At 63.5% G+C, this 56,741-nt stretch carries 57 protein-coding genes and 1 pseudogene (2 of these 58 running past the window's edge); 31 read left to right on the forward strand and 27 right to left on the reverse strand.

The features are described 5' to 3' along the window. Positions 1-439: the beginning of an isopenicillin N synthase family oxygenase gene (locus AN189_RS07520; RefSeq protein ID WP_056033531.1), read on the reverse strand. It extends 482 nt beyond the left edge of the window; 439 of the gene's 921 nt are visible here — the first part of the coding sequence; it begins with the start codon at positions 437-439; its stop codon lies beyond the left edge, outside the window. Between the two features lie 67 nt (positions 440-506). Between AN189_RS07520 and tpiA the strand changes: the two genes are divergently transcribed. Next, entirely contained in the window at positions 507-1,250 is a 744-nt protein-coding gene (tpiA, locus tag AN189_RS07525; protein ID WP_056033537.1) for a triose-phosphate isomerase, read from the forward strand. A 2-nt stretch (positions 1,251-1,252) separates the two neighbouring features. On the opposite strand, the gene AN189_RS07530 is transcribed toward tpiA, so the two are convergent. Beyond that, the gene (locus AN189_RS07530) at positions 1,253-2,035 is read right to left on the reverse strand and encodes a B12-binding domain-containing protein (protein ID WP_056033540.1); all 783 of its coding nucleotides are present in this window, start codon (positions 2,033-2,035) and stop codon (positions 1,253-1,255) included. Positions 2,036-2,195: 160 nt separating this feature from the next. On the opposite strand from AN189_RS07530, the gene AN189_RS07535 reads away from it, so the two are divergent. After that, entirely contained in the window at positions 2,196-3,371 is a 1,176-nt protein-coding gene (locus AN189_RS07535; RefSeq protein WP_056033543.1) for a cytochrome P450, read from the forward strand. A 15-nt stretch (positions 3,372-3,386) separates the two neighbouring features. On the opposite strand, the gene AN189_RS07540 is transcribed toward AN189_RS07535, so the two are convergent. Then, on the reverse strand, positions 3,387-3,848 hold the full coding sequence (locus tag AN189_RS07540; RefSeq protein ID WP_056034191.1) for an Lrp/AsnC family transcriptional regulator: 462 nt from the start codon (positions 3,846-3,848) through the stop codon (positions 3,387-3,389). Positions 3,849-3,984: 136 nt separating this feature from the next. Between AN189_RS07540 and cysG the strand changes: the two genes are divergently transcribed. The 6 genes from cysG (at position 3,985) to AN189_RS07570 (ending at position 9,432) form a co-directional block, all read left to right on the forward strand. Next, a complete protein-coding gene (gene cysG / locus AN189_RS07545) occupies positions 3,985-5,382 on the forward strand; it encodes a siroheme synthase CysG (RefSeq protein ID WP_056033546.1) in 1,398 nt (465 codons plus the stop codon). Then, a complete protein-coding gene (locus AN189_RS07550) occupies positions 5,382-5,681 on the forward strand; it encodes a DUF2849 domain-containing protein (RefSeq protein ID WP_056033550.1) in 300 nt (99 codons plus the stop codon). The genes cysG and AN189_RS07550 overlap by 1 nt, the downstream gene beginning before the upstream one ends. A gap of 3 nt (positions 5,682-5,684) precedes the next feature. Continuing rightward, the gene (locus AN189_RS07555) at positions 5,685-7,358 is read left to right on the forward strand and encodes a nitrite/sulfite reductase (protein WP_056033553.1); all 1,674 of its coding nucleotides are present in this window, start codon (positions 5,685-5,687) and stop codon (positions 7,356-7,358) included. Beyond that, a complete protein-coding gene (locus AN189_RS07560) occupies positions 7,348-8,082 on the forward strand; it encodes a phosphoadenylyl-sulfate reductase (protein WP_056033556.1) in 735 nt (244 codons plus the stop codon). Before AN189_RS07555 ends, AN189_RS07560 begins: the two co-directional genes overlap by 11 nt. Positions 8,083-8,125: 43 nt before the next feature. Next, entirely contained in the window at positions 8,126-8,521 is a 396-nt protein-coding gene (locus AN189_RS07565; RefSeq protein ID WP_056034194.1) for a DUF934 domain-containing protein, read from the forward strand. Positions 8,522-8,583: 62 nt separating this feature from the next. Then, on the forward strand, positions 8,584-9,432 hold the full coding sequence (locus tag AN189_RS07570; RefSeq protein WP_056033558.1) for a ferredoxin--NADP reductase: 849 nt from the start codon (positions 8,584-8,586) through the stop codon (positions 9,430-9,432). A 76-nt stretch (positions 9,433-9,508) separates the two neighbouring features. On the opposite strand, the gene AN189_RS07575 is transcribed toward AN189_RS07570, so the two are convergent. Continuing rightward, a complete protein-coding gene (locus tag AN189_RS07575) occupies positions 9,509-10,498 on the reverse strand; it encodes a hypothetical protein (RefSeq protein ID WP_056033561.1) in 990 nt (329 codons plus the stop codon). Positions 10,499-10,672: 174 nt separating this feature from the next. Between AN189_RS07575 and infC the strand changes: the two genes are divergently transcribed. Continuing rightward, positions 10,673-11,218, forward strand: a complete 546-nt coding sequence (gene infC / locus AN189_RS07580) for a translation initiation factor IF-3 (protein ID WP_157057432.1) — start codon at positions 10,673-10,675, stop codon at positions 11,216-11,218. A 112-nt stretch (positions 11,219-11,330) separates the two neighbouring features. Here the strand turns inward: infC and AN189_RS07585 are convergent, their stop codons facing one another. From AN189_RS07585 to AN189_RS07620, 8 genes are all read right to left on the reverse strand, one after another. Beyond that, positions 11,331-13,253 (reverse strand): OmpA family protein, encoded by a 1,923-nt coding sequence (locus AN189_RS07585; RefSeq protein ID WP_056033564.1) that lies wholly within the window; start codon positions 13,251-13,253, stop codon positions 11,331-11,333. 108 nt (positions 13,254-13,361) lie between these two features. Then, complete coding sequence (locus AN189_RS07590; protein ID WP_056033567.1) at positions 13,362-14,150, reverse strand: xanthine dehydrogenase family protein subunit M; 789 nt, start codon at positions 14,148-14,150, stop codon at positions 13,362-13,364. Positions 14,151-14,245: 95 nt separating this feature from the next. After that, positions 14,246-16,627: a xanthine dehydrogenase family protein molybdopterin-binding subunit gene (locus tag AN189_RS07595; protein ID WP_056033569.1), complete on the reverse strand. Its 2,382-nt coding sequence runs from the start codon at positions 16,625-16,627 to the stop codon at positions 14,246-14,248. Positions 16,628-16,732: 105 nt separating this feature from the next. Continuing rightward, positions 16,733-17,215 (reverse strand): (2Fe-2S)-binding protein, encoded by a 483-nt coding sequence (locus AN189_RS07600; protein ID WP_056033572.1) that lies wholly within the window; start codon positions 17,213-17,215, stop codon positions 16,733-16,735. Between the two features lie 106 nt (positions 17,216-17,321). Continuing rightward, entirely contained in the window at positions 17,322-18,326 is a 1,005-nt protein-coding gene (locus AN189_RS07605) for a molybdopterin-binding protein (protein ID WP_056033575.1), read from the reverse strand. Next, entirely contained in the window at positions 18,323-19,288 is a 966-nt protein-coding gene (locus AN189_RS07610; RefSeq protein WP_056033578.1) for an XdhC family protein, read from the reverse strand. The genes AN189_RS07605 and AN189_RS07610 overlap by 4 nt, the downstream gene beginning before the upstream one ends. Positions 19,289-19,295: 7 nt before the next feature. Further along, complete coding sequence (locus AN189_RS07615; RefSeq protein ID WP_083484307.1) at positions 19,296-20,615, reverse strand: VWA domain-containing protein; 1,320 nt, start codon at positions 20,613-20,615, stop codon at positions 19,296-19,298. A 64-nt stretch (positions 20,616-20,679) separates the two neighbouring features. After that, positions 20,680-21,582, reverse strand: a complete 903-nt coding sequence (locus tag AN189_RS07620; RefSeq protein ID WP_056033581.1) for a MoxR family ATPase — start codon at positions 21,580-21,582, stop codon at positions 20,680-20,682. Positions 21,583-21,776: 194 nt separating this feature from the next. Here AN189_RS07620 and AN189_RS07625 point away from each other — a divergent pair, with 194 nt between their 5' ends. From AN189_RS07625 to AN189_RS07675, 11 genes are all read left to right on the forward strand, one after another. After that, positions 21,777-22,730 carry a hypothetical protein gene (locus AN189_RS07625; protein WP_056033586.1) on the forward strand — a complete coding sequence of 318 codons (954 nt, stop codon included), beginning with the start codon at positions 21,777-21,779 and terminating at the stop codon, positions 22,728-22,730. Positions 22,731-22,767: 37 nt separating this feature from the next. Further along, entirely contained in the window at positions 22,768-23,820 is a 1,053-nt protein-coding gene (pyrC, locus tag AN189_RS07630) for a dihydroorotase (protein WP_056033589.1), read from the forward strand. Between the two features lie 105 nt (positions 23,821-23,925). After that, complete coding sequence (locus AN189_RS07635; protein WP_056033592.1) at positions 23,926-24,603, forward strand: orotate phosphoribosyltransferase; 678 nt, start codon at positions 23,926-23,928, stop codon at positions 24,601-24,603. Between the two features lie 221 nt (positions 24,604-24,824). After that, a complete protein-coding gene (locus AN189_RS07640) occupies positions 24,825-26,327 on the forward strand; it encodes a replicative DNA helicase (protein WP_056033593.1) in 1,503 nt (500 codons plus the stop codon). Next, positions 26,311-26,772 (forward strand): N-acetyltransferase, encoded by a 462-nt coding sequence (locus AN189_RS07645; RefSeq protein ID WP_056033596.1) that lies wholly within the window; start codon positions 26,311-26,313, stop codon positions 26,770-26,772. Before AN189_RS07640 ends, AN189_RS07645 begins: the two co-directional genes overlap by 17 nt. Positions 26,773-26,849: 77 nt before the next feature. Next, positions 26,850-28,133 (forward strand): hypothetical protein, encoded by a 1,284-nt coding sequence (locus AN189_RS07650; RefSeq protein ID WP_056033599.1) that lies wholly within the window; start codon positions 26,850-26,852, stop codon positions 28,131-28,133. Then, entirely contained in the window at positions 28,130-28,897 is a 768-nt protein-coding gene (locus AN189_RS07655) for a hypothetical protein (RefSeq protein ID WP_056033601.1), read from the forward strand. The genes AN189_RS07650 and AN189_RS07655 overlap by 4 nt, the downstream gene beginning before the upstream one ends. Before the next feature lie 154 nt (positions 28,898-29,051). Further along, complete coding sequence (alr, locus tag AN189_RS07660) at positions 29,052-30,107, forward strand: alanine racemase (RefSeq protein ID WP_056033604.1); 1,056 nt, start codon at positions 29,052-29,054, stop codon at positions 30,105-30,107. Positions 30,108-30,418: 311 nt separating this feature from the next. Continuing rightward, positions 30,419-31,210, forward strand: coding sequence for a hypothetical protein (locus AN189_RS07665; RefSeq protein ID WP_056033607.1), 792 nt, complete (start codon positions 30,419-30,421; stop codon positions 31,208-31,210). Positions 31,211-31,269: 59 nt separating this feature from the next. After that, positions 31,270-32,634, forward strand: coding sequence for a DNA repair protein RadA (radA, locus tag AN189_RS07670; RefSeq protein WP_056033612.1), 1,365 nt, complete (start codon positions 31,270-31,272; stop codon positions 32,632-32,634). A gap of 27 nt (positions 32,635-32,661) precedes the next feature. Next, positions 32,662-33,231 (forward strand): CvpA family protein, encoded by a 570-nt coding sequence (locus AN189_RS07675; RefSeq protein ID WP_056033615.1) that lies wholly within the window; start codon positions 32,662-32,664, stop codon positions 33,229-33,231. A 2-nt stretch (positions 33,232-33,233) separates the two neighbouring features. Here the strand turns inward: AN189_RS07675 and AN189_RS07680 are convergent, their stop codons facing one another. Beyond that, on the reverse strand, positions 33,234-34,361 hold the full coding sequence (locus AN189_RS07680; RefSeq protein WP_083484308.1) for an AI-2E family transporter: 1,128 nt from the start codon (positions 34,359-34,361) through the stop codon (positions 33,234-33,236). Positions 34,362-34,578: 217 nt separating this feature from the next. Between AN189_RS07680 and purF the strand changes: the two genes are divergently transcribed. The 7 genes from purF (at position 34,579) to AN189_RS07715 (ending at position 41,134) form a co-directional block, all read left to right on the forward strand. After that, positions 34,579-36,078: an amidophosphoribosyltransferase gene (gene purF, locus AN189_RS07685; protein WP_253279575.1), complete on the forward strand. Its 1,500-nt coding sequence runs from the start codon at positions 34,579-34,581 to the stop codon at positions 36,076-36,078. Between the two features lie 232 nt (positions 36,079-36,310). Continuing rightward, a complete protein-coding gene (locus tag AN189_RS07690) occupies positions 36,311-37,270 on the forward strand; it encodes a mechanosensitive ion channel family protein (RefSeq protein WP_056034204.1) in 960 nt (319 codons plus the stop codon). A gap of 147 nt (positions 37,271-37,417) precedes the next feature. Further along, positions 37,418-37,690, forward strand: a complete 273-nt coding sequence (locus tag AN189_RS07695; protein WP_157057421.1) for a hypothetical protein — start codon at positions 37,418-37,420, stop codon at positions 37,688-37,690. A gap of 38 nt (positions 37,691-37,728) precedes the next feature. Beyond that, positions 37,729-38,373, forward strand: a complete 645-nt coding sequence (locus tag AN189_RS07700; RefSeq protein WP_056033621.1) for an SDR family oxidoreductase — start codon at positions 37,729-37,731, stop codon at positions 38,371-38,373. A gap of 79 nt (positions 38,374-38,452) precedes the next feature. Next, positions 38,453-39,235, forward strand: coding sequence for a 5'/3'-nucleotidase SurE (gene surE, locus AN189_RS07705; RefSeq protein ID WP_056033624.1), 783 nt, complete (start codon positions 38,453-38,455; stop codon positions 39,233-39,235). Positions 39,236-39,252: 17 nt separating this feature from the next. Then, on the forward strand, positions 39,253-39,873 hold the full coding sequence (locus AN189_RS07710; protein WP_253279576.1) for a protein-L-isoaspartate(D-aspartate) O-methyltransferase: 621 nt from the start codon (positions 39,253-39,255) through the stop codon (positions 39,871-39,873). Between the two features lie 52 nt (positions 39,874-39,925). Next, the gene (locus AN189_RS07715) at positions 39,926-41,134 is read left to right on the forward strand and encodes a peptidoglycan DD-metalloendopeptidase family protein (protein ID WP_056034208.1); all 1,209 of its coding nucleotides are present in this window, start codon (positions 39,926-39,928) and stop codon (positions 41,132-41,134) included. A 57-nt stretch (positions 41,135-41,191) separates the two neighbouring features. Here the strand turns inward: AN189_RS07715 and AN189_RS07720 are convergent, their stop codons facing one another. Genes AN189_RS07720 through AN189_RS07735 form a run of 4 tightly spaced genes read right to left on the reverse strand, consistent with a single transcriptional unit; the run spans position 41,192 to position 43,621 of the window. Continuing rightward, on the reverse strand, positions 41,192-42,034 hold the full coding sequence (locus AN189_RS07720) for an ATP-binding protein (protein WP_056033629.1): 843 nt from the start codon (positions 42,032-42,034) through the stop codon (positions 41,192-41,194). Next, positions 42,031-42,900, reverse strand: coding sequence for a twin-arginine translocase subunit TatC (gene tatC, locus AN189_RS07725; protein ID WP_056033632.1), 870 nt, complete (start codon positions 42,898-42,900; stop codon positions 42,031-42,033). The genes AN189_RS07720 and tatC overlap by 4 nt, the downstream gene beginning before the upstream one ends. Then, the gene (tatB, locus tag AN189_RS07730; protein ID WP_056033635.1) at positions 42,897-43,370 is read right to left on the reverse strand and encodes a Sec-independent protein translocase protein TatB; all 474 of its coding nucleotides are present in this window, start codon (positions 43,368-43,370) and stop codon (positions 42,897-42,899) included. The genes tatC and tatB overlap by 4 nt, the downstream gene beginning before the upstream one ends. 23 nt (positions 43,371-43,393) lie before the next feature. Next, positions 43,394-43,621, reverse strand: coding sequence for a twin-arginine translocase TatA/TatE family subunit (locus AN189_RS07735; protein WP_056033637.1), 228 nt, complete (start codon positions 43,619-43,621; stop codon positions 43,394-43,396). A gap of 178 nt (positions 43,622-43,799) precedes the next feature. Here AN189_RS07735 and AN189_RS07740 point away from each other — a divergent pair, with 178 nt between their 5' ends. Beyond that, on the forward strand, positions 43,800-44,456 hold the full coding sequence (locus tag AN189_RS07740) for a YafY family protein (RefSeq protein WP_056033640.1): 657 nt from the start codon (positions 43,800-43,802) through the stop codon (positions 44,454-44,456). On the opposite strand, the gene AN189_RS07745 is transcribed toward AN189_RS07740, so the two are convergent. Both AN189_RS07745 and dusA read right to left on the reverse strand, forming a co-directional pair. Then, positions 44,453-45,265, reverse strand: coding sequence for a sulfite exporter TauE/SafE family protein (locus AN189_RS07745; protein ID WP_056033643.1), 813 nt, complete (start codon positions 45,263-45,265; stop codon positions 44,453-44,455). The genes AN189_RS07740 and AN189_RS07745 overlap by 4 nt on opposite strands. Positions 45,266-45,277: 12 nt before the next feature. After that, complete coding sequence (dusA, locus tag AN189_RS07750; RefSeq protein WP_056033646.1) at positions 45,278-46,276, reverse strand: tRNA dihydrouridine(20/20a) synthase DusA; 999 nt, start codon at positions 46,274-46,276, stop codon at positions 45,278-45,280. Between the two features lie 288 nt (positions 46,277-46,564). Here dusA and AN189_RS18750 point away from each other — a divergent pair. Further along, positions 46,565-47,033: pseudogene (locus AN189_RS18750) on the forward strand (IS5 family transposase); the annotation flags it as partial. Between the two features lie 73 nt (positions 47,034-47,106). Here the strand turns inward: AN189_RS18750 and AN189_RS07755 are convergent. From AN189_RS07755 to AN189_RS07780, 6 genes are all read right to left on the reverse strand, one after another. After that, on the reverse strand, positions 47,107-47,973 hold the full coding sequence (locus tag AN189_RS07755; protein ID WP_253279585.1) for a branched-chain amino acid ABC transporter permease: 867 nt from the start codon (positions 47,971-47,973) through the stop codon (positions 47,107-47,109). Positions 47,974-48,094: 121 nt separating this feature from the next. After that, positions 48,095-48,982, reverse strand: a complete 888-nt coding sequence (locus AN189_RS07760) for a branched-chain amino acid ABC transporter permease (RefSeq protein ID WP_056033652.1) — start codon at positions 48,980-48,982, stop codon at positions 48,095-48,097. 2 nt (positions 48,983-48,984) lie between these two features. Further along, positions 48,985-49,686, reverse strand: coding sequence for an ABC transporter ATP-binding protein (locus AN189_RS07765; RefSeq protein WP_056033655.1), 702 nt, complete (start codon positions 49,684-49,686; stop codon positions 48,985-48,987). Further along, on the reverse strand, positions 49,679-50,467 hold the full coding sequence (locus AN189_RS07770; protein ID WP_056033658.1) for an ABC transporter ATP-binding protein: 789 nt from the start codon (positions 50,465-50,467) through the stop codon (positions 49,679-49,681). The genes AN189_RS07765 and AN189_RS07770 overlap by 8 nt, the downstream gene beginning before the upstream one ends. Then, positions 50,464-51,072: a glutathione S-transferase family protein gene (locus AN189_RS07775; RefSeq protein ID WP_056033660.1), complete on the reverse strand. Its 609-nt coding sequence runs from the start codon at positions 51,070-51,072 to the stop codon at positions 50,464-50,466. Before AN189_RS07775 ends, AN189_RS07770 begins: the two co-directional genes overlap by 4 nt. 73 nt (positions 51,073-51,145) lie before the next feature. Continuing rightward, positions 51,146-52,348 (reverse strand): ABC transporter substrate-binding protein, encoded by a 1,203-nt coding sequence (locus AN189_RS07780; protein WP_056033662.1) that lies wholly within the window; start codon positions 52,346-52,348, stop codon positions 51,146-51,148. Positions 52,349-52,641: 293 nt separating this feature from the next. On the opposite strand from AN189_RS07780, the gene citF reads away from it, so the two are divergent. Then, on the forward strand, positions 52,642-54,138 hold the full coding sequence (gene citF, locus AN189_RS07785) for a citrate lyase subunit alpha (protein WP_056033664.1): 1,497 nt from the start codon (positions 52,642-52,644) through the stop codon (positions 54,136-54,138). Positions 54,139-54,147: 9 nt separating this feature from the next. Continuing rightward, complete coding sequence (locus tag AN189_RS07790; RefSeq protein ID WP_056033668.1) at positions 54,148-55,644, forward strand: fumarate hydratase; 1,497 nt, start codon at positions 54,148-54,150, stop codon at positions 55,642-55,644. Between the two features lie 5 nt (positions 55,645-55,649). Here the strand turns inward: AN189_RS07790 and AN189_RS07795 are convergent, their stop codons facing one another. Next, entirely contained in the window at positions 55,650-56,447 is a 798-nt protein-coding gene (locus AN189_RS07795; protein ID WP_056033671.1) for a CoA ester lyase, read from the reverse strand. A gap of 31 nt (positions 56,448-56,478) precedes the next feature. Then, on the reverse strand, positions 56,479-56,741 hold the 3' portion of the coding sequence (locus AN189_RS07800; protein WP_056033674.1) for an ester cyclase. Its footprint extends 163 nt past the window's final position; 263 of the gene's 426 nt are visible here — the last part of the coding sequence; its start codon lies off the right edge, out of view — the gene reads right to left on this strand; it ends in the stop codon at positions 56,479-56,481.

The following is a 56,741-nucleotide window of genomic DNA, read 5'->3' on the forward strand; positions in this document are numbered from 1 at the left end:
GCGCCACAAGACAGGCATCGGTAAAATAACGCCGCAGCAACGGGGCGAAATCGGCAGGCTGATCGGGCCATTGGTTGCGGGCATAGGCCGGAATGCCCGCCGTGCGATAGGGATGGCTGGCAGGCAGGGTGACGCCGCAGTCAAAGACCTGTTTGTAATCGGGATTGGCGTCGGGATTGACCTGTTCCGACCCGGACGCCCCCCAGCCCCGGTTCGATCCGGTGCGGGACATGTCAACAGCCTGCTTGGCCGCGGCGGGCAGGTGGAAAAATGCGCGGTAGGCCGCGATCACCTCTGACACGCGTGCAGGCGTCAAAGCGGTGTTATGAATGGTCAGGAACCCCACACCGGTTGCGGCAGTCGCGGCGGCGTCACGCGCCACGGCGTGCCCTGCGTGCTGCGGATCGGTCAATGCGGCGGCGTCAATACGTGGGATCATGGTCGGCCTTTCCGTTCTGTGTGCGACTTGCTACCAAAGCCGTGGGCATTGGCAAAGGGGACCTCTCATGCGACGCAGACTGGCGGCAGGCAACTGGAAGATGAACGGCTTGGTCGATGACCTGAGCGAAATCAAGGCCTTGACCGAGGCTCACCCTGACCCGGACGTCGATATGCTGATCTGCGCGCCCGCCACACTGATCGCGCAGATGGCCTGGGCGCGTGGCACCCATGCGCTTCAGATCGGGGGGCAGACGTGCCATGCCGAACGCAATGGCGCACATACGGGCGACATCAGTGCACCGATGCTGCGTGATGCAGGTGCCAGCCACGTGCTGGTCGGCCATTCCGAACGCCGCACAGACCACGGCGAAAGTGATGCAGATGTCGCGGCGCAAGCCGCTGCCGCCCATGCAGCAGGCCTTGTGGCGGTGATCTGCATCGGTGAAACGCTGGACCAACGCGACAGCGGTCACGCGCTGACGGTCATCACCGACCAACTGCGCGGGTCGCTGCCGCCCGGTGCAACAGCAGCCAATACAGTCATCGCCTATGAGCCGGTGTGGGCGATCGGCACCGGCAAAGTGCCCACCACCGAACAGATCGGCGAGGTGCACGGCACCCTGCGCACCACCCTGCGCGACCTGATGAAACAGGCCGAGGGCGTGCGCCTGCTATATGGCGGGTCGGTCAAGGGATCGAATGCGGGCGAAATCTTTGCGGTGGCGGATGTGGATGGTGCCCTAGTCGGCGGCGCCAGCCTGAAGGCCGCCGATTTCTCGCCGATCGTGTCGGCGCTGGAAAACGCCTGAGATCAGCCCTGCAAGCGCTGTCGCAACCGCAAGACGGCGCTGGGCAGATCCGTCAGCCAGTCCTCGGACGGGACACCGGGAATCTCGGGCGCTGATTCCACGATACCACCCGCCATCAGCACTGCCCCGTCGGGCAGTGCTGCACGCAGGTCATCCACAAGGCTGGCAAAGATCAGCGCGTCCCCCTGCCCGTAACCCACAAGCACCACGACATCGTGGCTGCCTTCGCGGGCACGTTTCAGGATGCTCGCCTGCGTCCCGCCGATGCAGATATCAACGTCCCATCCATCATCACGCAGCAGGTTGGCAAAAATTTCGATCCCCAGCGTATGGGTTTCACCCGGGGCCAGCGCCAGCATGGCGTGGGGCGCATCGCCCTTGCGCCCATCTGCCCGGTCGTGATGCGCGCTGAGGTCGCGGACGATCTGATGCAACCGTCCGGATCCCAGTGTCACCTCGGCAAAGCTGCGGCAATCTTCGGCCCAATCCTGCCCCAGCCTGCGCGCCGCAGATGCGATATAGCCGATGTAGATCTTGGCCGGCGAATTGCCGTCATCAAGCAACCCCTTGATGTATTGCTTCAGCGGCTTGCTGTCCGGCTCTATCAGCAGCTGGCACAGGCGGTCGATTTCGGCGCGGCCGGGATCGAATCCCTGTTCTGCCGCCTTTGGCATCCTGAAGGCCAGACGACGCATCGCCTCCTTGGCCACATCACGCACGGAATCGTCCGACGTGCGCCGGTACGCTGCTTCGCCTTGGTTTTTCCGGCTGTCTTTATCGGTCACGGTCTCCCCTCCCGGCAGACTCAAGCGCTGTCAGTAGCCTGACTTATCCTGCACCCCGTTGTATACATTTTTTTACGGAATGCTTTGGTATGCCGACCGGGGGGACAGAATGCCGCAACCCAGACTTGCACATGGCCGCGACTGGTAGCATGCAGAGATCATGGAACATTTTGATCAAAGCCCGACCGATCCGGCCTTCGTGCAGGACCCATATCCGCTTTACGATCGCATGCGGGCAGCCGGTGATTTCGCCTACTGGACGGACTATGCCATGCCCTGTGCGGTCAGCCATGCCGCCGTATCAGCCGTGCTGCGTGACAAACGCATGGGCCGCGCGCCACTGACACAACCGGCCGCTGACCCCGCGCGCGCCGCATTCGACGCCATCGAGGCCCATTCCATGCTGGAACTTGAGGCCCCGGACCACACCCGCCTGCGCGGGCTGGTGCTGCGCGCCTTTACCTCGCGCACGATTGCCGCCCTTGAGGATGGCATCCGGTCGCTGTGCCACGACCTGATCGACCATTTTCCGGACGGCGATTTTGATCTGCTGGATGCCTATGCCCGGCCCGTGCCGGTCATTACCATCGCCCGCCTGCTGGGGGTTCCGGAACAGGCCGCGGACGACTTGCTGCGCTGGTCAAACGCCATGGTCGCGATGTATCAGGCCCGCCTGACACCGCAGATCATGACCGAGGCGGACAGCGCCACCCGCGCGTTCACCGCCTTTCTTCGGGATCATATCACGGCCAAGCGCACAACACCCGGCGATGACCTGCTGTCCACCCTGATCGCCGCCCGCGACGGCGACGCCCGCCTGTCGGAACCGGAACTGATTTCGACTGTGATCCTGTTGCTGAACGCAGGCCACGAGGCGACGGTTCACACCCTTGGCAACGGCGTGGCGACCATGCTGAAAACCGGACAGCGCCGCGCCGATGCGGCCGCGGTCGAGGAAATCATGCGCCATGACCCGCCGCTGCATATGTTTACGCGCTGGGTCTATGACACTTGCGAGATTCTGGGACAGACATTTGAGCGCGGTGACCGGATTGCATGCCTGCTGGGCGCTGCCAACCGCGATCCGGCGATCTGGTCAGAACCGCACCGATTTGATCCCGACCGGTCCGGTCCGGCGCATGTGGCGTTCGGCGGCGGCATCCATTTCTGCGTCGGCGCACCACTGGCCCGGCTGGAGTTGCGTGTCGCCCTCGATGTGTTGTGGGAAAGGCTGCCGCAGCTCGCACTCGTGACACAACCTGTCTATGCCGACGCCTATCATTTCCACGGGCTGGAGCGTTTGATGGTGCGGGATGCCTCCGGCGGGAGTATTTGAGGCAAGATGATGCGACTAGAGCGGCAGGGCCACCGTGGATTTGATTTCCTCCATCGACAGCAGCGCAGTAACGGTGTGGACCTTTACCTCTGAAATGAGCGCTTGGTAAAAGATGTCATAGGCGCGGGCATTGGCGACGCGCACCTTGAGGATGTAGTCGATATCGCCTGCCAGGCGGTGCGCCTCTTGCACCTCTGGCCGGGCGGTCAGCGCATTCAGGAAGCGTGACTGCCAGACCGCATCGTGTTCGCTGGTGCGGATCAGCACAAAGAAGCACGCCTCGAAGCCCAAGGCCTCGGCATCCAGCAGGACGGTCTGCGATTTGATGACCCCCGCCTCGCGCAGCTTGCGGATCCGGTTCCAGACCGGCGTCTTGGACGACCCGATTTCGGTGGCGATCTCGTCCAGCGACCGTGATGCGTCGCGCTGCAATGCCGCAAGAATTTTCCGGTCTGTGTCATCGATACGGATCGTCATTCGCATATCCTGCCATTTGTAGAACATTGCACCAGAACAGTGCGGCCACTGGAACGTGCGTTCTTAACTAAGCGGGCCACTGTCCAAATACCAGAACAATGTTCTATATGACAGGGCAGAACCGAAAGGATGCGCAATGGATCATTTTCCCGTTTTCATGGCCGTCGCTGGACGCCGCATCGTCCTGTCCGGTGGTGGCGAGGCCGCCCTGGCCAAGCTGCGCCTGATCCTCAAGACCCGCGCTCATGTGACGGTCTTTGCCGCTGACGCCCATCCAGACCTGCACCGGTTGGCGCATGAGGGCAAGCTGACGCTGGTCCAGCGCGCGATGGAGCCCGGCGACGCCATGTGCGCCGTGCTGTTCTATGCCGCCAATGAGGACGAGACCGAGGATGCCCGCGTGGCGGCCCTTGCGCATCGCGATGGGGCCCGCGTCAACATCGTCGACAATCTGGCCGACAGCCAGTTCATCACGCCCGCCATCGTGGACCGTGATCCTGTCGTCATAGCGATCGGCACCGAAGGGGCCGCCCCCGTTCTGGCCCGCAAGATCAAGGCCGACCTCGAGGAACGCCTGCCGACATCGCTGGGCCTGCTGGCGCGGATCGGCAAGACGTTTCGGTCTGCGGTCGACGTCTTGCCGATGGGGCGCGTGCGCCGCGATTTCTGGTCCGCGTTCTATTTCGATGCGGGGCCAAAGGCGCTGGAAGCTGGTGGAGAGGAAGCAATCCTGCCGACACTCAACAGCCTGCTTGATGATGCGATCAACACACCCGCCAAGGTCGGTCATGTCGATCTGGTCGGCGCGGGACCGGGCGACCCCGACCTGCTGACGCTCAAGGCGCGTCGCGCGCTCGATACCGCTGATGTGGTGATCTACGACCGGCTGGTCACGCCCGAGATCCTGGAACTTGCACGGCGCGAAGCGCTGATGATCGACGCCGGCAAGGAAGGATTCGGCAGCGCCATGGCGCAGGACGACATCGATGCGCTGATCGTGCAGCATGCGCTGGACGGCCATCATGTCGTGCGCCTGAAATCCGGCGATCCCACCGTGTTCGGACGTCTGGACGAGGAAATCGAGGCCTGCACCGCCGCCGGTGTCAGCTGGCGCATCATCCCCGGTATCACCGCCGCAAGTGCCGCCGTCGCAGGTCTGGGCCAGAGCCTGACCAAACGTGGGCGCAATTCGTCCGTGCGGTACATAACAGGCCACGACACGCGGGGTTTTGCAGATCACGACTGGAAAACGCTGGCCCGCCCCGGCGAGGTCGCCGCGATCTACATGGGCAAGCGGGCGGCACGGTTCATCCAGGGCCGCCTGCTGATGCATGGGGCCGATCCCGCAACTCCCGTGACCATCATCGAAAACGTCAGCCGTACCGATCAGCGTATTCTGGCCACCACATTGGCCCAGCTGGAACCGACCCTGACAGAGGCCCGTTTATCAGGTCCGGCCCTGACGTTTCTCGGTCTTGCACCCCGCGACGCACTGGCCGCCAGCACCGATATCCCCGCAGAGGAATTTGCATAATGCCAAAGGCTTTCACACCAAAGGTCATCACCGCCAACGCGCTTCTCGAGGGTGACGCCGTCTGGCTGACCGCCGACGACCGCTGGTCGCGCGACATCGCAGAGGCAGAGCTGCTGACCGACGAGGCCCACGCGGAACTGCGCCTGCTGGAGGCCAGCGCGCGCCAGTCCGAAATCGCAGGGGCCTATCTGGCCGACGCACAAGAGGGAGAAGCCGGACCGGAGCCCGTGCATTTCCGCGAGGCCTTCCGCACCCGCGGACCATCGAACTATCCCCACGGCAAACAGACGAGGGCCTGATCCATGTACAAGTACAACGATTTCGACGCCGCATTCGTGCGCGAACGTGTCGCCCAATTCCGCGGTCAGGTCGCACGCCGCATCGACGGATCCCTGACCGAGGACGAATTCAAGCCGCTGCGCCTGATGAACGGCCTGTATCTGCAACTGCACGCCTACATGCTGCGTGTGGCCGTGCCCTATGGCACGCTGAACAGCCGCCAGATGCGCCAGCTTGCCATGATCGCGGACCGGTGGGACAAGGGTTATGGCCATTTCACCACGCGGCAGAACATCCAGTACAACTGGCCGGAACTGCGTGACGTGCCCGATATCCTTGACGCGCTGGCCGACGTGGAAATGCACGCGATCCAGACCAGCGGCAACACGATCCGCAACGTGACGGCGGACCATTTTGCCGGTGCGGCCGCTGACGAAATCGCAGACCCCCGCCCCTATGCAGAGCTGCTGCGGCAATGGTCCACGGACCATCCCGAATTCCAGTTCCTGCCGCGCAAGTTCAAGATCGCGGTCACCGGGGCCGAGGCCGACCGCGCGGTCATTCGCGCCCATGACATCGGACTGCAACTGGTCCGCAATGACGCCGGAGACATCGGGTTCCGCGTGCTGGTGGGCGGTGGTCTGGGCCGCACGCCGATGATCGGCAAGGTGCTGACGGATTTCCTGCCAGTCGCTGACCTGCTTCCCTATTGCGAGGCGATCGTCAGCGTCTACAACCTGTTGGGCCGGCGCGACAACAAGTACAAGGCGCGCATCAAGATCACCGTGCACGAGAACGGCATCGACCAGATCCGGGCCTTGGTGGATGAACGCTTTGCACGCATCCGCGCCGCGTTTTCGGGCATCGATCAGGCCTTGCTGGCGGAAATCCAGACCGCCTTTGCGCCGCCTGCATTCAAGACGGCACAGACCGATGGATATGAGGCGGCTCGCCTGGCCAACCCTGCGTTCCGATCCTGGTCCGACACCAACCTGACCGCGCACATGGCCGATGGCTATGCCATCGTCAGCGTGTCGATCAAGAAACACGGTGCCACGCCGGGCGATGCGACATCCGACCAGATGCGCGCGCTGGCCGATATCGCCGAAACCTACGGTCATGACGAGCTGCGCATCAGCCACGAACAGAACGTGATCCTGCCGCATGTGCATCAATCCGATCTGCCTGCTGTCTATGCCGCATTGCGTGCGGCGGACCTTGCCACGGCAAATATCGGGCTGGCGTCGGACATCATCGCCTGCCCCGGCATGGATTACTGCGCGCTGGCAACAGCGCGGTCGATCCCCATTGCACAGCAAATCGCGACCCGGTTTGACGAACTCAAACTGGAACACGAGGTCGGCCCGCTCAAGATCAAGATTTCAGGCTGCATCAACGCCTGTGGTCACCACCATGTAGGTCACATCGGCATCCTTGGCCTCGACCGTGCAGGAGTGGAAAACTATCAGATCACGCTGGGCGGCGACGGGTCCGAGGACGCGGCGATCGGCGAACGCGCGGGGCCGGGTTTCAGCGCGGATGAGATCATCCCTGCGATCGAACGGCTGGTGCTGGGCTACCTTGATCTGCGTGAGGACGCGTCCGAGACCTTTCTTCAGGCCTACCGCCGTCTGGGCGCTGGTCCGTTCAAGGCGGTCCTCTATCCTGACAAGGAAGGCGCACGCGATGCCGCTTGATAACCTGTCCGACAGGGTCACATCCCTGAACGAGGCCTACAAACACCATTCGGCCCGCGCCGTTCTGGAACGCGCCCTGACCGACAGCCAGACTGGCAACCTCACGCTTGTCAGCTCTTTCGGGGCGGAATCCGTGGCGCTACTTCATATGGTGTCAGTGCTGGATCGCAACCTGCCGGTGTTGTTTCTGGATACCGAGATGCTGTTTGCGGAAACGCTGACCTACCAGATGGAAGTCGCTGAACGCCTGCACCTGGGCGACGTGCGCGTCCTGCATCCCGACCGTGATGCGCTGCTGGCACGCGACAACGAAGGGCTGCTGCACCTGTCGGACCCCGACGGCTGCTGCGCCCTGCGCAAGACCGAACCGCTGATGCGCGCCTTGGGCGAATTCGACGGCTGGATCACCGGGCGCAAGCAATACCAGGGCGGTCAGCGCAAGGCTCTGCCGTTCTTCGAGGCGGATGGCGACCTGCTCAAGGTCAACCCGCTGGCGCATTGGACCCGTGACGATGTGCAGGATTACATGGTCGAAAACCGCCTGCCCCGGCATCCGCTGGTGGCGCAGGGGTATCCGTCGATCGGCTGCGCCCCCTGCACGACCAAGGTCGCACCCGGCGAAGACCCGCGCGCGGGACGCTGGCGCAACCGCGAAAAAACCGAATGCGGCATCCATTTTGTCGACGGCAAGATGGTCCGCATCCCGGCGGGTGCCGGACTTTGAACATCACAGACGCGCGGACCATAACGTCCCGCAGGAGAAACCGATGAGCGTGATTGTAACCGATAGCGGGTTCGCACCCGATGATTTCACAGGCACCTTTGTCCCCATGGGCGAGGACGGTGTGGCCGTGGACGTGCCCTCTGATGCCGACCCTGACGCCGTGCGCGCCCTGACCCGCGCGCAGGTCGTGCGGATCGCATTCCCCAGCTTTGCCGATGGGCGCGGATTCACCCTCGCGGCGATTTTGCGGCGCGCGGGTTTTACCGGGCGTCTGCGGGCCCACGGTCACGTGCTGGCCGACCAATACGCCATGGCGCGCCGCAGTGGTTTTGACGAGGTCGAAATCGACGACACGCTGGCCGCCCGGCAACCGCAGGATCAATGGATCGCCCGTGCCGACTGGCGCGCCCACGCCTATCAGGCGCGTATGCGCGGCTGACTTTCACCCATTTTCTTTTTGCACTAGACGGAGGGCGGCGCAGACGTGCCGCTGATGACCCAATGACAGAGCAACGCCCCGTGACAGATACCGCCGCAAAACCCGTGCCCACCCTGCCCGACGCCCAGACCGTCACGGCGGTGCAGCACTATACGGACAAACTGTTTTCATTCCGCGTGACCCGCCCCGCATCGCTGCGGTTCCGGTCGGGCGAATTCGTCATGATCGGTCTGATGGGCGACCCGCACCCCGAAACCGGCAAGCAAAAGCCGCTGCTGCGCGCCTATTCCATCGCATCGCCCGCCTGGGACGACGAACTGGAATTCTATTCGATCAAGGTCGAGAACGGCCCGCTGACATCGAAATTGCAGCACATCCAGCCCGGCGACCAGATCATCCTGCGCCCCAAACCCGTGGGCACGCTGGTGCATGATGCGCTGCTGCCCGGCAAACGGCTGTATATGTTCGCCACGGGCACAGGCTTTGCCCCCTTTGCGTCGCTGCTGCGCGAACCCGAAACCTATGAACGGTTCGACGAGGTCATCGTCACGCATACCTGCCGCGACGTGGCGGAACTGACCTATGGTGCCAATCTGATCGCCGATCTCAAGCAAGACGAGATGATGATCGAACTGCTGGGCCAAGAGGCGCTGGACAAGATCCGCTACTACCCGACCACTACCCGCGAAAAGAGCGACAAGATGGGCCGGATCACGACCCTGATCGAGAACGGCGACCTGTTCACCGATCTGGGTGTGCCACCACTGAACGCGCAGGATGATCGCGCGATGGTCTGCGGCAGCTTGGCCTTCAACAAGGACATCGCGGCGCTGATGGAGGCCGCTGGCCTGCACGAGGGGGCTAATTCCGAACCCGGCGAATTCGTCATCGAAAAGGCATTCGTCGGCTGAACAAGCCCCCCAATGAACATCAAAAAAGGGCCGCATCCTGTTGGGATGCGGCCCTTTTGTCGTCGTTCTGGCGGGATCAGTTCACGCCCATCGCGGCACGGATCTGGTCCAGCACGCTGGACAGCATATCGGGATTGTCGCGCACCGTTTCGGCAGCGCGGGTCAACACCGTTTTCTGCATCGCACCCAGCTCGCTTGCCTCGATACGCGCGATGACGGCATCCGCGTCGAAACCTTCGGGGGTCAGCAGTTCGGTCAACGGAACCTCGGCCGCGTCAGTGCCGGCATCGGCGGCAGCAGCATCGCCTTCGGTCGTTTCTTCGGCGGTTGCGACTTCTGCCTCGGCGGCCACGTCCGCGTCAGGTGCAACAGCCTCTGCCTCGGCTACGGCTGCATCTGCCTGATCTGCGGCTGCATCAACACCTTCGGCAGCTGCATCGGCGGTCGCATCAACTGCGGCGGCGGCATCGGCGGCTGCGTCTTCGGTCGCGGCGGCAGCATCATCGACGGCTGCGGCGGCATCGGCTGCAGCATCTTCGGTCGCCGCGGCGGCGTCTTCGGTTGCAGCAGCCGCATCCGCAGCTGCGTCTTCGGTTGCGGCGGCAGCATCATCGACGGCTGCGGCGGCATCGGCTGCGGCATCTTCGGTCGCGGCGGCGGCGTCTTCGGTTGCAGCTTCAACTTCGGCTGCGGCTGCATCTGCGGCGTCTTGGACGGCAGCGGCGGCCTCGGCGGCAGCGGCATCAGCCTCAGCGGCCATCGCTTCGGCTTCGGCAGCGGCGGCCTCTGCGGCGGCGGCCGTTTCTTCGGTCGCGTCACCTGCTGCGTCCGTCATGGCGTCAACCGCTGCATCTGCTGCGGCAGCAGTTTCTTCAGTCGCATCCTCGACTGCCGCGGCCGTGTCTGCGGCAGCGTCTTCGACGGCCGTTTCTGCCTCTTCTGCGGCGACGGCGACGTCATCCGTCTGGCCTGTCACAACAGCCTGAGGGTCCTGCCCATCTACAAAATACTGATACCCGAAAAAGCCGAGAACAGCGACGACAACGATGATGACAAGTGCTTGCATGGCATTTGGTCCTTCTGATCCAGTTTCACCTTTTGGTGATCCGGTTCCTACTTGGTGTCAGTTGCAGGAAAAGAAAAGGGGTAACCCGCAACCACCAATTGCCGCTTGAAGGTCGCGGTGCAGCGCATTACCTACATTTGCAACCCTCAAGACAACGATCGAAGGATAAAGATCATAGGACGCAGACCCCACAACGCGCCACCACAGCGCGACACTGGCCCCCGCATCAACGACCGCATTCGGGGCGGAGACATCAGACTCATCGGCGCCGAAGGCGAGAATGTCGGCGTTGTGTCGCCCGAACGGGCGCTGGCCATGGCCGAAGAGGCCGGTCTGGACCTGGTAGAGATTTCCCCCAACGCCAATCCGCCCGTCTGCAAAATCATGGATTTCGGCAAGTACAAGTACGAAACCCAGAAGAAAGAAGCCGAAGCGCGCAAGAAGCAGAAGATCATCGAGATCAAGGAAATCAAATTCCGTCCGAATACCGATGACAACGACTACGGCGTCAAGATGCGGAACGTCTACAAGTTTCTGGCGAACGGCGACAAGGTCAAGATCACCCTGCGTTTCCGTGGCCGCGAAATGGCGCACCAGGAACTGGGCCGCGCCCTGCTGGAACGTGTGGCCGAGGACACCAAGGAACACGGCAAGGTCGAAAACTTTCCCAAGATGGAAGGCCGCCAGATGGTCATGCTGATCGGGCCACTTCCCAAGTAAGCGACCCAATCGGCAAAGTTCGGGGGTCAGCGCATCGGCGCTGACCCCTTTTTCATTGCGACAGGCCTATCTGCAGCGGGCCGGGGCGGCTCCTGCCCCCGCCCGCCCGTTTTCAGCTATCGCGCAGCAGCGGCGTGATATTGCGTACAGACGCACGGCGATTTTCGCGTTCGGCTTCCAGCGTCCGCACCTTGAGATAGGATTCGCCGTAGCCCTGCGTCACCAGGTTTTCCGGCGGCACACCGAAATACTGCGTCAGCGCCAGCGCCACCGTTTCCGCACGCCGGTCCGACAGGCCCAGGTTATAGGCCGCAGCGCCGACCGCATCGGTGTGGCCCTCGATCAGGAAAACAGCACTCGGATCATCCGAGATCACCGCCAGCATCGCCCGGCCCAGTGCACCCAGCTCTTCGGCCTCGCTGAGCTGGATCGCAGCGGAACCGCTGGCAAAGGTGATCGTGTCTAACTCGACTTGCGGTGCCAGTTCGCGCACCTGCTGCACCTCGCGGATCTGTTCCAGCGAATAGGCCCGGCCCGTCTGGGTCAGCAGACCGGCCGACAAGGCTGCGCGCAATGCCGCGTCATCTGCATTGCCCAATTGAGTTTCCCGCCCGGTCTGCACCTGCGGCAGGGACGCGACATCAATCGGGTCCACCTGTTCCAGATCGTTGATCAGTTGCACCTGGGTGCCATCCACACGCGTCAGCGTGCGGCGCAGCACCGTTCCGTCGGCCGCACGGATGGTGGTCACGAAACTGCCGTCTTCTCGGGTGACGGTCGTCAGGGTCGATCCATCGTCAAAGGTCTGGGTTGCGATCTGCGCGCCAGGTTGTCGCAACAGCGTGTTGTCGTCACGCAGTACCCGCAATTCGCCTTCACGTTCCACGATCACACGGTCGCCGGAATTGGACACGACAGCATCACCATTGTTGAGGATCGCACCAACCGTTGCGGCCCCCAACCCCAGCAGCAGGGCCTGTTCGAACCGGGACAGCCCGTCGTCGTCATCCTCTGCGGTGGCGGTATCGCTCAGCACCTGCGTGTCGAAATCCTCGTCAGCGGACCGCACATCCTCTGACTGGACTTCCTCGGTCACGACTTCTGCACTGTCGGGTTCAGCCGTCGCAGCGGCGGATTGCTGACGTGCCGCGGCGCGTTCGGCACGGCGTGCGTCACGGGCGGCCAACTCTTCTGCCGTCGGTTCTGACAATGTTTCGGCGTCTGCGATGTCAGTTGCAGGAGCCTCATCGACCGCCGGGTCCTCTGCCTGCGCGTCCGGCGCGGCCGTCACATCAGGGTTAGATGTCTGTGCGGCATCCGTGCCTTCTCCAGCGTCAGTGGCCTCCGCCTCTGCCTCTGCTTCTGGCGCGACTTCAGCTTCATCTGCAGTGTCACTGGCAGGCGTCGTCGTCTCTGGTACCTCTGTCTCTTCGCTGGCTGGAACGTCTTCAGCGACCGGGGCTGCCTCTTCCGCAGGTGCTTCCTCATTCACCGGTGACTCTGCCTCGGCCGGGGCCGCCTGCTCTGCCTCAGGCGTTGCCGCCTCGACCGGTACAGCTTCGGTGGCGGGCTCTTCGGTGGCAGGCTCCTCAGTGTTCTCAGCCTCAGCTTCGGGTGCGGTTGCCGGGGCTTCCGGTTCCGCGGCGACAGGTGCCTCATCCACCGGTGCGGCCTCTGCCGGGGCAGCCTCATCCTGCGCGGCGGGTGCGTCAGCCTCAGTCGCATCCTCCGCCGGATCCGCTGACACCTCATCGCCTTGCTCTTCGGCAACGACAGGTTCGCCCTCGGCCGTGGCGTCTTCGATCAGCGCCTGTGCGGCCGCCAGTTGCGCAGGTCCACAGACCGCGGGATCATCCGTCACGACCAGATCAGCAGTCACGGCTTCTTCTCCGATGGCCGCCGCCAGGGCCTGCGCATCCGCCATGGCGGCACCGTCGGGCAAATTGCACGGAAAGACCGCCTCCTGCGCCGAAGCGGATGAGACGGACAGCCCGATCATCAGGGCCGTGGTAGAGGTCAGGGTCAATCGCGTCATGGTATTCCTCGCAAACAAAAGGTGCCCCCGGCACATGCCGGGGACACCTGATCAACCCTTGGAAATCACCCCCGTTCCTGCGGCGCAGGACCGGTGGCGGGGTTCCGCCTAGACGGCCCGCGCGACTGCCCGCTTTGCCATGACGCCGCACAGATGCGCACGGTAATCCTTGGACCCGTGCAGATCGCCGATCATGCCGTCCGCATCGACCGACAGCCCGTCCAGCGCATCGGGTGCGAAATTGGCCGACAGCGCGTCCTCGGCGGCAGACCAGCGGAACACGCCGGATTCCGACGCACCCGTGATCGCCACCCGCACACCGTCCGCAAACCGCGCGACAAAGACCGCAACCAGCGGGAACCGGGACGCGGGCTGGATGAATTTCTCGTAGGCAGCCGCCTGCGGGACGGGAAATTTCACTTCGGTGACGATCTCGTCTTCTTCCAGGGCCGTCGTGAACATCCCCTGAAAATAATCATCCGCCGCGATTTCCCGCCGGTCTGTGCAGATGGTCGCACCACAGCCCAGAACCGCCGCCGGATAGCAAGCAGAGGGATCATTGTTCGCCACACTGCCACCGATGGTGCCACGGTTGCGCACGGCAGGATCACCGATCCGGCTCGCCAGATAGCTCAAGGCCGGAAAACTGTCGGCAACAGCCTCGGCCACCGCGCGGTGCACTGTCGCACCTTTCACGCAGATCCGGCCTGCGCTGTCGGTGCTCACTCCCTTCAGATCGGCGATCCCGTGCAAGCTGACCAGCGTTTCCGGCATCGCCAGACGCGCCTTCAACGTCGGGATCAGTGTCTGTCCTCCACTCAGCGCCTGTCCGCCAGCGGCGATGGCCGCCTTTGCCTCGTCCAGCGTCGTGGGGCGCGCAATATCAAATGCGTACATTGTGTCTCTCCTCTTGGCGGATCTGCGGGATCACCGCATCATCTTGCCGAAAATACTCCGGGGTCCGGGGCAGCGCCCCGGTCCCTCACTCTCACCTAGGCCGCGTCGGTCCTTGCGGCGTGCATCGCGGCCCAGACGCGATGCGGCGTCAGCGGCATGTCGATATGGGCCACGTTCATGCCGCCCGACTGGATCGCGTCGATGACCGCGTTCACGACCGAAGGTGGCGACCCGATGGCGCCGGCCTCACCGCAGCCCTTTACCCCCAGCGGGTTGTGCGTACAGGGCGTCTGGCAGGAATGGTCAACCGAATAGAACGGCAGATCATCCGCGCGCGGCATGGCGTAATCCATGTAGGACGCGGAAATCAGCTGGCCGTCGGCATCATAGGCGCAGTTTTCCAACAGCGCCTGACCGATGCCCTGCGCGATCCCGCCATGCACCTGGCCCGACACGATCATCGGGTTGATGACATTGCCGAAATCATCCGCAGCAGAGAAACGCTCGATTTTGACGTGGCCCGTTTCGGGGTCCAGCTCGACCTCGCAGGCATAGGCCCCAGCCGGATAGGTAAAGTTGGCAGGATCGTAGAATGCCGTCTCCTCCAGCCCCGGTTCGATATCCGTCAACGGATAGTTGTGCGGCACATAGGCCGCCAGGGTCACATCGCCCCAGGCCACGGATTTGTCCGTGCCTGCGACGCTGAATGTGCCGTCCTTCAGCTCAATGTCCCCTTCAGAGGCCTCCAGCAGGTGGGCCGCGATCCTCTTGGCCTTGTTGATGACCTTCTCGGCCGCGCGCACCATGGCCGATCCGCAGACCGCCAGCGACCGCGACCCATAGGTGCCCATCCCGAACGGAATTTTCGACGTGTCACCGTGGACGATGTCGATCTGGTCCTCGGGAATACCGATCATCTCGGAAATCACCTGCGGAAAGGACGTCTCGTGCCCCTGTCCGTGGCTGTGGGCCCCGACCATGACGCTGATCGATCCGGTCGCGTTCACCCGCACCGTCGCCGCGTCATACAGACCCGCCCGCGCGCCAAGCTGCCCCACAAGGTTCGACGGCGCGATGCCGCAGGCCTCGATATAGCTGTTCACACCCAGACCGCGCAGCTTGCCGCGGGCCTCGCTCTCCTTGCGTCGCGCTTCAAAGCCCGCGAAATCGGCAATCTCGGTCAGCTTGTCCATCGTGGCGTTGTAATCGCCGGTATCGTATTCCACTGCGACAGGCGTCGCATAGGGGAACTGGGTGATATAATTCTGCCGACGCAACGCTACCGGATCGACGCCCAGCTCGCGCGCGGCCATGTCGATCACCCGTTCCAGCTGATAGGTCGCCTCGGGTCGGCCCGCACCACGATAGGCGTCGACCGGCACCGTATTGGTGAACACCGCCTTGACGTTCACATAGACCAGCGGCGTCTTGTAGTTGCCCGCCATCAGCGTGCCATGCAGCCAGGTCGGCACTGAAGGCGCAAAGGTCGACAGATAGGCCCCCATGTTGGCGTAGGTCTCGGTCCGGATCGCGGTAAAGTTGTTGTCCGCATCCAGTGCCAGCTGGATCTTGGACACGTGATCCCGGCCATGCGCATCGGACATGAATGCCTCTGACCGCGTGGACGTCCATTTGACGGGACGGTTCAGCGCCTTGGCGGCAAATGTGCAGAACGCCTCTTCCTGATAGTGGAAAATCTTGGTGCCGAATCCGCCGCCCACATCGGGGGCCACGACCCGCAACTTGTGTTCAGGAATGCCCAGCACGAATGCACCCATCAGCAGGCGGATCACATGGGGGTTCTGGCTGGTGGTGTGCAGCGTGTGCATGTCGTCGGCACGGTCGTATTCACCCACGGCGACCCGCGGTTCCATCGGGTTGGCCACCAGTCGATTGTTGACCAGTTCAAGGGTGGTGACATGCGCTGCCGCCGCGAATGCAGCATCGGTCGCGGCCTTGTTTTCCTCGACAAAACCCCAGTCGTAACACAGGTTGCTCGTCAGTTCGTCGTGGACCTTGGTCGCCCCCTCGGCCACGGCGGCCTTCATGTCGACCACGGCTGGCAGCTCGTCATAATCCAGAACGATCGCCTCGGCGGCATCGCGGGCCTGCGCACGGGTTTCCGCGACCACAGCGGCAACGGGCTCGCCCACGTGCCTGATCTTGCCATGCGCGAGCACCGGGTGACGCGGTTCCTGCATCGGCTGGCCGTGACGGTCGGTGATCTGCCAGCCACAGGGGATCGACCCCACCGCCTCGAAATCCGCACCCGTAAAGATACGCACGACACCCGGCATCGCCGCGGCCTCTGCGGTATCGACACCATTCAGCTTGGCGTGGGCCACATCAGCGCGCAGGAAATGCACATAAAGCTGGCCATGAATGTTGATGTCGTCGGTATATTTTCCTGTACCGGTCAAAAACCGGATGTCCTCGCGCCGCTTGCTGCTGGCACCAATTCCACTGTCTTTGGGCATTGCTCTCTCCCTGAACCGCGCATCGACGCCTCTCGGCCCGCCTGCGCATCATCTTGCCAAAAATACTCAAACCGGCGGCCCGCCTCCCTGCGCGCCGCCCGCAAATCACTCGGCGGCCATCGCGGGCATCTCCTGTCCGCTGGCTGCCATGATCGCCTTGACGATGTTGTGGTAGCCCGTGCAGCGGCAGATATTGCCCTCAAGGTACTGGCGCACCTCGTGCTCGGTGGGCTTTGGGTTTTCCTTGAGCAGGCTGGCGGCCGTCATGACCATACCGGGCGTGCAATAGCCGCACTGCAAACCGTGATGATCCTGAAACGCCTGCTGAATTGCGGACAGCGTTCCGTCCTCGGCCGCCGCACCCTCGATGGTGGCGACCTCTGCGCCATCGGCCTCGGCCGCGAACATGGTGCAGGATTTCACCAGTTCTCCGTTCACATGCACGGTGCAGGCGCCGCATTGCGACGTGTCGCAGCCCACATGCGTCCCGGTCAGACGCAGGTCGGACCGCAGGAAATCCACCAGCAGTGTGCGGCCCTCGACCTCTCCGGTCACCTCCCTGCCGTTCACCTTCATCGTCAGCTTCATGTGCAATCCTCCCTTTCGCATCGGGATCAGTTAAGCACCCAATTTCACGTCTGAGAAGGCCTTCTTGACGCTGCAATGCGGCATCGGCGGATGCTGCGTCGCGTCATCACCGCGCGGTGATCGGCCTGCGCGGCAAGGGGCGCGACGGCATTTCCTTGAGCAGGCCACCCACGCCCATCGCGGCGATTTCAGCCGGACCGACCGGCAGGCCGCAGATGACCCGTTCCAGCACCCAGTCCGCCCCGTTCAATGCAGGCGACCGCGCGCAGCCAGGCAGGCCTATGACAGGTTTTTCACCCAGTTGCGCAATGAACAGCAGGTTGCCGGGATCGACCGGCATGCCATAGTGGATCATGCGCCCGCCCGCCTGCATCACACCGGTCGGCGCGGTATCCGCCACATCAGAGGTCGCAGAGGCCGTCAGGATCAGCGCAAGATCGCCCGGTGCCTCATGCAGCGCCGCAGCAATCTCAGATGCGTCATGCGACACCACGACGCGTTCCGACAGGGTCACCCCCAACCGCGCAAGGCGCGTGGCCAGCGCGCGCCGCCCCTTGGGGTTCGGTGTGGTGGCATCGGTTGTCGTCTCGATCAACGTGGCAGTGCTCAGGCGCGGCGGATGCAGGGTGATCGGCTGACCCGATGCGGCCTGACAGGCCCGGTCGAGATCCGCGCGCGGCACCCCGAAAGAGATCACCTTGATCGTCGCGATCAAGGTATCCACCGCTACCCGCGTGAGGGGTGCCAGCGTCGCCACGGTGATCATCGGGCTGACGGCATTGACCGCGTTGATCGCCTCGGCCGCGATTCCCACGACACCGGCGCGCGTGGCCACGATGTTGACCCGGCCCGTGCTGGCAGGCGTCACCCGCAGGTGCAGCCGCCCTTCGGGCACCAGCGCGGCACCCAGCTGTGCTGCGGCGCGGTTTTCGTCCAGATCATCGGCTGCCAGCAGTGCGACTGTAACGCGATCGTGACCCGCTGCCGCAAGCTCTGCCAGATGCGCGGCGGACAGAACGGTCCCCTTGCGAATCCGCGTGGTTCCACAGTCGAGCGAATGCGCGAGAATCGCGCCCAGCGCATCCGCCGTCCGGACGGGGCCGAACCTCATGGGGCGCGGCGCAGGGTGGCGATCACTTGCGCCATCACGCTGACCGCGATTTCGGCAGGTGCGCGCCCGCCCAGATCCAGACCGACGGGTGCGTGAATGCGGTCGATCTGTGCGGCGGTAAAACCGGCCTCGGTCAGCCGCGCGACACGTTTGGCGTGAGTGCGTGTCGATCCCAGACAGCCCAGGTAGAATGCCTCCGATCCCAAAACCTGCATGATCGCGGGATCGTCCAGTTTCGGATCATGGGTCAGCGTCACGACGGCGGTGCGGCTGTCGGGGGCAAGTGCCGTCAACGCCGCGTCAGGCCAATCCTCGATGATCGTCTCGCCTGGAAACCTGTCAGCCGACCCGAACACGCCGCGCGGATCGATCAGCACCGGATCGAAACCGCAAGCCCGCGCCATGGGCAAGAGCACCTGCGCGATATGCACGGCCCCCACGACGATCATCCGCAGCGGCGGGTTGTGCACGGCGACAAAGGTACGTGCGTCGTCCTCCACACCGGACCGGTCCAGCCGGAAACGGTCGGGATGATCCGCAGGTACCGCAACCCTGCGCGCGCCGCCCTCCAGATCAATGACATAGGCCACGGGGTCCTTGGCCGCGATCCGGGCGCACAGGGTTTCCAGCACATCCAGCGGCATTGCCCCGCCCACAGGTTCGACCAGCACCCGGATGCGCCCGCCACAGGCAAGCCCCACGGCAAAGGCATCGTCGTCGCTGACCCCGTAGTCCAGCAGGCGCGGCTTGCCGTCTTGCAACGCCTCGATGGCCTCGAGGATCACGGCCCCCTCGACGCAGCCGCCGGAGACCGACCCTTCCATGTTGCCATCGCCGTCGATGACCAGCAGCGAACCGACCCCGCGCGGCGCACTGCCCCATGTCTCGATCACCGTGGCCACGGCGACGGCGCGGCCCGCCCGGTGCCAGTCCAGCGCGAGGGTCAACAGATGCGGTGTCATGGCAGGGTCATCCTATCGTGTTGGCCGCGCGGGTGAACGCAAACGGGTTTTGCGCGGCGTCGGTTGCAGTGTCCGCGAGGGCCGCCATCAGCCGCTGTTTCTCGCCCGTATCATCGGGCCGCGCCAAGGCTTGCGCAAGCCCGGCAAGCGAGGCGATGTTGTGCCCCGACCGAAAGCTGGACACATGCGGCAACATCGCAGCGATCCCCTTGGCCTTGGGTGCGAAACCGTCCCACCGCAAAAGCGGGTTCAGCCAGATCAGCTGACGCGCGGTCAACGACAGGCGCTGCATTTCGCGCCCCAGATCGGCTGTCGGGTCACGGTCCAGCCCGTCGGTGATCAGCAGCACGACCGCCCCCTGCCCCATGACGCGTCGCGACCAGTCGCGGTTGAAATCATGCAGGCAGGCGGCGATGCGCGTCCCGCCTTCCCAGTCCTGCGCCTCTGCCCCGGCGGCGGACAGCGCCGCATCCACGTCGCGGGTGCGCAGATGACGGGTGATGTTCGTCAGCCGCGTGCCAAAGGTAAAGGCATGGACCTGCGCCCAGCCCTGCCCCTGCGCATTGGCGACACCGTGCACGAAATGCAGCACGGCGCGGGAATATTGCGACATGGACCCCGAGATGTCGCACAGCACCACGAGATTCGGATAACGCAGCCGCCTGCGTTTGGTCGCAAGTTCCGTGATCTCTCCACCCCGGCGCATTGCCATCCGCTGGGTGCCACGCCAGTCGGGAATACGCCCGGAAAGGGCTTGCGTGCGCCGCGATTGCAGGGGTTTCACCGGCAGCGACATCTGCGCCAGAATGCGGCGGGCGGCGGCCATTTCAGCAAGACTCATCTGTTCGAAATCCAGACTGCGCAACCGTTCCTGCGTGCTGATGGTCTGGCTCGCGTCGATGTCCAGCAGGATTTCGTCGTCCCTGGCCTCGTCCTGTGGCTGTGGCACGTCGCGTTCTTCGCCGTCCAGCAAGGCCTCTGCCGCGCGTTTTTCGGCCGCCTGGGCGGTGCGTTCCTCGGCCACGCCGCGCACCATGGGCTGCATGAAGGACATCATCTGCTCAAGGTATCGCGGATCGCGCCAGTACAGCCGAAATATCTGGCCAAAGGTCGCCTGTTCCTCTCGCTTTGAGACAAAACAGGCATGCAGCGTCCAGTAGAAATCCATCCGGTCGGTGAAACCCGCCGCCTGCACCGCGCGCACCGCGTCGATCACGCGCCCCGGTCCGATGGGCAGACCCGCCCGGCGCAGGGCGCGGGCGAAATGGGTGATGTTCTGCGCCAGTTTCGGGTTCTCCGGCAGTGCGAGGTCAGCGAGGTCTACCACCGCTGCACCGCTGGGGGTTTCACACCCCCAGACCCCCGTGGAGTATTTCCGGCAAGATGATGCATCAGACGGGAATCGAAGCGCGTGCCTCGTCCAAGATCTGTTTTGCCTTGGAGCCTTCGAGCTTTTGGATGTCGTCCTGATATTTGAGGATTGCGCCCAGCGTGTCGGCGATCACCGCAGGCGACAGGTCGATGACGTCCAGTGCAAGCAGGCATTTTGCCCAGTCGATGGTTTCGGCAACCCCCGGTTTCTTGAACAGATCCTCGGTGCGCAGACGCTGGACAAAGGCCACGACCTCGCGCGACAGGGCGGCGGATGCCTGTGGCGCGCGGGCGTGCAGGATGTCGATTTCGCGGTCGAAATCCGGGTAATCGACCCAATGATAGAGGCAGCGACGTTTGAGAGCGTCGTGCACTTCACGGGTGCGGTTCGAGGTCAGGATGACGATGGGCGGTTCTGGCGCCTTTATCGTGCCCAGTTCCGGGATCGTCACCTGAAAATCCGAGAGCGCCTCGAGCAGAAATGCCTCGAAGGGCGCATCCGTCCGGTCCAGCTCGTCGATCAGCAGGACGGGCGCGCCGCCCGGCTGTGGCCGCATGGCCTGCAGCAACGGACGTTCGATCAGGTAGTCTTGGGTAAAAAGCTCTGCCTTCAGCGCGGCACGGTCGGTGCCGCCCGTTGCCTCTGCCGCGCGAATGGCGATCATCTGTTCGGCAAAGTTCCACTCGTAAACCGCTGACGCCGCGTCCAGCCCCTCGTAGCATTGCAGCCGGATCAGCCGGCGCCCCAGCGCCGCGGCGATCGCCTTGGCGATTTCGGTCTTGCCTGTGCCGGCCTCACCCTCGAGGAACAGGGGGCGGCCCAGCTTGAGCGCGAGGAATGTCACCGTGGCAAGGCTGCGCCCGCAGATGTAGTCCTGTTGCGCCAGCCCGGCCTGCACGGCGTCGATACTGTCAAATTTCATTGTCACCCTCCCCCTCGTGCCTCAAACCTGCACCACATGGCCCAGAGGTCAAGCACAGCATGGACGACCTTGGTGAAAGGCCGTAGATTTGCGCCGAGGGCGACACCGCACAATGTCCCAAAAGCGGCGCGCCGACTGCCTAATTTCGCCCCATTGCGAAGGCATCTGACAGGCCTGAACCGCGGAGAACTGCCATGACCGACCACAGATTGACCTTCGAGACGGACCTCAAGGGGCTGGAAATCGATGATTGGCTCGTGGCACTCGAGGAGCTGGTGGAGGATCACGGGTCCTATACACCGCTTGGAGAAGATTTCGGCGCGGCCTTTCTGGATGCCGGCCCCAAACTGCTTGTGACGTTCGAGAACGCAACCGAAGTCATGAGCCTGCCCGATGCCGCCCCCCGTGGTTTCGCCTTTGCCCGGCGCGAAGGCTGGTCGCATCTGGCCATCATCAGCCGCGGCGAAAGCTGGTTTCGTGACGAGCGGGTTTACCGGCATTTCGACCGCCTGATCGACGACGGGTTTTTCGAGGATTTCGAGGACGTGCTGTTTTATGGTGCGCAAGCCGGCGGCTATGCGGCGGCCGCCTTTGCTGTCGCGGCACCCGGTGCGCGCGTGCTGGCCCTGCGGCCACAGGCAACGCTGGATCCGGCAGTTGCCGGCTGGGACATGCGGTTCGTGAAATACCGCGGCCAGAATTTTACCCGCCGCTATGGCTATGCCCCCGACATGATCGACGCAGCCCAGCGCGCCTATGTCGCCTATTGTCCGCAGCAGCGCATGGACGCGATGCATGCCGCGTTGTTCACGAAACCCAATGTATCCATGCTGCGCGTTTCAGGACTGGGCGGTCGCATGGATGTCATGTTCGAGGCGCTGCGCGTGCTGGATGACGTGATCCGGGCGGCCATGGACGGCACCCTGACCCATGCCCGCTTTGGTCAGTTGATGCGTGCGCGCAAGCAGTCCGGTGCCTATCTGCGCAACCTGCACAAGCGTCTGCTGGATACCGGCCATGACGCACTGGCCTTGCAGTTGTGTTATTCCGTTCTGGCGCGCGGACCGAACCCGTTCTTTGCCAAGCAATTGCAGGAAATGGGCAAACCGCTGCCCAAATCCGCCAAGGCCGAGATCGACGCGGTCTGATCTGGTCAGAGCCAGTGGTTGCGTATAAAGACGCGCCATGCCTGATAGAGATTTGACCGAACTGACGATCCGCCGCCCCGACGACTGGCACCTGCACCTGCGGGACGGTGCCATGCTGCGCGCGGTCCTGCCCGAAACCACACGGCATTTCGGCCGCGCCATCGTGATGCCGAACCTCGTGCCGCCTGTCGTGACGGCCCGTGATGCAACGGCCTACCGCGCCCGCATCAGGGATGCGATGCCCGCCGGTGCGCAGTTCACACCGCTGATGACGCTCTACCTGACCGAGGACACGGATCCCGACGATGTGGCGCGCGCCCACGCCGAAGGCATTGCAACGGCCGTCAAACTTTACCCTGCCGGGGCCACGACGAATTCCGCGTCTGGCGTGCGCGATTTCGACAAGGTGCGACCGGTGCTGGACCGGATGGCCGAAATCGGCATGCCCTTGTGCGTCCACGGCGAGGTCACCGACAGCGCCGTCGATATTTTCGACCGCGAAGCGGTGTTCATCGAAAAGGTCCTCAAGCCGATCCGCAAGAAGAACCCCGACCTGCGGATCATCATGGAACACGTCACTACCGAGGATGCGGTGGATTATGTCCGCGACACGCCGAAAAACCTGGCCGCGACGATCACGACCCATCACCTGATCATCAACCGCAATCACATTCTGGCCGGTGGCATCCGCCCGCATTACTACTGCCTGCCGGTGGCCAAGCGCGAAAAGCACCGTGTCGCACTGGTGCAGGCTGCCGTGTCCGGCGACGTGCGGTTTTTTCTGGGCACCGACAGCGCCCCGCATACGGATGCACGCAAGTTGCAGGAATGCGGCTGCGCGGGCGTATTCAGCGCGCCGAACACCATGTCCTGTCTGGCCGAGGTGTTTGATGCGGCCGGGAAATTGCCCAAGCTCGAGGCCTTTGCCTCGCTCAATGGGCCTGCGTTCTACCGGCTGCCGCCGAACCCGGACACGATCACCCTGCGCAAGGGCGATCCCGTCGCCTATCCCGATCATATTGCCACCGATGACGGGCCGGTGACGGTGTTTGACCCCGGCTTCCCGCTGCATTGGCGCGTCGTGGACTGACCCTGCGCTGACGGGGCGACCTGCCAGCACGGCATCTGTGCTGCCTCTTAACATCCGGCCCCAAAGGCCCTAAACCCGCGCGAAGCCACAGCCAGGAGCCGCGCCATGATCCCGTCGTCCTTTCCCGAAAAATCCGAAATTGCCCGCCTGACGGCGTCCATGCTGCTGGAAATCGGCGCGATCGATTTCAATGCGACGACGCCGTTCACCCATGCCTCTGGCAAACAGGCCCCGACCTATGTCGACTGCCGCAAGCTGATCTCTTTTCCGCGTATCCGGTCGACCCTGATGGATTTCCTGACCGTCAGCATCATGCGCGACTGCGGGTTCGAGGCTTTTGACAACGTGGCGGGTGGTGAAACCGCGGGCATCCCGTTTTCGGCGCTGGTGGCCGAACGCATGGCGCTGCCGATGACCTATGTGCGCAAGAAGCCCAAGGGTTACGGCCGCAACGCGCGGATCGAAGGGGTGATGTCAGAAGGTCAGCGCGTGTTGCTGGTCGAGGATCTGACCACCGATGGCGGATCGAAGCTGTCTTTCGTGGATGCGATCCGCGACACGGGCGCGACCTGCAACGCCACGGCTGTGATTTTCTACTACGGCATCTATCCCGGCGTCGAGGAATCGCTGGCCGCCCATGGGGTCAAGCTGGTGTCGCTGTGCACCTGGTGGGACGTGCTGGAGGTGGCGCGCGCCAACCAGAGCTTTGACGCAGCGACCCTGGACACGGTCGAGGCCTACCTGCGCGATCCGAACGGATGGCAACCGGGTATCATGGTCTGATCACCATCACGGCCTGATCACCATCGCGGCCTGATCAACGTATCCTTATGCCGGACCGGGGGCGCTGCCCCCGGACCCCCGGGATATTTCAGACCAGAAGAAGACCTGGGGTCTGCGCGAATCCAGCCGATCGCGTTATCCACAGAAACATACAATTTGAGGCAGGCCTGCGGCTGGGTTACACCCGTCGGCACAGCGGACCGGGGAATAGGGGACAGGGCATGAACGAGGCGACAAGTTTCAATGCGACGGGCGTGGAAGAGGCCAGCATCGACCAGATGCCCCATTCGATCGAGGCGGAACAGCAGTTGCTGGGTGCAATCCTGACCAACAACGACATCTTTGACCGGATCGCCTCCATCGTCGGCCCGCAGCATTTCTATGACCCGGTGCACGCACGGATTTTCGAATGTGCCGCGGCCCGGCTGGCCAAGAACGCGCTGGCCAGCCCCGTTACCCTGAAAAGCTACATGGAAGAGGATGAGGGCCTCAAGGAGTTGGGCGGCGGGGCCTATCTGGTCCGGCTGGCGGCCTCTGCGGTGTCTGCCTTTGCGGTGCGCGACTATGCGCAGATGATCTACGACCTCGCGATCCGGCGGCAATTGATCCAGGTGGGTCAGGAAATCGCGTCCAAGGCAAGCAAGGTCGATGTCGCATCCGAACCAAAGGATCAGATCGTCGAGGCGGAACAGGCGCTTTATGCTCTGGCAGAAAGCGGGACGGCGGACAGCGGGTTCCAGTCGTTTCTGCGGGCGGTCACCGATGCGGTCAACGTCGCCAATGCCGCCTACCAGCGCGATGGTGGTCTGGCTGGCGTGTCCACGGGACTCAATGATCTGGACAAGAAACTGGGCGGGCTGCACAAATCCGACCTGCTGATCCTCGCGGGGCGTCCATCGATGGGCAAGACCTCGCTGGCCACCAACATCGCCTACAACATCGCCAAGGCCTACAAGAAAGGCACCCTGCCGGACGGATCCGAGGGTGCGGTCAACGGTGGCGTGGTGGGGTTCTACAGCCTCGAGATGTCCGCAGAACAGCTGGCCGCCCGCATCCTGTCGGAGGCGGCCGAGGTGCCGTCCGAACAGATCCGCCGCGGCGACATGTCAGAGGTCGAATTCCGCCGTTTCGTGGATGCCGCCAAGAAGCTTGAATCCTGCCCGCTGTTCATCGACGACACCCCGGCGTTGCCGATTTCCCAGCTGGCCGCACGGGCGCGCCGTCTGAAACGGACCCACGGGCTGGACGTGCTGGTGGTCGACTACCTGCAACTGGTGCGGGGCACCGGCAAGGGCGAAAACCGGGTGAACGAAATCTCGGAGATCACGATGGGCCTGAAGGCCATCGCCAAGGAGCTGAACATCCCCGTGATCGCCCTGTCCCAGCTGTCGCGTCAGGTCGAATCCCGCGAGGACAAGCGCCCGCAGCTGTCGGACCTGCGCGAATCCGGCTCGATCGAGCAGGACGCCGACGTCGTGATGTTCGTGTTCCGCGAGGAATACTACAAGGAACGCGAAAAACCCGGCGACCACGAGATGGAAAAGATCGCCCTGTGGCAAGAGGAAATGGAACGTCTGCGTGGCAAGGCAGAGGTCGTGATCGGCAAGCAGCGTCACGGCCCCATCGGCACGGTGGAACTGTCGTTCGAGGGCCGGTTCACCCGTTTTGGCAACCTGGTCAAACCCTGGCAGGACAATGGCGGCGGCGGTGACGTCGGATTTTGAGATCCGCGCCGTCACGCAAGCTGACGTCCCTGATCTGGTCGTTATGTCGGACGCGCTTGGCGCGTTTCATGGCGACGACAGCCGTGCCTGCGCGGATGCCCTGACGCGCGACCTTTTTGACACACCACCCTGGCTGTGGGGGCTGATCGCGCGACACGGATCGCGTCCGGCAGGCTATGCCCTGATGGTCCCGACCGCACAGGCGCAACACGGGCTGCGCGGGTTGAACCTGCACCACATCTTCGTTGTACCCGACCTGCGCGGGTGCGGTCTGGGGCGCGCGATCATCACCGCTGTAGAGGATCACGCACGCGGACTGGATTGCGCATATGTCAATATCGGCACCGATCCCGACAATACCGGCGCGCAGGCAGCCTATAGGGCGATGGGCTATGCCCTGCGAAACCCCGGCCCAACCTTCCGCAAGGTCCTGAAGCCTGCCTAGCCGCCATCCCACGCGCGCGTTATTTGCATCCCGCGCAGCACCGCCTATCTTGGGTTGAACCAGCAGGAGCAGCCCCAATGTCCGACGACGATCCCCGCCTGTCCCGTGCGCAGGCGCGCGGCATCCGTAACGCCCGCGACCTGCAAACTCACGTCGACTGGCTGGACAGCATCACGGGAACGGCGCTGGGTGTGCTGGCCGTGGCATCGGGCATCTATACCTACCTTGGCGTGTCATCGCTGCTGGATGACAATGGGGCACTGTCGGTCTTTGCGGCGCTTGCCTATTCGGTGGCCGTCTCGGTCGGGATTTTTGTGTTCTGGTCCTACATGATGCGCCTTTTGCCCGCCGTGCGCACCGGGGCCGCGCGGATCGGGCTGATGCTGTCGATGGCGCTGGGGTCACTGGCCATCGTGGCGATGTCGTCCTGGCTGAACGCGGCAGCACTGGCCGGGGCCGCCGCCGTCGAACAGCATCTGGCTGAAACCGTACAGGACTATCAGGCCGCCCTCGAACGCGCGGACGAGATCACGCAATCCGCACAATCGCTGGGGCGTGACGTGGCTCGCGTGCGGCAGTCCTTTGACGATCTGTCCGAACAAGAAGCGACGGGTCAGCTCTCGGGATTTGCCGGTCAGGGGGCGGTGTTCCGTCTCTTGCGCCAGAAATCGGACGAGCTGACGGCGCTCGAGGCGCAGATCACCGCACAGCAACCTCTCGTGGAACAGGCCTTTGTCGAAGGCAACGCGATCCTGTCGCGCATGCGTGCGCTGACCGTGGAACAAGGGCCGGTCGAGGCGCGGTCCGTGCCCTTTAGCGAAGAGGCCGTGCGCCTCGCGAATGTCATCACGCAGTTGCGCCAACTGTCCGTTGCGCCGCTTGTCAGCCGTGCCGCCACCGACCTTGCGGATTCGGTCGTCCTGCCGCAGCTGGACGGCAGCAACGACACCACGCGGGCCGGACAGCAGGCAACGATCGACGCCGTGCTGGCCGTGCTGCGCCAACGCGCCGAGGGGCTGCAATCGGCAGCGCAGGCCGTGCTGTCCATGACACCGCCTGCCGACATCAGCTACACACCGATTTCATCCGCAGACGCCGTGATCAAATACGCCGGCAGCTTTGTTCCCAGTTGGGCGGGGGCCATTGCCATCGACCTGCTTCCGGCCGTGCTGGTGCTGATCCTTGCCGTCACGCAGGCCGCGATCCGTGTCGGGCGCGAAGGCACCGCCACCGAGGACAGCATGACCCTGGCCGAACTCCGCGCGGCCGTGACAGCGATCCGCGACATGGACACATCGCTCGATCGCGCGCCGCGGCCCGGCCCGCCACCACCACCGCCCGCCCAAGAGCCGGACACATGACGGCCAGACCGCACCAGACGGGCCGCTGGCTGAAATGGATCCTCGGGCTGCAGGTCCTGTTTGCGGGTGTCATGCTCAGCTCTGACCTGGCACGTATTCTGCCGCAGATCGCGAGCCCCTCCTCCGCGCCCGCCCTGACAGAACCACTGGGCCCCGGCGACCAGACCCGGCGCTATGACCCCAACCAGGTCAGTCCGCGCGCACCCCGGCCGGGCTCGCGCCCGATCCCTGCAACGACGGACATGCCCTCGCGGCTGGAATTCGTCGATACCGTCTGGAACGGGGCACCAGTCATCACCCTGACCGGCACCATCGCACCCGGCGACGCCGACCGGTTTGCGACCTTTCTTGCCAGCGTCGATCCTGCACCCGAACAGGCGTTTCTCAACAGTCCGGGTGGGTCGGTCAGCGATGCGCTGACCCTCGGGCGCGCCCTGCGCGATGCAGGGATCGGCACGCGCATGACGGGGACGGATATCTGCCTGTCTGCCTGCCCCTACATCCTGTCTTCCGGCACCACACGACAGGTCGAGTACGGCGCATTGGTCGGCGTGCACCAGCATTATTTCGGTGAAAACACCGCCCTGCCCGCTTTTCTCGCCGTCGAGGACATTCAACGCGGCCAGGGAGAGGTCATGACCTTTCTCGACGAGATGGGCGTTGATCCGCTGGTCATGCAGCACGCGCTGGTCACCCCGCCGGATGAAATTTACCTGCTGACGGCCCAGGAGTTGACCGCATACCGGATCGTCACGGCGAACTAGGGTCACGCGTGACCACCGGCAGCACCGGACAGCCTGCATCATCTTGCCCGAAATACTCCCGCCGGAGGCGCACGCATTTTCGCAGAAAATGCGTTCCCCCCGCTGGCCACGCCTGCCGATTGCCCAGCCCGCAAAACAGTGGCACAAGGCAGGCATGAGCACTGGACATCTGACAATCGATCTTGGCGCGGTGGCTGCCAACTGGCGCAGCCTGAACGACCTGACCTCTTGCGAAACCGCGGCGGTGGTCAAGGCGGATGGCTACGGCCTGGGGGCGGGTCGCGTGGCGGCGGCGCTGGCAAAACAGGGCGCGCGGATTTTCTACGTCGCGGTCGCCGAAGAAGGTGCCGCCCTGCGCGCAGCCCTGGGCGACCGGGCCCAGATCCGCGTGCTGACCGGCCACATGAAAGGCGACACGCAGCTGCTGGTGGACCATCAGCTGACACCGATCCTGAACAGCCTGTCACAGATTGACCGCCATTTCCGGGATCTGCCGGACCATCCCTTTGGTCTCCAGCTTGATACCGGCATGAACCGGCTGGGGCTGGAATGGGACGACTGGGCACAGGTGGCCGAACCCGCTCTGCGGCGCAAACCCGTGGTGGTGATGTCGCACCTTGCCTGTGCCGATGAACCAGATCATCCCATGAACCCCTATCAACTGGACGTGTTCCACCAGATGACCGACGGCATCACCACGCCGCGCAGCCTTGCTGCGACCGGCGGGATGCTGCTGGGGTCCGCATATCACTTTGACGAATGCCGTCCCGGCATCGGTCTATACGGTGGCCTGCCCTTTGCAGGCGCGCGGCCCGTGGCCCGGCTTGATCTGCCGATCGTGCAGATCCGCGACCTGACCGAAGGTGAGGTCGTGGGCTATGGGAACAGCTGGCAGGCCGAACGTCCCACGCGCCTCGCCACCTTGTCGGCCGGATATGCCGACGGGTTGCTGCGCGCCGCGTCAGGCCGCGCGACGCTGTGGTCGGGGTCACAGCCCTGCCCGCTGGTCGGCCGCATCTCGATGGATCTGATCACGGTGGATATCACCGATCTGCGCGACGATCCTGTTTCGCTGTCCATCCTGTCACCGGATCAGACCGTGGACGATCTGGCCCGTGCAGCCGGCACCATCGGCTACGAAATCCTGACCAGCCTGGGTGCACGCTACAGCCGCCGCTACGCCGGAGAGGCGACCCGATTCGGTGCATAATCCGATAAATCTGGCAATATTTTGACGCCCTCCGGCAACACACTGCGACAAAGCGTCGAAATCAGCTTCTTGAGCCCGAAATTATCCACAATTTTGGATCAACTGGCGGAAAAATGCCTAACGATCTGAAAATCTTGACGGTTTTCGCAACTGTCGATTGACCCGAGCCGCCCCAATCCCGCAGTGCGCCGATCATTGTTTCGCAGGTGGATACAGTCGAGGGGAACCGTTCCGCAAAGCATGTAGGCCCCCCGGACAATTCGCCTTATGGTTAATCCGTTGTAAGAGACTTTTTGATCGGACCCGCCGCGATGTCGCTTTCCATTCGTTACGTGATCCAGATCATGCATGCCGTATCGTTGTTCGTCGTGGCCGTGCTGGCGGTGGCCGCGTTGGTGTTCACCGCACTCAGTGCGCTTGGCGTGACCGGTTGGCTGACAGTCGAGGCCTCACTTGGTGGGGTCCCCTATCCGCAGGCGGGCATGTGGCTTCAGATCGGTTTGACGGTCCTGCTCGCCGCAATGGCGTTTTTCCTGCCGACCAATGCCCGGATGATGGCACTGGAACGCAGTCACCGGGATTTCCAGATCAGCATGGACGATATCAAGGTCGCCTATAACGCGGTGCATCATGCCGACCGCCAGGGCATCTTCAGTCTCAGCTCCGAATTTGATGCGGTGCGCGAACGGCTGGCCTATCTGCGCGATCACCCGGATCTGGTGCGTCTGGAACCCGGCGTCCTAGAGGTGGCGGCACAGATGGGCCAGACATCCCGGCATCTGGCCGAAGTCTATTCCGAAGAACGGGTCGCCCGCGCCAAGGCGTTCCTCGCCGCCCGCCAGAAAGAGGCCGAGGACCAGCAGGAACAGATTCTCGAGGCGTTGCACATCTGCGAACAGATCCGCAGTTGGTCAGCACAGGTCGAGATGGAAGAATCCCGCGTCGCAAACCAGCTCGCGCATCTGGACGAGGCATTGCAGGGCGTTCTGCCGCTGCTGGGATATGCGCTGGAACACGACGCATCGCTGGATGAGGACACCGAACAGGACGCACCGCCCAGCAACATCGTTAATCTGCCCGCACAGAAACCAGCCGCCGAATAGGCTGACGCCCACGAAAATGCGCCGTTGCCAGCCCCCACGCTTTGGGGCAAAAGGTGAACATGGCAAAGGATCTGACATTCACCTGTTCCGACTGCGGTGCGGCATCGGCCAAATGGTCAGGGCGTTGCGACGCCTGCGGCGCATGGAACAGCATCGTCGAGGATGCGGGCCTGTCCAGCGGCCCCAAAAAACAGGGGCTGGGCAAACATCGCGGCAAATCGATCCCGCTGACAGACCTGGCCACCCAAGAGGCGGAACCGCCCCGCACGCAGTCCGGTGTCACCGAACTTGACCGTGTTCTGGGGGGCGGCCTGACCAAGGGGTCGGCCCTGCTTGTCGGCGGGGATCCCGGCATCGGCAAATCGACACTGCTGCTACAGGCTGCGGCACGGTTTGCGCGCAACGGCCTGCGTGTCGTCTATATTTCAGGCGAGGAATCGAATGCACAGGTGCAGATGCGTGCCCGCAGGCTGGGTTTGGAAAAATCGCCCGTGCGTCTGGCCGCCGAAACCAACCTGCGCGACATCCTGACGACACTGGATCAGGACACGCCTGATCTGTGCGTGATCGATTCGATCCAGACCATGTGGTCCGACACCGTCGAAAGCGCGCCGGGCAGTGTCAGTCAGGTCCGGTCCTGCGCGCACGAGTTGACGACTTTTGCGAAAAAGCGCGGCATGTCCGTCGTCATGGTCGGCCATGTCACCAAGGAAGGTGCGATCGCAGGCCCCCGTGTCGTCGAACACATGGTCGATACCGTCCTCTATTTCGAGGGCGAGCGTGGCCACCAGTTCCGCATTCTGCGCAGTGTGAAAAACCGCTTTGGCCCGGCCGATGAAATCGGTGTGTTCGAAATGACCGGCAAGGGTCTGGCAGAGGTGAAAAATCCCTCTGCGCTGTTTCTGTCCGAACGCGGTGAACCGGCCCCCGGTTCTGTCGTCTTTGCCGGGGTCGAGGGCACGCGACCGGTCCTGTGCGAAATTCAGGCGCTGGTCGCACCCTCGCCGCACAGCCAGCCGCGCCGCTCGGTCGTGGGTTGGGACGGCGGGCGGCTTGCCATGATCATGGCAGTTCTGGAATCGCGTTGCGACGTGCCGTTCACCGGATTGGACGTCTATCTGAACGTCGCGGGTGGCCTGCGGATCAACGAACCCGCCGCCGATCTGGCGGTGGCCGCAGCACTGGTTTCCGCCCGAGAGGATGCAGCCCTGCCCAGGGAGGCGGTCATTTTCGGTGAAATCAGCCTGTCGGGTGCGTTGCGTCCGGTCATTCAGACGGAAAATAGATTGAAAGAGGCGCAGAAACTTGGTTTTACCTCGGCGATCATGCCGCGCGCGCCCAAGGGCACGCAAGGCGCCGGGATGGACCTGCGGGAAATGCAGGATCTGGCCGGTTTCGTAGAACAGGTTTTTGGCGCGCGCTAGCGGCCACGGGCCAGCCGGGGGACGCACATGGACGGTTTCACCATCATTGACGGCATCGTGGCCGCCACAATCGTTATTTCGGCACTGCTGGCCTATTCGCGTGGTCTGGTCCGCGAGGCGATGGCCATTGCAGGCTGGATCGGGGCGACGATACTGGCGTTCCTGTTTGCCGGTCAGGCCGAACCGCTGGTGCGCCAGATCCCGGTGCTGGGCGATTTCATCGGTGACAGCTGCGAATTGTCGATTATTGCGGCCTTTGCCGTGGTGTTCGCCGTGGCTCTGGTGGTCGTGTCGATATTCACACCGCTGTTTTCCAGCGTGATCCAGCGGTCGGCGCTGAATGGCCTGGATCAGGGATTGGGGTTCCTGTTCGGCGTTGCCCGCGGTGTCCTGCTGGTGACGGTGGCGTTCTTTGTCTACCAGACGGTGCTGTCTGCACAGGATATCGCCATGGTCGAGGACAGCCGTTCCGCACGCATCTTTACCCAGTTCGGCGGCACGCTCGAGGATCGCGACCCCGAGGCAGCATTGGGCTGGATCACGTCGCAGTATGCGGCGCTGATCGGCGAATGCGGTGCCACGACCGACGTTCAGTAACCTCAATCATCCTTGTGCGCGCCGTGATCCTCAAAGGCGATCGGCGCGCGTCGCAGGTCCCGCAATTCCGAGGTGTCCGCGCCTGACAGAAAGTTGCTGACGATGGCCAGGCTGTCGATATTGTCGGCCACCACCTTGAACACCACCAAGAACGGCACAGCAACCAGCGCCCCCGGAATGCCCCACAGCCACGCCCAGAGGACGACCGTCAGGAAAACCGCGACGGTATTCATCTTGAGCTGACGGCCCAGCAGCGACGGGGTCACGAAATTGCCCTCGATCGTGGTGAACGTCAGGTAGATCAAGGGGGCCAGAAGGGCATATCCAAAGTCGTCAAAAGTGATGATCGAAATCGCCCCGACCATCAAAACACCTGCCATCGCCCCCAGATACGGCAGAAAGTTCAACAAGAACGCGACGATACCCCAAAGCCAGCCATAGGGCAGCCCCAGCAGGGTCAGGGCCACGCCGATGCACAGCCCCAGCGATGCGTTGATGACCGTGATCGTCAGCAGGTAATGCGACACCTTGCGTTCGATGTCATAGACCATCGTCAATGCGCGCTTCTTGCCGCTCATGGTCTCAAAGCTTTGGACCAGCTTGATGTAGAACATGTCACCCGATGCCAGCAGAAACGTTGCCAGCACCAGCGCCACAGCCAGTGTTGCGCCCAACGTGCCGGCCATGTCGAATGCACTATCCAGCATGGTCGGCTGTTGCACCACGACCTCTTGGGCTGCCTCACCACCGGCGGCGGCCATCTTGGCCACGTCCTCGCCAGCCTGCCGCACACTTTCCAGCTGGCGGAACACGCCGCCCAGTTTGAACTGCAATTCGCGCGCCAGATCATCGAAATCCGACATCCAGGTGCTGACCGTGCCCGCGCCGAACAGAATGATCAATCCGATCAGGGTCGTGGTGATCGCGATCAGGCCGACGCCGGATGCCCAATGCGGGACCCCGATCCGCGACAACCCGCGCGACACCGGCGACAACGTCAAGGCAATCAGGAACCCCAGCATGACAGGCAGGATCAGGTCGCGCGCAAAATAACAGGTCACGAAAATCGCAATCAACATCAACAGCGTCAGGCTGCGCCGAATGGATTCGAGGTGTGTTGCTGATTTCATCTGGTCAGGGGGCTCTCGTTCTGGCTGCAACTGGGGCAAAGCGCCGCAGCTTGGACTCCCAACACCGCAGGTCACGCAATGTTCCCGATCACGTGATCGCGGTGGCCATTTTCGGTCTGACATGCGCCGCCATGCAAATGTCGTGTGACAGTCTCGTGACTCTGCCGCGGGCATTGGTTAAACGCATGGCAACCGCCCCCGGAACCGGAGCTGCCACGTGCGCAATGCGAGCCATCCTGCCCCCGCGAAATCATTGCCCTCTCATCCGTTCGATCCCGATGATGACAAGCTCAAGGAGGAATGCGGCGTCTTTGGCGTCGTCGGCGTATCAGAGGCATCAAACTTTATCGCGCTCGGCCTGCACGCGCTGCAACACCGTGGCCAAGAGGCCGGTGGCGTCGTCACCTACGACAGCACCACCGGATTCAATCAGGCCCGCCGCATGGGTCTGGTGCGGGACAATTTCACCAGCGCGGAAACACTGGCCCTCCTGCCCGGCAACATCGGCATCGGCCACGTGCGCTATTCCACGGCCGGGTCCAAGGGGCAGACGGCGATTCGTGACGTGCAGCCATTCTTTGGTGAATTTTCCATGGGCGGTGCTGCGATTGCACATAACGGCAACATCACCAATGCCGTGGCCCTGCGCCGCGAGCTGATCGAGCGTGGCTCGATCTTTCAGTCGTCCAGCGATTCCGAATGCATCATCCACCTGATGGCGCGGTCCATGGGCCGCACCATCCCCGACCGCATGGAAGAAGCCCTGCGCAAGGTCGAAGGCGCGTTTTCCGTGGTCGCCATGACCCGCACCAAACTGATCGGCTGCCGCGACCCGCTGGGCGTGCGCCCGTTGGTGCTGGGTCAGTTGGGCGATGGCTGGGTGCTGGCGTCTGAAACCTGCGCATTGGACATCGTGGGTGCCGATTTCATCCGCGAAATCGCACCGGGCGAAATGGTGGTCATCAGCGCAGACAGCGGCGTCCAAAGCCATTTCCCCTTCCGTCGCCAGAAATCGCGGTTTTGCATCTTTGAACACGTGTATTTCAGCAGGCCGGATTCGTCGCTGGGGGGCCGTTCCGTCTATGAAACCCGCGAGGCCATCGGCCGCGAACTGGCCAAGGAAGCGCCGGTCGAGGCAGATCTGGTCTGCCCCGTCCCCGACAGCGGAACGCCTGCGGCCATCGGTTATTCGCTGGAATCCGGCATTCCCTTTGCGATGGGGATCGTGCGCAACCAGTATATGGGCCGCACGTTCATCGAACCGTCCGAGCAGATCCGCAACATGGGCGTGCGCCTGAAACTGAACGTGAACCGGGCCCTTATTCAGGGCAAACGGGTGATCCTGGTCGACGACAGCGTGGTGCGCGGCACGACCAGCCAGAAAATCAAGGAAATGATCCTCGAGGCTGGTGCCGCTGCCGTGCATTTCCGGATTGCCAGCCCGCCGACAGTCTGGCCCTGCTTTTACGGCGTGGACACGCCGGAACGTGAAAAACTGCTTGCCGCCCGCATGACAGAAGCCGAGATGACAGCCCATCTGGGCGTCGACAGCCTCAAGTTCATTTCGCTGGACGGACTTTATCGTGCAGTGGGTGAAAAACAGGGCCGCGATCCGAAATCCCCGCAGTATTGCGACGCCTGTTTTTCGGGCGAATACCCCATCGTGCCTTCGGACAAGATCGAGGCCGGTTTCAAGACCAAGGAACCGGCGGAATAGACCGCAAAACCACGGCCGCCCGGTTCATGATCGTGCCGGGTGCCAGCGCCCCCGTCTGGTGCCGACTGCGACGGCCGGGGCCATGCGTGCTTGCGCAGGGATGCAGACCAACCGTAAGGCCCAGACAGGGCCTATTCCAATGACCTGACCCTCGTCAGGTCAATCCTGTTTTATTGACCTATCCCTCGGCCGCATTATCTGCCCACGACCGACTAATGAAAGCAGGATGAACATGGAAGAAGTTGACGCAAACCCCGGTTTGATTTTCGATAAATTGGACGCGTGGATCGACGGGTTGTTTCGCCTTCTTCCCAATATTGCCGTCGCAGTCGTTGTGATTCTGCTGTTCTGGCTGTTCGCCCGTGGCATCGGCAGCCTTGTGCGCCGCGCAGCAGAAAAACGCGGCAGGCCCAGCCTGGCCGACGTGGGGTCCAGTCTGGTCAAATGGGCGTTGATCATCGTGGGTTTGATGCTGGCCGTCACCATCGTGGCCCCGACAATTCGACCCGGCGATTTGCTGGCGGGCCTCGGCGTAGGGTCCGTGGCCATCGGTTTCGCGTTCAAGGACATCTTGCAAAACATGCTCGCGGGTATCCTGATCCTGCTGCGGCAACCGTTCGAGGTCGGCGATCAGATCATCAGCGGTGGCCACGAAGGCACCGTCGAACGGATCGAGACCCGCGCCACATTGATCAAGACATACGACGGGCGCCGTGTCGTCATCCCCAATGCCGATATCTACACCGACAGCGTGGTGGTCCTGACGGCCTACGATATCCTGCGCAGCGAATTGGACGTGGGCATCGGTTGCAATGACGACTGGAAAGAGGCGCGCCGGATCCTGGAAGAAACCTGTGGATCAATTGAAGGCGTGATGGCCGACCCCGCACCCGAAACCATCCCTGTCGCACAGGGCGATTTCGCAAATATCATCCGCCTGCGCTGGTGGACCAAATCACCGAAAAAGGACCGCATCCACATTCGGGGCGAGGTCATTCAGGAAACTTACATCGCATTGGACAAGGCCGGTATCGATCTGCCCTATCCGACGCAGGTTCACCTGTTCCACGACCAGACAGAGGCCAGCGACGGCATCAGGTCGCAGCAACGCGAAGGCTGGCCCACCACCGGCAATGATCCCGAACCCCGCCGCATCGCGGACGCCTTGCGGGATCGTGATCGCAATGGCTGAACCCGGGCCGGCGCTGCGCTGAAAACCGCCGATCCGGTCACCTGATTTGAGCACGGAAAAGCGCGGATGCCGCACTGCGGCATTTGCCGCTGTTCCCTGACGCAAAACCGGTGCACTGGCCGCCAGAGCCCAGCCAGAGCCGAGAACATGACCGACGCAAGTACAACAAACCCCGTCCCCGCCAATGTGGCACAGATCGCTGTCGCAGAGGAAAAACTGGACATGACGAAACTGGCACTCATCGGGCTGCGGCTGTCGCAAAACGGGAATGCGGCGCTGATCCGAACGGCACGTGGTGCAATCAGCCAGGTGACGATCGGTGACCGCGTGGACAACATGACCGTCGTGGCCGTGTCTGAACATGGCCTCAGCCTTTTGGACCGACGCGGTGTCACCCGCAGGTTGACGATGCCAGGCTGACACTGGACAGCGCCGTCTTGCTGCGGCAAAGGGTGCGCATGACAGATAAGATCGCTCTCATCACCGGTGCCTCTCGTGGCCTGGGCGCGGCACTTGCCACCGCCCTCGCACCCACGCACCATATCGTTGCCGTTGCACGCACCGTTGGCGCGCTCGAGGAACTGGACGACGCGGTCAAGGCCGCAGGCGGTCAGGCCACCCTTGCGCCAATGGACATTTGTGTGGACGCCGCCATGCAACAACTGTGCCGCGGTATTTTTGACCGTTGGGGCAAACTGGATCTGTGGATCCACACGGCAATCCACGCGGCACCTTTGGCGCCTGCCGGACACATCGGCCCCAAGGACCTTGCGAAATCGCTCGAGGTCAACGTGACGGCCACGGCCCGGCTGATCGGCTATGTCTCGCCGCTTTTGGGTGCGCAGGGGCGCGCGGTGTTCTGCGACGACCACCCCGCAGGTCAGAAATTCTACGGCACCTATGGTGCGACCAAGGCCGCGCAGCTGGCACTGGTCAACAGTTGGGCCGCCGAGACGGTCAAGACCGGACCGCAGGTCCGCCTGATCAACCCCGCCCCGATGCCCACGGCATTGCGCGCCCGGTTCTATCCCGGCGAAGACCGCAGCGCATTGGCCAGCCCGGCCTCAGAGGCCGCCCGCCTGCTGCCTGAAATACTGGCCTGATCCCGACCCCACGCGGGGCAAGCGCTTGCCCCGCCTTTTTCCATGACCTAACGTGCGGCAACACGCGCAAAGGGCTGTCATGCGGATACTGATCACCAACGACGACGGCATCAACGCCCCGGGTCTGGCCGTCCTGCACGACATCGCGTCCGCCATCGCTGGCCCCACCGGCGAGGTCTGGACCGTGGCCCCCGCGCAGGAACAATCCGGCGTCGGGCATTGCATCAACTATACCCATCCCACGATGGTCACACAGCTGGAACCGCGGCGTTTCGCGGTTCAGGGATCGCCCGCCGATTGCGTGCTGGCCGCATTGTTCGACATCCTGCCCGGGGAGCCCGATCTGATCCTGTCCGGCGTGAACCGCGGCAACAACGCCGCTGAAAACGTGCTCTATTCCGGCACGATCGGCGCCGCGATGGAGGCTGCCTTGCAGGGTCACCGGGCCATCGCATTGTCGCAATACTATGGCCCGCGCAACATGGACCCCGAACATGCCTTTGCAGCCGCCGCCGCGCATGGTGTTGCCACCATCAACAGGCTGCTCGCCGCCGACGTTTGGGACGATGCCGACTACTGCCTGTTCTGGAACGTGAATTTCCCCCCGGTCCCAGCCGCAGATGTGGCGGGATTTCAGGTCACGACCCAAGGGTTCCGCCGCGGCGGCCATCATCACATGGTGCGCGCCGAAACCCCGGGGCACCGGCATTTTCTATGGGTCAAGGGCGGCGATCAGCAACGCGCGACCGGGGCCGGCACCGATGCACAGGCCAATGTCGATGGCTATATCTCGGCCACGCCGATGCGCGCGGACCTCACGGCGCATGATGTGATCGACCAGATGCGGGACAGGCTGGCTTGACCGATCCGCAAACCCAGATGCAGTTTTTGTTTGCCCTCCGGTCCAAGGGGGTGACGAACGAACGCGTGCTGACAGCGATGGAACTCATCGACCGGTCACGGTTTGTCAACAAGGGCCTCTTTGCCGAACGTGCCTTTGAGGACATGCCACTGCCAATTGCCTGCGGCCAGACCATCAGCCAGCCGTCGGTCGTCGGCATCATGACCCAGGCCCTTGATGTGCAGCCCCGTCACAAGGTCCTCGAGGTCGGAACCGGGTCGGGTTATCAGGCGGCAATCCTCAGCCAGCTCGCGCGCCGGGTCTATACGGTTGACCGTTTCCGTCGCCTTGTGACCGAGGCGCAGACGGTCTTTGACGCGCTCGATCTGCACAACATTACCGCATTGGTCGGTGACGGCAGCCACGGGTTGCCGGAACAGGCGCCCTTCGACCGCATCCTGTTGACCGCAGCCGCCGAGGACCCACCCGGCCCGCTTTTGGCGCAATTGCGCGAGGGCGGGATCATGGTGCTGCCCGTGGGCCAGTCCGATACCGTGCAGACACTGATCCGCGTGACACGCACACCACAAGGCCTTGATTACGCGGAATTGCGCGATGTGCGCTTTGTTCCCTTGATTGAAGGCCTCGGAGAGGACTAAAACAATGGCCAAACCGCGCAAGACGGACCCCGCAGTGGACAGGAGCCCATCCATGACCCAGACCCGCCGTAACGCAGCTCTGCGCCTGACCTTCAGTTGCGCGGGGATCGCCTTGCTGGCGGCCTGCGACGCCGGCTTGCCCGACATCGACTTGCGGGATCGCACAGGCGCATTCGACACATCACCTGCGGTTGGCAATCTGCCGGATCGCCCCGACCCCGACCAGCGGGGCGTCATCACCTATGCCGACTACCAGGTGGCCGTTGCACGCCGTGGCGATACGGTGGCATCGATTGCATCCCGCGTCGGGGTCGATCCCGCGACACTTGCCAGTTTCAACGGGATCGAACAGGGCGTCACGCTGCGCGATGGCGAAGTGCTGGCCCTGCCCACCCGCGTGCCCGGTGCGCAAACGACGGTGCCGTTGGATGTAACCGCGGTGGCAACAACGGCGCTGGACCGCGCGGATGCAACATCGGGCGGGCTGGCTGCACCCGCAGCAACCCCGGCGCAGACCACCGCCACCCAACCGATCCGCCACCGCGTCGAACGCGGCGAAACGGCGTTTTCGATCAGCCGTCTGTACAACGTCCCCGTCGGCACGCTGGCAGAATGGAACGGGTTGGATTCCAGCCTGACCGTGCGCGAAGGCCAGTTCATTCTGGTGCCGCAGGGCGGCGGTGCCGCCGATCCCGCAGGTGGCCCGATCACGGCCCCCGGTATCGGCAGCACATCGCCCGTGCCGCCCTCGGCTGCGGCCCCCCTGCCCGCCAGCACGCCATCGGTCGCAACACCTGTTACACTGCCTGATGCGCCTGATCTGACGACAGCGGCCCCGACAGTGTCGGAAACAGCATCCGCACCGCCTCAGCCGGCAGCCCCCGCCCCGGCGGCCACACCCGCAGCGAGCGAGGCACGTTTCGTCCGGCCCTTGGCGGGTGCGATCATCCGCGACTACAGCCCCGGGCGCAACGAAGGCATCGACATCGCCGCGACCGCCGGCACCACGGTCAAGGCCGCCGACAGCGGCACCGTTGCCGCCGTCACACAAGACACATCAGGCACATCCATCGTGGTTGTCAAACATGCGGACAACCTGCTGACCGTCTACACGAACCTTAAAAACCTGAGCGTCGCCAAAGGGGACAGCGTCGCACGCGGCGGCAATCTGGGTCAGGTTGGCGCAGGCGACCCGACCTTCGTACACTTCGAGGTGCGGCGCGGACTGAACTCGGTCGATCCGAACGAATTCCTGCCCTGAGCCTTTCTTCTGGTCCGAAATATCCCGGGGGTCCGGGGGCAGCGCCCCCGGGCGATCCTAATGGATCGCCACGCCGCGTCGCCCTGCCAAATCCGTAAAATACTGCCAGGCCACGCGACCTGACCTGCTCCCACGGGTGGCCTGCCATTCGATGGCTTCGGCGCGCAGTGTGGCGTCATCAATGGCGATACCGTAGGACTCGCAATAGCCCCGGATCATGGTCAGGAACTGATCCTGATCGCAGGCGTGGAACCCCAGCCACAGGCCGAAACGGTCCGACAGTGATACCTTTTCCTCGACCGCTTCGCCCGGTGTGATCGCCGTGGCGCGTTCGTTTTCGATCATCTCGCGCGGCATCAGGTGCCGCCGGTTCGATGTGGCATAGAGCACGACATTGTCAGGCCGTCCTTCGATCCCACCGTCCAGCACAGCCTTGAGCGATTTGTAATGTGCATCATCGTGGCTGAACGACAGGTCATCGCAAAACAGGATGAACTGCGCCTCCGCGCCGCGCAGCAGGTGCAGGCAGCGGCTGATCGACGGCAAGTCCTCGCGCTGGATCTCGATGATCTTCAGCTGCGGATGGCTGGCATTCAGTTTGCCATGCACCGCCTTGACCAGACTGGATTTTCCCATCCCGCGCGCGCCCCACAGCAGTGCGTTGTTCGCAGGCAAGCCTTCGGCAAAGCGGCGTGTGTTTTCCAGCAGCGTATCACGCGACCTGTCGATCCCGACCAGCAGATCCACATCGACACGGGACACGCGGTCAACGGGCACCAGCCGGTCGGGATCGGCCTGCCAGACAAATGCGTTCGCCGCGCTGAAATCCGGGGCGACCGCAGGGCCCGGACGCAGCCGTTCCAGGGCGGCTGCGATCCGTTCGAGGGCTGCATCACTCATTTCGCGTCATCATCGATGGGGTTTCCGTCCAGATCCTCGTTTTCGCCGACGACGCCTTCGGCGCGCAGCTTGGCCAGACGCTGCCGTTCGACACGCGCGACAAGCTGGATCGACACCTCATAAAGACCGTAAACCACGACAAACAGGATCACCTGACTGACGACATCCGGCGGGGTCGCCAGCGCCGCCACCAGCAGGATGCCGACCACGGCATATTTGCGCGTGTTGCGCAGACCCACCGCGCTGACCAGACCGGCCTTGCCCATCAGGGTCAGCAGGACGGGCAGCTGAAAACACAGGCCAAAGGCCACGATGAATTTGATCGTCAGGTTCAGATAGGCCTTGGCCGAGCCCTGAAACAGCAGACCCGCCGCCTGCGTCGTCGCCCCCTCTGGTCCGTCGGTCAGTGTGTTGCCCTGCTGAAACCCGAGAAAGAAATCGAACGCCAGCGGCGTGATGACGAAATAGGCGAACGACGCGCCGAGGAAAAACATGAATGGCGAGGCCACCAGAAATGGAAGGAACGCGCCCTTTTCGGTCTTGTACAGCCCCGGTGCCACGAACCGCCACAACTGGTAGCTGATGACCGGGAACGCCAGCACCAGACCGCCCAGCAATGAAATCTGGATCGCGACAAAGAAGCCTTCTTCGAGGGCGATAAAGATCAGACCGCAGTCCTGCCCGTCCAATTCAAGCGCGCGGCACAGCGGACGTGTCAGGAAATCAAAGATCGGGTTCCAGACGGTGAAGCAGATGATCATCCCGATGATGAACGCAACCAGCGACCGGATCAGCCGGTCACGCAATTCGGTCAGATGCTCGATCAGCGGGGCGGCGCTGTCGTTGAGTTCGTCGGCAGCGCTCATGCCTTGGCCTCATCCTTGGGTTTGGGGGGCGTGGCCGGACTATCGGTCGCCTCGGCTGACATGAAATCAGCGTTGTCCGCGTCCATTTCAGCCTGCGCGGCCTCGCGCGCCTGACGGTCCTCGGCCGCCTGTGCCGCGGCGGCACTGATCTTGTCCTTGGCCGCCTGCCGTTCGGCAGACAGCTTGGCCGTGGCAGATGCGGGCTTGTCCTTCAGACCGGCGGCCTCGCGGGCCTTGTCCAGCCCAAAGGCCTGCGGATTAGCCGCCGCCTTGATCGACTTGGAGATATCCTTGACCCCCGCATCGTCGGCCGCAGCCTCCATCGCGCGGCTGAATTCGGACGCCATGGCCCGCGCCTTGCCGGTAAACTGTCCCAGCGTACGGAACATGTTAGGCAGGTCCTTTGGCCCGATCACGATCAGGGCCACGATCCCCAAAAGGATCATTTCGCTCGCGCCAAGGCCGAACATGGGCAGCGCCCCCTATCTGTGGCTTAGACTTTGTCTTTGTCGGCTTTGTCGACGCTTGCGTCAGGTGTGACGTCGCGCGCATCGCCAAAGCTGTCGTCCAGTTCTTTCTTGCCGTCGTCGACGCCGCGTTTGAACGCGGTGATGCCCTTGCCGACCTCGCCCATCAGCGACGAAATCTTGCCGCGCCCGAACAGGACCAGCACGACGACAGCGATCAGCAGAAGGCCCGGAAGGCCGATGTTGTTCAACATTTCAAATTCCCCTTTGCGCGCGGCGGATGGCTTTCCGCGGCGATCATGACCCCACAGACATAAAACGCGGTGCCCCCGTTTGAAAGGGCTTTCACGGAATTGCAGGCGGGCAATCCGCCTTTTTTTGCTGGACTTTTCATAACTTGCGACAGAAACCTGTCAGGAGGGAGGATCGCCTGTGAAACGTGCCGACAGGCTGATGCGGATCGTGCAATTGCTGCGCCGTGGCGGGCTTCATCGGGCCGAGGCGCTGGCGCAGGCCACAGGCGTGCACGTCCGCACGATCTATCGCGACATGGACACGCTGGCCGCCTCCGGCGTGCCGGTCTCGGGCGAACGCGGCGTGGGCTACAGGATCACGGCAGCGGTCACGCTGCCCGCGCTGAACCTGACCATGGACGAGGTCGAGGCGCTGACGATCGGTCTTGCGGTCGTGGCACAGGGCCAGGATGCGGAACTGTCACGCGCTGCACAGGGTCTGTCGGCAAAACTGGACGCGCTCTTGCCAGAGGAATCGGGCGATCCCGCGCATCACGCACTGGCGATCTATCCGTTTGCCGATGCCGCACGCGGGTTTCAGCACCTGGCGGCGCTGCGGCAGGCGGTGCGGGCCCGCCAGCGCGTGCAGGTGACAATAGGCGATCAGACCGCGACGTTGCGGCCGCTGCGTCTGGACTATTGGGGCAGGCTCTGGACGTTGACGGCGTGGAACGAAACCGGTCGCAGGTTCGATGACCTGCGACTGGATCAAATGACGGGGCTGCGCCTGTTGCCCGGTCTGTTCGTCGACGAACCGGGCAAGACTCTGGCCGACTATCGCGCAGGTGCCGTCTAGAACAGCACCTTGCGCAGCATGTTCAGCGCCACGAGGATCAGGAACACGCCAAACCCCCGCTTGAGCGGTTTTGCGTCGATCCGGTGGGCCAGCGCCGCCCCCATCGGGGCGGTGATCAGTGTCATGGCGATGACCAGCAGAAACGCCACCGCATTGACGGACCCGATGGTAAAGGGTGGCGCGTCCTGCATCGGCGTCAGCAGAAATCCCACCACCGCAGGCACTGCGATGATGACCCCAAACCCTGCGGCCGTCGCCACGGCCCGGTGGATCGGCACCCCGAACAGCGACATGACCGGCACGCCGAACGACCCGCCGCCAATCCCCATCAGCACCGACAAAAAGCCCAGCACCGGTGACAGGATCGCGCGCAGCACACCCTTTGGCATCGCATCGCCCAGCCGCCAGTGATTGCGCCCCGTCGCCATGTAAAGGCCGACAATCACGGCCAGAACGCCGAAAATCGCCTGAAGCGCGCTGGTGCGCAGCTGTGCCACCAGCAAGGTGCCAAGGATTGCACCGATCACGATGCCCGGCGCCCATGTTTTCAGGATATCCCAGTCAACGGCACCCTTCTTGTTGTGCGACATGACCGACCGGATCGAGGTCACGATGATCGTCGCCAACGACGTGCCAAGGCACAGGCGCATCACCTCCGGTCCGTCGAACCCCAGCCCGACAAAGGCGTAGTAGAACGCAGGCACCAACACGATGCCACCACCGACGCCCAGCAAACCGGCCAGAAGCCCACCAAAGGCGCCGATGACCAGCAACAGCGCCCCCATCTGCAACAGCAACACAACATCCATGACCGGTTCCCCCTATTCAGCGGCAACCTGCGTCACGAAGGCGAGCGCGTCCAGCATCGTTTGCGATGACGCGCCGTCGCGCGATGCATTTTCCGACAGGTGACGCCGCCACATCCGCGCGCCCGGCCGGCCCTGAAACAGCCCCAGCATGTGCCGGGTGATCTGGTGCAGGCGGCCACCCTGCGCGATATGCGCATCGACATAAGGGACCATCTGCATGACCGCCTCATGCGCCGTGATGGCGTGATCTGTGCCAAAAATACGGCGGTCGGCGTCCAGCAGGATCGCACTGGGGTCGTGATAGGCCGCCCGCCCGACCATCACGCCATCCAATCCCCTGGCCAGAAAATCCTCTGCAAGATCAAGGCTGTCTATCCCGCCGTTCACGCTGAGATGCAGGTCGGGAAAGCGGTCCCGCATCGCAAGCACGAGGTCGTAATCCAAGGGCGGTATATCGCGGTTTTCCTTGGGGCTGAGACCTTGCAACCACGCCTTGCGCGCATGGATCGTGAACCGCGTCACACCCGCCCCCGCGACCCGTTCCAGAAAATCGGGCAGCACCTGCGCGGGGTCCTGATCGTCCACGCCGATCCGGCATTTCACGGTGACCGGAAGATGCGTTGCCTCTTGCATCGCGGCAACACAGGCCGCGACCAGATCGGGTTCTGTCATCAGGATGGCCCCGAAACGCCCTGACTGCACTCGGTCCGACGGGCAACCGCAATTCAGGTTGACCTCGTCATAACCTGCTGCGGTCGCGATGCGGGTCGCCTCTGCCAAGAGCGCAGGCTCTGACCCACCCAGCTGCACGGCCACGGGATGTTCCTGTGCATTGAACTGCAAGAGCCTGTCGGTGTCGCCCAACACCACGGCAGGTGCCGTCACCATTTCGGTATAAAGCAACGCCTGCCGCGACATCAGCCGGTGAAAATACCGACAATGCCTGTCGGTCCAATCCATCATAGGGGCAATAGACAACCGCGCTGCCTCGGTGGCTGCGTTCAATAGCATCAAAAGATCTCCTTGGGGCCGCTTGTATTTAGAACGGACCGTTACTGCGCACCATACGCACACGGCTCATGGTTCGCTACCCTGCCCCGTGCAGCGACAGGCGTTCGACGGCGTGTGGGACGGCTTGGTCGCCGCCTCATCGGACGATCTTCTCTTCAAGAAGCGCGGCCCCGCCAGTTTTCGTGTGACGAGCAGGTTCCGGTGGTTACCGACCCGCGCGCCTGGGGTCAGGACACAATCATTTCCGCTTGGCTGGGTAATTCACGGTTCGAAAAACCAGCGGTGAACATGTCTGGTGTATTCTGGCCTACCGATGCGCAGATGGCGCGTCTGAAGCCCCTCTTTCCCGACTCACAAGGCAAACCCCGCGTCGACGATTGGCGTGGGTTGAGTAGAATTGTCTTCGTCAATCGTAATGGTTCACGGTGGTAGGACGCGCCTACGAAATATGGGCCTCACAAGACGCTGTACAACCGTTGGAGGCGGTGGAGCGACAAAGGGATCTTTGCTCGGAAAACGGCAGGTCTGGCCGCCTATCACGGCGAAAAGGAGACTATGATGATCTACGCCACGTACCTAAAGGCACATCGCACAGCGACCGGTCTGGGCGTCGAATGGGGGACGTGGACGCCTGATCGGCCGGACCAAAGGCGGCATGAACACCAAGTTGCGCGCCATCTGCGACAGCCAATGACGTCCGCTGGACCTCCTTGTGACCTCGGGACAGATCAGCGATCGCATCGGTGCCCGTGCATTGCCTATGAGCCCTGCCTCTAGCTCAGGTGTCCTTGCGGACAGGACACAATCGCCTGAAACATCCCGCGTTCGTTTCATTTTCTCCCGTAGCGCCGCCACTGATCGTGAAGTGTTCCGATGATCCCCTTTCTGAAGAGCATGATGCAGAGCACGAAGATAATGCCCAGGATAACGGACAGCGGAAAGCCGGTCGTGGCGAAGACATTCTGGATTGCGACGATCAAGCCGGCTCCGACCACAGGGCCAAGCATCGTTCCCACGCCGCCCAGCAATGTCATCAGGATAACCTCTCCGGACATATGCCAGTCCACGTCCGTCAGCGTCGCGATCTGGAAGACCAGCGCCTTGGTTGCCCCGGCCAGACCTGTCAGCGTCGCCGACATTACGAAGGCCGCCAGCTTGTAGCGATTGACCCGGTAGCCCAGTGACACGGCGCGCGGCTCATTCTCGCGGATCGCGCGCAGGACCTGACCGAAGGGCGAATGCACGATGCGCCAGATCACCGCCATACCGACCAGAAACACCCCGCAGACCAGCGCGTACATGGCCATCGGGTCACTCAGGTCGATCAGGCCGAGCAGCCGACCGCGCGGCACGTTCTGGATCCCGTCTTCTGCATTTGTGAAACCCGCCCGCAGGAACAGGAAATAGACCATCTGCGCCAGCGCCAGCGTCGTCATCGCAAAGTAGATACCCTGCCGCCGGATCGCGACCACACCCATGGCCAGTCCAAGGCCCGCCGCGCACAGGGTGCCGAACAGGATGCCCGTCAGCGGCTCAAAATCCCAGACCTTAACCGCATGGGCAGTGGCATAGGCGGCCCCGCCGAAGAAGGTCGCGTGGCCGAAGGACAGCAGGCCGGTGTAGCCCAGCAGCATGTTGAAGGCGGACGCGAAGAGCGCGAAGCACAGCAGCTTCATCACGAAAACCGGATACGCCATGAAGGGGGCCACGATCAGCGCGGCGAGGATCGCGGCAACCACGGCGATGCCCTTCCTGGGCAGGCCCGCGCGCTCTTTCGCGGCGAAGTCGGTAGAGGTGTCGGATACGCTCATGTCAGCCTCACGCGGTTTTGCCGAACAGGCCGCTCGGACGGAAGAAGAGAACAATCGCCATGATCACGAAGACCACGATGTTGGACGCCTCGGGATAGATCACCTTGGTCAGCCCCTCGATCAGGCCCAGCAGAAATCCCGTCAGGATCGCCCCGCCGATCGAGCCCATCCCGCCGATGACGACGACGGCGAAGACCACGATCACGATGTTCGACCCCATCAGCGGGCTGACTTGAAACACGGGTGCGGCCATGACGCCCGCGAAAGCGGCCAGGAAGGCCCCGAAGGCGTAGGTCGCCGTCAGCAGCAAAGGCACGTTGACGCCGAAGGCCTCGACCAGCGGGCGATTTTCGGTGGCGGCCCGCAGCAAGGCTCCCAGCTTGGTCCGCTCGATCAGGGCCCAAGTGGCAAGGCAGACGATCAGCGACACCACGATCACGAAGGCGCGGTAGTGGGGCATGATCATGAATCCAAGGTTCGACGCGCCCGACAGGGCGGATGGCGGGCTGAAGTTCTGCCCCGCGACCCCGAATTGATACTGCGCCAGACCCTCCACGATCAGCGCGATGCCGAAGGTCAGCAGAAGGCCGTATAGCGGATCGAGACCTTGCAGATGCGTAAGAAGCCCACGCTCGATGGCGGCGGCGAAGATCGCCACGATCAGGGGTGCTGCGACCAGCAGAATCCAGAACGGCAGGCCGAACCATTCGCCCAAGAGGAACGCCGCGAAGGCCCCCATCATGTACAGCGCGCCATGGGCGAAGTTGATGATCCGCAGCAGCCCGAAGATGATCGCAAGCCCCAGCGACAGCAGCGCGTAGAACGCCCCGTTGAAAAGGCCGATCAGAAGTTGGCCCGCCAGAACCGGCAGCGGAATTCCGAAGATGTCTGCCATGTCTATACCCCTACGACTTCGGTGATCTGGCTGGCGTGGGCGTCGAATTCGTCCCGCGCGAAGCTGCCGGCGATGCGGCCGTTCTCGATCAGGAAAAACCGGTCGGCGAGCGATTTGGCGAAATGGAAGTTCTGCTCGACCAGCAGCATCGTCATCCCCTGCTCTTTCAGTTTGCGCAGCATGTCGGCTATGGATTGGACGATGACGGGGGCGAGGCCCTCTGTCGGCTCGTCCAGCAGCAGAAGTTTCGGCCCGGTGCGCAGGACCCGCGCGAGTGCCAGCATCTGCTGCTCCCCACCTGACAGGGTGCCGCCCCCGGCCCGCCCCCGCTCCTTCAGGTTCGGAAAGAAGCGGTAGATGTCCGCTTCCGTCATGCCGTCCGTGCCGATCTGCGGCAGCAGGCGGAGGTTTTCGGTGACAGACAGCGAATGGAAGATCCCGCGTTCCTCTGGGATGTAGCCGAGCCCATGATAGGCAACGCGGTGGCGCGGCACGTTCATCAGGTCGGCCCCGTCCAGACGGATCATCCCCTCGCGCCGGGACAGAAGGTTCATGATGGCGCGCAGCGTGGTGGTCTTGCCTGCCCCGTTGCGCCCGATCAGGGCCACCGTCTCTCCCGGCCGGACAGACAGGGAAAGGCCGTGCAGCACATGGCTTTCGTCGTACCAGCCGTGCAGGTCGCGGATCTCCAGAAGATCACTCATGCCCTGCCCCCATGTAGCTTTCGCGCACTTCCTGATTGGCGCGGATCTCTTCGAACGACCCCTCTGCCAGTACCGCACCGCGGGCGAGGACCGTGACCCGGTCACATAGGTCGTCCACCACATCGAGGTTGTGCTCGACCATCAGAACCGTGCGATCCTGTGCGGCCCGGCGGATCAGCTCGGCGATGGCGCCGATGTCGGCGCTGGCCATGCCCGCCATTGGCTCGTCCAGCAGCATCACCTGCGGGTCCAGTGCCAACGTCGTCGCCAGCTCCAACGAGCGTTTGCGCCCATAAGACACATCGGATGCGCGCTGATCCCCTAGATCCAGAAGGTTCACCTGATCGAGCAGCGCGTCCACCCGGTCATCCAGGACGGACAGGCGGCGCGTTGGTTGCCAAAACTGCACGTCCATCCCGTGTTTGCGCTGCAAAGCCACGCGGATGTTCTCGCGCAGGGTCAGATGCGGGAAGACCGCCGAGATCTGGAACGACCGGACCATGCCCCGCCGCACGACCTCTTCGGGTTTGGCGCGGGTGATGTCTTCCCCGCCCAGATGGATCTTGCCCGCCGTCGGCGTCAGGAACTTGGTCAGCAGGCCGAACAATGTGGACTTGCCCGCGCCGTTTGGCCCGATCAACCCGTGGATCGTGCCGCGCGCTACCTCGAAGGTCACATCGTCGATAGCGGTGAACGCACCGAAGGTCTTGGTCAGGCCGCGCGCCGACAGCGCCACCTCGGACGTCGCAGCCCGCGGCAGGGTGCGGTCGTGCTGGCTCATGACGGGATCGTCTCGCTGACGGACTTGTGCCGTCCAACACGCTCGATCCACGCGTCAAGGTTCGGGATTGCAGGACGCCACGGGTTATCGGGAAAGCGGAAATCCATGTATTGCACGGCATCCACGACGAGCAATTCGGCCAGACCAAGACGGTCCTCGGACAGCCGGTCCACCATGCCGTCCAAACGACCAAGGCTGACCTTCATGGTCTCACGCCGCCGCTCGGCCACGGGGTGGGTTTCGTCGAACTCGGTCACGGCCAGATCATCCGAAAACAGCTTCCGCCCGGTCATTATGTAGACGGCGGCTTCGATCACGCCGAAGGCGAGGCCGCATATCTCATAATCCTGCGGACTTTTCGATTTCAGGTGCGAGCCCTCGGGCGCGATGTCGGCAGCATACATGGCAATCACCATCGCCTCGGTCAGGATGGTGCCGTCGTCCAGTTGCAGGCACGGCACCCGCTTGGCGGGGTTCAGTTCGACCAGCTGCTCCGGGTCGGCCCAAGGGTTCAGAAGTTCGATCTCGAAATCGGCCTGCGCTTCGATAAGGGCCATGTGCGCCAGGCGTGCGAACGGCGAGGTGGTGGATTTCATCAGTTTCATGGGGTCTCTCCCGATCGGATCAAATGGAAGGCCCGGGGGCCATCCAAGGCCCCCGAAGTGGGGAGGAGCGCGCCTAGTTTGTCGCGGCGGCGGTCAGCGGGCAGCCACTGTCGGCCGCCGACAGGAACAGGCTGTCGCCCGGAATGGTCGCCACGATCTCGTAGATGTCCGCCGGACCCTCGCTTTCATCGGGCGTGTTCACCTCTGCCAGCAGCATGTCGTAGACCACGCGTCCGTTCTCCTGGATCGAGGCGTTCTGGTAAAACCCGTCGCTCAGCGGCATTTCCTTCATCTTGGCGGTGACCGCCTCTGCATCCGTCGTGCCTGCCTCTGCCACGGCATTCAGAAAATGCATGACCCCGGAATAGGCGCCCGCATGGCCCATGGTGGGCACCTGCCCGCCATTCATCTCCATGATGCGGTTGCCGAAGTCGCGGGTCTGATCGTTCAGATCCCAGTAGAAGGACGTTGCCATGCGGATGTTCTGCGCCTGCTCAAGGCCCAGCGCCTGGACATTGTTGGCGAAGACCAGCATCGCGGCAAGGTGGTCCGACAGGCCGAAGTTCCCGGCCTGCTTGATCGTCGTCTCCAGATCCGTGCCCGCGTTCGCCAGCCCGAAGATCTTCGCGCCCGAGCCTTGCGCCGACAGCAGCGCCGAGGCCATGTCGTTGGTGTTCAGCGGATGCACCGTCTCGCCCACCACGCTTCCGCCCGCTTCCTCGATGGCGGCGGTGGCGTCGGCGGCAAGGGCGTGGCCGAAGACGTAATCGGGCGTGATCATGTACCAGCTATCGCCGCCCTGCTCGACCACCGCACCGGCCACACCTCGGGCCAGCTCGCGGGTCGTGGGCGCCCAGTGAAAGCTGTAGGGCGTGCATTGATCGCCCGAGAAGTTGGGCGCGTAGCCGCCCGTCGCCAGCGTTACCACACCGCTCTCCCCGGCCCGCGCCTGCGCGGCCAGACCCACGGCAGAGGAGCCGCCGAGGGTCATCGCGACGACGCCCTGTTCATCAATCAGCTGTTGCGCCAGCGCCGATCCCACGTCGGGCTTGTTCTGGTGATCGGCAGAGATCACCTCGATCGGGCGGCCCAGAACCTCTCCGCCGAAATCCTCGACGGCCATCTCGACGGCGCGCAGGGTGTTCGGCCCGCCGTTGCCGGAATAGATACCGGTCATGTCGTCCAGCACCAGCAGGCGGACGGGTCCGTCCTGTGCGAAGGCGGGCAAGGCGGCGGTGGCCAGAAGGGCTGCGGCAAGCGTCTTTGTCAGGGTCATGTCTCTCTCCCGTTGGTGGTCCCGCACCGACCGGCAGGGCGGTGCGCTCGGGGCACAGATGCCCCCTTGTCCATGCAAGACTGCTTTGAAAAGCGCCGTCACAGGAAAGACGAAAGCAAGCTTGGGGCTATAGATTTCGGCTATGACCCGCGCCTCAGTCCCAGAGGATTGACCCTGATGAGGCCATCCGACCGCTTGGCTAGACGATTATCGTATGGCGTTTGCAGCTTATCCGTCTTTCACTGCGCCAGCCCTGCATGTGTAGATAACGGTGACAGCCGAAGAGGACTCCGATGAACCAGACGCAGCGCATCCCGCAATGGATTCTCGATCAAGGCCCGTTCTCGCGCACGTCGCTTGCACACGTAAGCAAGACCGCGCGGCATGGGTCTGGCAAGGTCAGCCCCGATCTTGATACGACCCTTGCCAAGCTTGGACTGCGCGACGGGGCCACGCTTTCGTTCCATCATCACCTGCGCAACGGCGATGCGGTGATGGTCGCCGTGATCGACGCCTGCGCGCGGGCGGGTCTGCGCGATTTGCATGTGGCCGCGTCCTCGATCTTTCCGGTCCACGCGCCACTTGTCGCCCATATGGAAAGCGGCGTCATCGGGGGGATGAGCACGAATTTCCTGTCCGGTCCCGTCGCGCAGGCCGTCTCACGCGGTGTGTTGAAGACACCGGTGATCCTGCGCACCCACGGTGGCCGTGCCCGCGCGATCGCAGATGGCACGCTGAAGATCGACGCCGCCTTCATCGCCGCCCCCGCTGCCGACCCGCTGGGCAATATCTCGGGCACCCATGGCCCGCGCGCCTGCGGCGTCCTTGGCTACCCGCAGTGTGACGCCCGACACGCGGCCCAGGTCATCGCCGTGACCGATACGCTGACAGAGTTTCCGGTGCCCGGCATCCAGATCGGTCACGACCGCGTGGATCAGGTCGCGCTTGTGCCGACGCTGGGCGATCAGGACGGCATCCTGTCGGGCACCACCCGCCCCAGCACCAAACCGGCCGACCTGGAAATCGCCCGGCTGGCCACCGCCGTCATCGACGCCAGCGGCCTTCTGGTGGACGGCTTCAGCCTGCAGAACGGCGCAGGGGGTGCATCGCTGGCAACGGCGAAGGCCCTTGGAGAGCGGATGACGGAACGCGGCGTTACCGGCAGCTTCGCCAGCGGCGGCATCACCGGCTTCCACGTCGACATGCTGGAAGCGGGCCTCTTCCGCGCGCTTCTGAATGTGCAGTGCTTCGATCTGGCGGCAGTGGAGTCCTTTGCCCGCGACAGGCGGCATCAGGGGATCTCGGCCTCAATGTACGCGAACCCGTACCAGCGCGGGTCTGTCGTGGATCGCCTGGATGCGGTGGTTCTCGGCGCGACCGAGATCGACTTGGACTTCAACGTCAACGTCACCACCCTGGCCGATGGTACGATCGCGGGTGGATCGGGCGGGCACGCCGATACGGCAGCGGGCGCGAAGCTCGCCATCGTCACCACCAAGCTGACGGCAGCGGGCTTTCCAAAGATCGTCGAGCGGGTGGGCACCCTGACCACGCCGGGGGCCACAATCGACGTGCTGGTCACCGATCAGGGCATCGCCGTGAACCCCACCCGGCCCGACCTGCACGAGCGGCTGACCCACGCGGGTCTCGCCCCGGTTCCTATCACCGATCTGCAGGCCCGCGCCCGCAATCAGTCCGACCGCGCGCCGATCCGGTCCGAAAGCGATGACATCGTGGCGATCTGTGAATACCGTGACGGCAGTGTCACCGACGTTATCCGCCGTATCTGAGGACCTCCCATGCCGCCCATCACCGAAGCCCACGTCATTGACAGCATCGCCGACGCGCTCCAGTTCGTGGCCTGCTATCATCCGACGGATTTCATCACCGCCATGGCGGACGCCTACGAGCGCGAGGAAGCGCCCGGCGCCAGGAACGCCATTGCCCAGATCCTGACCAACTCGCGCATGTGCGCGCTGGGAAAGCGGCCCATCTGCCAGGATACCGGGGTGGCGAACGTCTTCGTGAAGCTGGGCGTTCAGGCCGCTACGGACTGGAAACGCCCCCTGCAGGACATCGTGGATGACGCGGTGCGCCGCGCCTACATGCTGGATACGAACCCCCTGCGGGCTTCGGTCGTGCGCGACCCCTTCGGGATGCGCAAAAACACTGGCGACAACACCCCAGCCATGCTGCATGTCGAGATGGTGTCGGGCGACAAGCTGGACATCACCGTCTCGGCCAAGGGCGGCGGGTCCGAGAACAAGACCAGGTTCGCGGTGCTGAACCCCTCGGCCTCTGTCGCGGATTGGGTGATTGAGACGGTCCAGACCCTTGGCGCGGGCTGGTGCCCGCCGGGCATGCTGGGGATCGGCGTCGGCGGTTCGGTGGACAAGGCGATGGCCATGGCCAAGATGTCGCTCAACGATCCGGTGGACATGGCCGATCTGCTGGCGCGCGGCCCATCGAATCCGGTCGAAGAGCTACGATGCGAGATCTACCGCCGCGTCAACGATCTGGGCATCGGCGCGCAAGGCTTGGGCGGGCTGACCACGGTGCTGGACGTCAAGGTGAACCACTATCCCACCCACGCGGCCTCCCTACCCGTGGCGCTGATCCCCAATTGCGTCGCCACGCGCCACGTCCACTTCACGCTGGATGGAAGCGGCGCGGCGACATTCGATCCGCCTGACCTCTCGCTCTGGCCCGAGGTGACGCTGGAGGCCGCCGCCGCCGATGCCCGCCGCATCGACCTTGACGCGCTGGACGACGCCACGTTGGCCTCTCTGGAACCGGGCGACACGCTTCTGGTGTCCGGCACACTCTATACCGGCCGCGACGCCGCCCATAAGCGCATGGTCGAAACGCTGGACCGGGGCGAGGATCTGCCGGTCGATCTGCGCGGGCGCGCCATCTATTACGTGGGCCCCGTCGATCCCGTGGGCGACGAGGTGATCGGCCCCGCTGGTCCGACCACGTCGACCCGGATGGACAAGTTCACCGACCGTGTGCTGGGAGAGACCGGTCTCAAGGTCATGATCGGCAAGGCCGAACGTGGCCCCGAGGGATTGCGCGCCATCGCAAAACACGGCGCGGTCTACATGATCGCGGTCGGCGGCGCGGCGTTCCTGGTGTCGAAGGCCATCAAGGAGGCGCAGCCCGTGGCCTACGAAGACCTCGGCATGGAGGCTATCTACAAGCTGCGGGTGAAGGATATGCCCGTGACGCTGGCCGTGGACACCAAAGGCAACTCCATCCACGAGATCGGCCCGAATGCCTGGCGCAAGAGCGCCTGAGGCCCCTACCCCGCCGCCCGAGACAGGATCCGTCGGGCGGCGTCTTCCACCGGATTGTCGATCATCTTGCCATCCAGCGCGACGGCGCCCGATCCGCTGGCCTCTATCGCCTCGATCACTCGGCGTGCCCACGTCACCTCGTCTTCGCTCGGGGCAAAGATTCGGGCGACGGGCTCGACCTGCTTGGGATGGATCAACAGCTTGCCGGCAAAGCCCAGCCGCTTGGCGTAGCGTGTATCGTCCTCCAGCGCGGTCGTATCGTCGAGCTTGACGGTCACGCTGTCGATCGGCGGCTCGGCACCGGCCAGCCGTGACTGCATGACCAACTGGCCGCGCGCATACGCCAAGGCATCGCGGTCCGGCGCGGCACCGATATCCAGCGCGAAGTCGAGATGGCCAAAAGCGGCGCGGGGCGTGTCGTCCCGCGCAAGCAGCTCCGCCGCCCGGTGCAGGCCCAGCGCGGTTTCGATCTGGGGGATCAGCTCCACCTGCCGACCTGCCGCCGCCCGCACGGCTGATAGGGTACCGGTGCTCTGTGCTTTCGGGACCATGATCGCCGTGGCACGGCACCGCGGCAGCCACGCCAGATCAGCCTCGAACCCCGGCGCGGTGGCATCGTTGATCCGAACGACCACCCGCGTCCAGTCCAGTTCGGCAGTTGCGATGGCATCCCGCGCGGCGGGCTTATCCTTCGCGCGCACCGCGTCCTCCAGATCAAGGATCACGCGATCCGCCCCGGACCCAAGCGCCTTTTCAAAGCGCTCGGGCCGGTTCGCGGGCACGAAAAGATACGTCGTATTCATGGTTGTGTGTCCGACGAGGGTCCGACAGGAGTCAGACGGGTATCATACCGATCTGCTGTTGCAGCCCAAGGTTGTCGATGGCGGGCCATTGCTCGGCGATCTTGCCGTCCTCCATGCGGAAGAAATCCAGCACCATCACGTCAAACCGTTTGCCGGACGCCGGATGATCGCCGAACGGGCCGTCATGGATTCCGCGGAATTGCAGCCGCACCAGCACCTTGTCGTTCTCTTCGATGATGTCCTGAATATCCAGTTCGACCTCCGAGAAGGCCCCCAAAAGGACATCGCCCAAGT

It is taken from the genome of Loktanella sp. 3ANDIMAR09 (assembly GCF_001420005.1).
Taxonomy (GTDB): Bacteria; Pseudomonadota; Alphaproteobacteria; order Rhodobacterales; family Rhodobacteraceae; genus Loktanella.

Bases quoted from the DNA above. Each gene is read 5' to 3' on its own strand.
- tpiA (WP_056033537.1), top strand. From the start codon at position 507: ATGCGACGCAGACTGGCGGCAGGCAACTGGAAGATGAACGGCTTGGTC.
- AN189_RS07535 (WP_056033543.1), top strand. From the start codon at position 2,196: ATGGAACATTTTGATCAAAGCCCGACCGATCCGGCCTTCGTGCAGGAC.
- AN189_RS07540 (WP_056034191.1), bottom strand. From the start codon at position 3,848: ATGACGATCCGTATCGATGACACAGACCGGAAAATTCTTGCGGCATTG.
- cysG (WP_056033546.1), top strand. From the start codon at position 3,985: ATGGATCATTTTCCCGTTTTCATGGCCGTCGCTGGACGCCGCATCGTC.
- AN189_RS07550 (WP_056033550.1), top strand. From the start codon at position 5,382: ATGCCAAAGGCTTTCACACCAAAGGTCATCACCGCCAACGCGCTTCTC.
- AN189_RS07555 (WP_056033553.1), top strand. From the start codon at position 5,685: ATGTACAAGTACAACGATTTCGACGCCGCATTCGTGCGCGAACGTGTC.
- AN189_RS07560 (WP_056033556.1), top strand. From the start codon at position 7,348: ATGCCGCTTGATAACCTGTCCGACAGGGTCACATCCCTGAACGAGGCC.
- AN189_RS07565 (WP_056034194.1), top strand. From the start codon at position 8,126: ATGAGCGTGATTGTAACCGATAGCGGGTTCGCACCCGATGATTTCACA.
- AN189_RS07570 (WP_056033558.1), top strand. From the start codon at position 8,584: ATGACAGAGCAACGCCCCGTGACAGATACCGCCGCAAAACCCGTGCCC.
- AN189_RS07575 (WP_056033561.1), bottom strand. From the start codon at position 10,498: ATGCAAGCACTTGTCATCATCGTTGTCGTCGCTGTTCTCGGCTTTTTC.
- AN189_RS07585 (WP_056033564.1), bottom strand. From the start codon at position 13,253: ATGACGCGATTGACCCTGACCTCTACCACGGCCCTGATGATCGGGCTG.
- AN189_RS07590 (WP_056033567.1), bottom strand. From the start codon at position 14,150: ATGTACGCATTTGATATTGCGCGCCCCACGACGCTGGACGAGGCAAAG.
- AN189_RS07595 (WP_056033569.1), bottom strand. From the start codon at position 16,627: ATGCCCAAAGACAGTGGAATTGGTGCCAGCAGCAAGCGGCGCGAGGAC.
- AN189_RS07600 (WP_056033572.1), bottom strand. From the start codon at position 17,215: ATGAAGCTGACGATGAAGGTGAACGGCAGGGAGGTGACCGGAGAGGTC.
- AN189_RS07605 (WP_056033575.1), bottom strand. From the start codon at position 18,326: ATGAGGTTCGGCCCCGTCCGGACGGCGGATGCGCTGGGCGCGATTCTC.
- AN189_RS07610 (WP_056033578.1), bottom strand. From the start codon at position 19,288: ATGACACCGCATCTGTTGACCCTCGCGCTGGACTGGCACCGGGCGGGC.
- AN189_RS07620 (WP_056033581.1), bottom strand. From the start codon at position 21,582: ATGAAATTTGACAGTATCGACGCCGTGCAGGCCGGGCTGGCGCAACAG.
- AN189_RS07625 (WP_056033586.1), top strand. From the start codon at position 21,777: ATGACCGACCACAGATTGACCTTCGAGACGGACCTCAAGGGGCTGGAA.
- pyrC (WP_056033589.1), top strand. From the start codon at position 22,768: ATGCCTGATAGAGATTTGACCGAACTGACGATCCGCCGCCCCGACGAC.
- AN189_RS07635 (WP_056033592.1), top strand. From the start codon at position 23,926: ATGATCCCGTCGTCCTTTCCCGAAAAATCCGAAATTGCCCGCCTGACG.
- AN189_RS07640 (WP_056033593.1), top strand. From the start codon at position 24,825: ATGAACGAGGCGACAAGTTTCAATGCGACGGGCGTGGAAGAGGCCAGC.
- AN189_RS07650 (WP_056033599.1), top strand. From the start codon at position 26,850: ATGTCCGACGACGATCCCCGCCTGTCCCGTGCGCAGGCGCGCGGCATC.
- AN189_RS07655 (WP_056033601.1), top strand. From the start codon at position 28,130: ATGACGGCCAGACCGCACCAGACGGGCCGCTGGCTGAAATGGATCCTC.
- alr (WP_056033604.1), top strand. From the start codon at position 29,052: ATGAGCACTGGACATCTGACAATCGATCTTGGCGCGGTGGCTGCCAAC.
- AN189_RS07665 (WP_056033607.1), top strand. From the start codon at position 30,419: ATGTCGCTTTCCATTCGTTACGTGATCCAGATCATGCATGCCGTATCG.
- radA (WP_056033612.1), top strand. From the start codon at position 31,270: ATGGCAAAGGATCTGACATTCACCTGTTCCGACTGCGGTGCGGCATCG.
- AN189_RS07675 (WP_056033615.1), top strand. From the start codon at position 32,662: ATGGACGGTTTCACCATCATTGACGGCATCGTGGCCGCCACAATCGTT.
- AN189_RS07680 (WP_083484308.1), bottom strand. From the start codon at position 34,361: ATGAAATCAGCAACACACCTCGAATCCATTCGGCGCAGCCTGACGCTG.
- AN189_RS07690 (WP_056034204.1), top strand. From the start codon at position 36,311: ATGGAAGAAGTTGACGCAAACCCCGGTTTGATTTTCGATAAATTGGAC.
- AN189_RS07695 (WP_157057421.1), top strand. From the start codon at position 37,418: ATGACCGACGCAAGTACAACAAACCCCGTCCCCGCCAATGTGGCACAG.
- AN189_RS07700 (WP_056033621.1), top strand. From the start codon at position 37,729: ATGACAGATAAGATCGCTCTCATCACCGGTGCCTCTCGTGGCCTGGGC.
- surE (WP_056033624.1), top strand. From the start codon at position 38,453: ATGCGGATACTGATCACCAACGACGACGGCATCAACGCCCCGGGTCTG.
- AN189_RS07710 (WP_253279576.1), top strand. From the start codon at position 39,253: ATGCAGTTTTTGTTTGCCCTCCGGTCCAAGGGGGTGACGAACGAACGC.
- AN189_RS07715 (WP_056034208.1), top strand. From the start codon at position 39,926: ATGACCCAGACCCGCCGTAACGCAGCTCTGCGCCTGACCTTCAGTTGC.
- AN189_RS07720 (WP_056033629.1), bottom strand. From the start codon at position 42,034: ATGAGTGATGCAGCCCTCGAACGGATCGCAGCCGCCCTGGAACGGCTG.
- tatC (WP_056033632.1), bottom strand. From the start codon at position 42,900: ATGAGCGCTGCCGACGAACTCAACGACAGCGCCGCCCCGCTGATCGAG.
- tatB (WP_056033635.1), bottom strand. From the start codon at position 43,370: ATGTTCGGCCTTGGCGCGAGCGAAATGATCCTTTTGGGGATCGTGGCC.
- AN189_RS07735 (WP_056033637.1), bottom strand. From the start codon at position 43,621: ATGTTGAACAACATCGGCCTTCCGGGCCTTCTGCTGATCGCTGTCGTC.
- AN189_RS07745 (WP_056033643.1), bottom strand. From the start codon at position 45,265: ATGGATGTTGTGTTGCTGTTGCAGATGGGGGCGCTGTTGCTGGTCATC.
- dusA (WP_056033646.1), bottom strand. From the start codon at position 46,276: ATGCTATTGAACGCAGCCACCGAGGCAGCGCGGTTGTCTATTGCCCCT.
- AN189_RS07755 (WP_253279585.1), bottom strand. From the start codon at position 47,973: ATGGCGTATCCGGTTTTCGTGATGAAGCTGCTGTGCTTCGCGCTCTTC.
- AN189_RS07760 (WP_056033652.1), bottom strand. From the start codon at position 48,982: ATGGCAGACATCTTCGGAATTCCGCTGCCGGTTCTGGCGGGCCAACTT.
- AN189_RS07765 (WP_056033655.1), bottom strand. From the start codon at position 49,686: ATGAGTGATCTTCTGGAGATCCGCGACCTGCACGGCTGGTACGACGAA.
- AN189_RS07770 (WP_056033658.1), bottom strand. From the start codon at position 50,467: ATGAGCCAGCACGACCGCACCCTGCCGCGGGCTGCGACGTCCGAGGTG.
- AN189_RS07775 (WP_056033660.1), bottom strand. From the start codon at position 51,072: ATGAAACTGATGAAATCCACCACCTCGCCGTTCGCACGCCTGGCGCAC.
- AN189_RS07780 (WP_056033662.1), bottom strand. From the start codon at position 52,348: ATGACCCTGACAAAGACGCTTGCCGCAGCCCTTCTGGCCACCGCCGCC.
- citF (WP_056033664.1), top strand. From the start codon at position 52,642: ATGAACCAGACGCAGCGCATCCCGCAATGGATTCTCGATCAAGGCCCG.
- AN189_RS07790 (WP_056033668.1), top strand. From the start codon at position 54,148: ATGCCGCCCATCACCGAAGCCCACGTCATTGACAGCATCGCCGACGCG.
- AN189_RS07795 (WP_056033671.1), bottom strand. From the start codon at position 56,447: ATGAATACGACGTATCTTTTCGTGCCCGCGAACCGGCCCGAGCGCTTT.